The following is a 55,367-nucleotide window of genomic DNA, read 5'->3' on the forward strand; positions in this document are numbered from 1 at the left end:
CTCCCCAGGTGCCCCCCGCCTTTTTGGCTCTATTGCGCAGAGTCCCTCATCCCCAGGGGCAGGAGCCCTAGGAACGCTGCCGGCCGAACACCGGAAGGGCACGCAACCAACGGGAGAAAGTCCCGGGCGTGCGGTCACAGTCGGCCGGAATGTAGAAGTCGGGATCCGTGGCGCCGAACGGCAGGTACAGTTCCTGGCCGGGCGCCGGGAATTCCACGACGTTGTTCTTATCCTGCGAGTCCATCTGTCCTCCTATTTCATGCGCTCAAGTTCTCCATGGCGATGCGGTTGAAGCTCTTCGTTACTTTCCACATCTTGGAAAACATTTTTTGTTATATGGAAATGGTAGAGGGGATTCCCGAACCGCGTCAAGGGGTGTCCGCGGGACCGCGCCCCCGCCGCCAACCGCCGTCGGTCACATTCGGAAAGGAGATAACGATTCTCCGGAAGTGATGTACACCACTGGCAAAGGTGGGCTACGCTTTCTTCAATTCGTGGCGCAGGTCACGTAACCTGGGAGCAGCAGGCAGGGTCGTAATGAGCTGGCATCAACGGATGCCGGCTCTTTTTTGTTGGGCCGGCTCCACCAGAAACGCGTACGAAACACGCGCTTAATTTCATTGGTGGACCTTAGGGGTTCCACCTCATAGAAGTTGGGATATGACCATGAGCAACAAGATCGTCCTCGGCGACAACCAGTACGGCAAGGCTGAAGTCCGCGTCGTCAAAGTCACCCGCGACACCGACCGCCACCAGATCGAAGACCTGAACGTCACCTCGCAATTGCGTGGCGACTTCCAGGCTGCGCACCTCCAAGGCGACAACGCACACGTCGTCGCCACGGACACCCAGAAGAACACCATCTACGCCTTTGCCCGCGACGGCATCGGCTCCCCCGAAGCCTTCCTCCTGCGCTTGAGCGAACACTTCACCTCGGGCTTTGAGTGGGTCACGGGCGGCCGTTGGGAAGCCGAGGCCTACACCTGGGAGCGCATCCAGGCACACGGCTCCGAACACGACCACAGCTTTGTCCGCAAGGGGCAGGAAGTCCGCACCGCCGTCGTGGTCCGCGAAGGCGACACAACGCACGTCATCTCGGGCCTCAAGGACCTGACCGTCCTCAAGACCACGCAGTCCGGCTTCGTCGGCTACCCCCGCGACCGGTACACCACGCTGCCCGAGACCACGGACCGCATCCTCGCCACCGACGTCTCGGCACGCTGGCGCTACAACACCGGGCTCGACGCTGCCGGGACCGACTTCAACAAGAGCTACGAGGACATCAAGGCCCTGCTCTTGGAAGGCTTCACGGAGAACTACTCCCACGCCCTGCAGCAGACCCTGTTCGACATGGGCAAGAAGGTCCTCGAGGCCCACAGCGAAGTGGACGAGATCAAGTTCTCGATGCCCAACAAGCACCACTTCCTGGTGGACCTCAGCCCGTTCGGCCTCGACAACCCCAACGAGGTCTTCTTCGCCGCCGACCGCCCGTACGGCTTGATCGAAGCCACGGTCCAGCGCGATAACACCACACCGGCCCCGGCTGCGTGGAACGGCATCGCCGGCTTCTGCTAAGCCTCTAAACACCCGCCCAACTGACTCGCATCAAATGCGAGTCAGTTGGGAGGCCATACCCAAAACCACCTTGTTAGCCAGACAACGTTAGCCAGACAAAGACGTCTGCCATGAACCAAGAAAGTCTGCCATGAACACCAAGAAGAAAACCCGCCCCGCAGGGTCCGGGCCAGCCCGCCCCGAGGACCAGCGCCTCTCGATCGGGAGCACGTTCGCCTACGGCTTCCAGCACGTCTTGACCATGTACGGCGGCATCATCGCCCCGCCGCTCATCATCGGAGCCGCCGCGGGCATGTCCTCGCAGGACATCGGCCTCCTGATCGCGGCCTGCTTGTTTGTCGGCGGCCTCGCCACCATTCTTCAGACCATCGGCATCCCGTTCTTCGGATCGCAGCTGCCGCTGGTCCAGGGCGTGTCCTTCGCCGGCGTTTCCACCATGGTGGCGATCGTCCACGGGGGCGGCGGGATCCAGGCGGTGTTCGGCTCAGTCATTGTGGCGTCCTTGATCGGCCTGGCGATCACTCCCCTCTTCTCCAAGATCATCAAATTCTTCCCGCCTGTGGTCACGGGTACCGTCATCACGACAATCGGACTGACCCTCATGCCCGTCGCAGCGAACTGGGCCATGGGCGGCAACAGTGCGGCACCCAACTACGGCAGCATGGCGAACATCGGACTCGCCGCGGCCACGATGGGAATCGTCCTGCTCCTGAGCAAGATCGGCAACGCGGCCATCTCCCGCCTGTCCATCCTCCTTGCCATGGCTATCGGGACCGTCATCGCCCTCGCCACGGGCATGGCAGATTTCTCCAAGGTCGGCCAGGGTCCGATCGTTGCCTTCCCCACTCCGTTCGCCTTCGGTGCTCCCACCTTCGAAATCGCGTCCATCGTTTCGATGCTGATCGTCATCCTGGTCACCCTGACCGAGACCTCGGCGGACATCATCGCAGTTGGCGAAATCGTGGGCACCAAGGTCGACTCCAAGCGCATCGGCAACGGACTACGCGCGGACATGCTCTCAAGCGCCGTCTCACCCCTCTTCAACTCCTTCACCCAGAGCGCCTTCGCCCAGAACGTCGGCCTCGTGGCCATCACCGGCATCAAGAGCCGCTTCGTGGTCAGCGCCGGCGGACTCATCCTGGTGGTTCTCGGCGTGCTGCCAGTCCTCGGGCGAGTAGTCGCAGCGGTTCCGACGCCCGTCCTGGGCGGCGCCGGCGTCGTACTCTTTGGAACCGTGGCCGCAAGCGGCATTCGCACGCTCTCAAAGGTGGAGTACCGCAACAACATGAACCTGATCATCGTGGCGGCATCCATCGGCTTCGGCATGATCCCGATCGCCGCCCCGAAGTTCTACGACCAGTTCCCGTCATGGTTCTCCACGATCTTCCACTCGGGCATCAGCTCGGCCGCCATCATGGCCATCCTGCTGAACGTGCTCTTCAACCACTTCAAGGCCGGCAACTCGGACAACCAGTCCGTGTTCGTGGCAGGCACGGGACGCGTGGTCACCGAATGGGACATTGCGTGCCTTGCGAACGGCGACCGTTTCGAGAACGGCAAACTGATCGACGCCGAGGGCAAGGAAGTGCCACTCACGTCGTCCACCGCCGTCGAGCACTGACGGTTCTAAAGCGCCTTTCTGCGCCGAACTGGCAGGTGTTGCCCCTCTTCCTCAGCCAAGGAATGGGGCAACACCTGCCATTTCGCGCTAGTTACGGGTCCGCGTGAGACGGTTGTTTCATGAGGATCGATGAGCGAATCGAACAACACTACTCGGAGCTTGGGCCGCAGGAGCAAAAGGCCGCGGATACCCTGCTGGACCGCTTGGGCGACCTTGCGGTCTACAACGCGGCCGAGCTCGCCCAGCTAAGCGGCGTTTCCAAGGCCACCATGAGCAGGCTCTTCCGCCGCCTGGGATTCGCCGATTTCAACGAGGTCAAGGAACACACCCGGAGCCTGAGGTCCAGCGGAGTGCCGCTCGCCAGGCAGGAGGCCGACGGCGGGATCCCCCTGCATTTGGCACAGGAGCAGCAGAACCTGGACCGCCTTTTCGATACGCTCGACGACGATCGCCTCCTCAAGGTGGCACAACAACTGGCTGAGGCCCGGAATGTCCTTCTGATCGGTTTCCGCAACAGTTTCCCTGTCGCCCTCCATTTCCGGCAGCAGCTTCTCCAGTGCCGTTCGTCGGTGGCTCTGGCCCCTCAGCCGGGCCAAAGCGTGGGCGAGGAGCTCGCCGGACTGGACGGGAACGACGTCGTGGTTCTGCTTGGATTCCGGCGCAGGCCCGACCGTTTCGACCGTGTCCTGAAGGCCGCTACCGCCACCGGCGCGAGCACCATCTTGATCGGAGACCCGAGCGCGCGCTGGCTGGCGGCCGACGCCTCCGTCTGGATCGAATGCCCCGTGGAGGGCAGCGCTGCCTTTGACAGCTATGCGTCGGCCATGAGCCTCATGAGCGTCCTCGCGAACGGCGTGTTGGCGGCGAAGGGCCGTTCAGGAAGGGATCGCGTCCGGGAAATCACCGGGCTGTTCGACTCACTGGAAGAGATCGAGCGACGGTAGTCCGAAGGCGGCCGTGCTCGGCTCGCTCGCCGGGCCCGGCGCCAAGCGTAAAGAAGAGTTAGCGGTCCGGAAACTGAACTGAAACATCTGTTCCATTGAATTGAACCAGTGAAACGACTGCCCCGGTCGTGGAAAACCCTGATTCGAGGAACCGATGGCCGAAGCACAACTCGCCCCAGAGAAGACCGGCACCCTACTTGGCCACCCGATTGATGAAGCCGCCGCACGCCGTGACCCGCGGCTCAGCAACGAAGACTTGGTGCCCCTGAACAACCAGCGCTGGAGCAGCTACAACCTGTTCGCGTTCTGGATGTCGGACGTCCATAGCATCGGCGGCTATGTGACGGCGGGCAGCCTTTTTGCCCTCGGCCTGGCGAGCTGGCAAGTGTTGGTGGCCCTGCTGGTAGGCATCGTGATTGTGCAGGTGTTTTGCAACCTCGTGGCGAAGCCCAGTCAGAAGACCGGCGTCCCCTACCCCGTGATCAACCGGGCCGTCTTCGGCGTCAAAGGTGCCAACATCCCGGCCATCATCCGCGGTCTCATCGCTGTCGCCTGGTACGGAGTGCAGACTTTCCTGGCCTCCGAAGCCCTGGTGATCGTGTTCCTCAAGTTCTTCCCGGCCATGAAGCCGTTGTACGACGTCCATCAGTACGGCTTCCTTGGCCTTTCTGCCCTGGGTTGGATTTGCTACGGAATCCTCTGGGTAGCCCAGGCCGCGTTGTTCTGGAACGGAATGGAAAGCATCCGCAAATTCATCGACTTCGCCGGACCGGCCGTCTACGTTGTCATGTTGGTTCTCGCCATCTACTTGGTATCCAAGGCCGGCGTCAGCAACATCAGCCTCAACCTCTCCGCCGGCGAACCGCTCGACTTCGCTGCGTCCATCCCGGTCATGATCTCCGCGATCGCCTTGGTGGTGTCGTATTTCTCCGGCCCCATGCTCAACTTCGGCGACTTCGCGCGTTACGGCAAGAGCTTCAAGGCCGTCAAGAAGGGCAATCTCCTGGGCTTGCCCGTCAACTTCCTGTTCTTCTCGCTGCTCACGGTCATCACGGCGTCGGCCACCACCCCGGTTTTTGGGCACCTCATCACGGACCCGGTCAAGACCGTGCAGGAAATCGATTCGGTGTTCGCCGTGCTGCTCGGCGGATTGACCTTTGTCATCGCGACCGTGGGCATCAATATCGTGGCCAACTTCATCTCGCCGGCGTTCGACTTCTCCAACGTGAGCCCGCAGAAAATCAGTTGGCGCATGGGCGGCATGATCGCCGCCGTCGGATCCGTCATCCTGACCCCGTGGAACTGGTACTCGAACGACGACGCCATCCACTACACGCTCGGCGTTCTGGGGGCGCTCATCGGCCCGCTCTTCGGCATCCTCATCGCCGGCTACTACCTCGTGGGAAAGCAGAAGGTGTGGGTTGAGGACATGTACACGATGAAGCCAAGCGGCAAGTACTGGTTCCGCAACGGCTACAACCCCAACGCGGTCAAGTCAGTGGCCATCAGCGGCGTAGTGTCGATCGCCTCGGTCCTGATTCCCAAAGCGCTCCTTGACTCCGGAGCCACCACAGTCAACGCAACTTGGATCGGCAACTACAGCTGGTTCCTCGGTTGTGCCTTGGGCCTGCTGACCTTCTGGTACTTCGAAAAGCGATCCCCCATGATCAACCTGGAGCCTAACGGCGTCGAAGTGAACGACGGCAGCCTCGCCTGAGCGCCCGCCGTCATCAAACAGAAACCGCCGGACGCTCGCTCACTTATAGGGCCAAATTCCAGGACGCTCGCTCACCAGGTGAGCGAGGGTCCGCCAAAAACCCCACATAGGTGAGCGAGCGTCCGCCAAAAACCCCACATAGGTGAGCGAGCGTCCGGGACGGATTAGTTCTGGTTCAGCTCGGCAGAGATCGCGAGGGCGGCCTCGCGCAGCAACGGCACGGCGCGGTCGGCAAAGTGCTGGTCCACGCGGGACACCGGTCCGGAAACCGAAATAGCCGTGGGCGTCGGAGCGTTGGGCACAGCCATCGCGAAGCAACGGACGCCGATTTCCTGCTCTTCCTCGTCGATCGAGTAGCCGCGTTCGCGGATCCGGTTCAAATCGGCGAGCAGGGAATCGATGTCCCCGATGCTCTTGGCCGTGGGAGTCGGCATGCCCGTGCGGGCCACGATCCCGCGGACCACTTCGTCGTCCAACTGGGCCAGGATGGCCTTGCCGACGCCGGTGTCGTGCGTATGGGCGCGGCGGCCCACCTCGGTGAACATGCGCATGGAGTGCAGGGACGGAACCTGGGCAACGTAGATGACCATGTCGGAATCCAGCACGGCCATGTTGGACGTTTCGCCGAGCCGGTCCACGAGGGACTTCAGCTGGGGGCGGGCCAGTGCTCCGAGTTGCTTATTGGCGCCTTCGCCAAGCCGGATGAGCCGGGGGCCCAGTGCGTAGCGGCGATTGGGCAGTTGCCGGATGTAGCCGAGGGACACCAAAGTGCGCAGCAGGCGGTGGATGGTGGGGAGCGGCAGGTCTGTCGACGACGACAGTTCGCTCAACGTGACGTCTCCGCCGGCGTCGGTGATGAGTTCCAGCAGTTCGAAGACGCGCTCGACGGACTGCACGCCTCCCGAGGGCTTTTCAGCCATTCCGTTGTCTCCTATGGCTCGGAATCCGACAACCCTTATCCGCATCGTGAAAAGAATTGCTTAGAACACTCAAGATACAGCACGCGACGCCGGAATGCTTGCCTGCCGATCAGGGCTTGTGTTTCCACTTTGTAGATAATAATATCCATAATACGAAAACATTCGGTTTGAGCGGAGGCCCGTTACGGGCCTTGTACGAGGAGGAAATTCAATGGCGAACCCGAGCCCCGGAAATTCGATCACCCTGCGCGTCGCCGCGCCGTCGAGCTTCACTGCCACGAGCGAGCTGGCCGCTGCGGTCGCCGCTGCCGGTGCGGCCGTCACCGCGCTGGATGTGACCGAGTCGCACCACGACACCCTGGTTGTTGACGTCACCTGCAACACCACGGACGAAGACCACGCCAACCGCGTCAAGGACGCCCTCAACGCGCTCGACGGCGTCACGGTCCAGCACGTCTCGGACCGCACCTTCCTCATGCACCTGGGCGGCAAGCTCGAGGTCGTCCCCAAGGTGGCCCTGCGCAACCGCGACGACCTTTCGCGCGCCTACACTCCCGGCGTCGCACGTGTCTGCCTCGCCATCGCCGAGGACCCGGCAGCTGCCCGCAACCTGACGGTCAAGCGGAACACCATCGCTGTCCTCACCGACGGTTCGGCCGTCCTTGGCTTGGGCAACATCGGCCCGGCCGCGGCACTGCCTGTCATGGAAGGCAAGGCCGCGCTGTTCAAGCAGTTCGCCAACGTCGACGCCTGGCCGGTCTGCCTGGACACCCAGGACACTGAAGAAATCATCATGATCGCGAAGGCCATGGCTCCGGTCTACGGCGGCATCAACCTTGAAGACATCGCAGCCCCGCGCTGCTTCGAAATCGAGAAGCGGCTCCGCGACGAGCTGGACATCCCCGTCTTCCACGACGACCAGCACGGAACGGCAATTGTCACCCTCGCGGCCCTCGTCAACGCGTTGCGCGTAGTGGACAAGAAGCTGTCCGAGGTCAAGATCGTTGTCTCCGGCGTCGGCGCTGCCGGCTCTGCGATCATCCAGCTCCTCAAGGCGCAGGGTGCGCAGCACATCGTCGCCGCCGGCCGCTCCGGCGCCATCCACTCGGGCGAAAAGTACGACGACGAGCACCGTTCCTGGATCGCCGCGAACACCAACGAGGCCGGATTCTCCGGCACGCTGCACGAAGCCCTCAAGGGTGCTGACGTTTTCATCGGCGTCAGCGCTCCGCACGTGATCGGCGAAGAGCAGGTCGCCTCGATGGCCGAGGACGCGATCGTGTTCGCCATGGCCAACCCCACCCCCGAAATCGACCCGGTGATCGCGTCCAAGCACGCAGCGGTGGTGGCCACCGGCCGGAGCGACTTCCCCAACCAGATCAACAACGTGCTGGCCTTCCCGGGCTTCTTCCGCGGACTGCTCGACGCCGGAGCATCGGACATCATCCCGGAAATGCTCGTGGCCGCGGCAGAGGCTATCGCCAACCGGGTCGCAGATGATGAACTGAATGCGAGCTACATTATCCCCAGCGTCTTCGACCCCCACGTTGCAGCCGACGTCGCCGCAGCCGTAGCAAATGCAGCAAACGCAGCAAACGCGCGGAAGCAGCAAACGCAGGCCGCTCGCGCTCTCTAGGAAAGGACCACCCCATGGCTCTCACAGTCACAGACCCCCGGCCGATCGAACGAGCCGAGGAGATCCTGACTCCCAAGGCGTTGGCCTTCGTGGAGGAACTGCACCGCCGTTTCGCGGGCACCCGCACCGAGCTCCTCGCGGCCCGCGTCGCCAAGCGCGAAGAAGTAGCCCGCACCGGCCGCCTCGACTTCCTGCCGGAAACCCAGGACATCCGCGACGGCGACTGGAAGGTCGCCGAAGCACCCGTGGCCCTGCAGGACCGCCGGGTCGAGATGACCGGCCCGGCCTCCCCGGCCAAGATGGCCATCAATGCCCTGAACTCCGGCGCCAAGGTGTGGCTCGCCGACCTCGAGGACGCCAGCACCCCGACGTGGGCGAACGTCATCGACGCCATCCTGAACCTCCGCGACGCAGCCCAGGGCACCCTGAGCTACACCTCCCCGGAGGGCAAGGAATACCGGCTCCGCACGGACGCGCCGCTCGCCGTCGTCGTCGCCCGCCCCCGCGGCTGGCACATGGACGAACGGCACCTGCTGCTCGACGGCGAACCGACCGTGGGCGCGCTGGTGGACTTCGGCCTGCACTTCTTCCACGTCGCCAAGCAGCTCCTGCTCAACGGCCACGGCCCGTACTACTACCTGCCCAAGATGGAAAGCCACCTCGAGGCCCGGCTGTGGAACGACATCTTCGTCTTCGCCCAGGACTACCTCGGCATCCCGCAGGGCAGCGTACGCGCCACCATGCTGATCGAAACCATTCCGGCCGCGTTCGAAATGGACGAGTTCCTCTACGAACTGCGCGACCACGCGTCCGGCCTGAACGCCGGCCGTTGGGACTACCTGTTCAGCATCGTGAAGTACTTCCGCGACGCCGGCGAGTCCTTCATCCTGCCGGACCGCGCGTCCGTGGTCATGACGGCCCCGTTCATGCGCGCCTATACGGAACTGCTGGTCAAGACCTGCCACAAGCGCGGCGCCTTCGCCATGGGCGGCATGGCTGCCGTCATCCCGAACCGCCGCGAACCCGAAGTCACAGCCCAGGCCTTCGAGAAGGTCCGCGCGGACAAGACCCGCGAGGCGAACGACGGTTTCGATGGTTCCTGGGTGGCCCACCCGGACCTCGTCTCCACGTGCCGCGAAGTGTTCGACTCCGTGCTCGGCGACAAGCCGAACCAGCTGGACAAGCAGCGCCCGGAGGTCTCCGTGACCGCCGATCAGCTGCTGGACATCTCCTCCGCCGGTGGCCACGTGACCGAGGCGGGGCTTCGCTTGAACCTCTACGTCGCCGTCGCGTACACCGCGGTGTGGCTTTCGGGCAGCGGCGCCGTTGCCATCCACAACCTCATGGAAGACGCCGCCACGGCGGAAATCTCCCGTTCCCAGGTGTGGCAGCAGATCCGCAACAAGTCGGTCCTGGCCGACACCGGCAACACGGTCACCCGCGAGCTGGTCACCCGGATCCTCGGCGAAGAGACCGACCGCCTGCGCAGCGAGGTCGACGCCGAGTCCTTCGAGAAGTTCTACGAGCCGGCGAGCCGCCTGATCGCGGACATCTGTCTCTCCGAGGACTACACGGACTTCCTCACCACTCCCGCCTACGAGCTGGTGTAGGAATGGCCGCATCCTCCTTCTCGGCGGCAGATCTTGCCGCGATCGACTCCCAACTGGCCGCCACTGACCAGTTGCTGGAGCGCAATTACCCCGGCGACGACGGCACCCGCCAGCCCGTGCACACGGTGTACGTCCCGGCGGACCGTTTCACGCCGTCGCTGTCGGCTGAATGGGGCGCCCAGGCAATCACGACGGCGGAGGCCCACGGCGGTCTCGAAAGGCTCGGTACGTTGCTGGGCCAGGAGCCCGAACTGGCTGCCGCCGTCGCCACCCGTGTGGCTGCCAAGTTGCGCAGTGAACCGATCGAGGACTTGCGCCTCGACTTCGAGGACGGCTACGGCGACCGGGGCGACGAAGCAGAAGACGTCGCGGCCGTAGCGGCTGCCCAGGCTGTCAGCGAAGCCGTTGCCGCGGGGTCCGCGCCGCCGTTCATCGGCATCCGGTTCAAGTGTTTCGAGGCCCCCACCCGGGCACGTGGCCTGAAGACCCTGGACCTGTTCGTCTCCACTTTGGCCTCGGCCGGAGAACTGCCCGAGGGACTCATCCTGACCCTGCCGAAGGTCACCACGGTGGCCCAGGTGCAGGCCATGGACTTCGCGGTCTCCCGACTGGAGGAGATCCACACGCTCCCGGCGGGCCGGCTCCGTTTCGAAGTCCAGGTGGAGACGCCGCAACTGATCCTCGGCCCGGAGGGGACCTCTCCCGTGGCCCAGCTTCCGCACGCAGTTCCGGGCCGCATCAGCGCATTGCATTACGGCACCTACGACTACTCGGCTTCGTTGCAGATCTCCGCGGAGTACCAGTCCATGGAGCACCCGGTGGCGGATTTCGCGAAGGAAGTCATGCAGTTGGCCGTTGCGGGAACGGGCATCCGGCTCTCCGACGGCTCCACCAACATCATCCCGGTGGGCGACAACGTGGAAAACGCGTGGAAGCTGCACGGCCGTTTGGTCCGCCGCTCCCTTGAACGCGGCTATTACCAGGGCTGGGACCTGCATGCTGCCCAGTTGCCGAGCCGTTTCGCCGCAACGTATGCCTTCTACCGCGAGGGCCTGCCGGCCGCGGCGGCCCGCCTGCGCAACTACGTGGAGCGCACCGAAGGCGGCGTCATGGACGAACCCGCCACCGCCCGGGCCCTGGCCGCTTTCGTCCTGCGCGGCGTCCAGTGTGGAGCGGTAGGTGCCGAAGAAGTGCTGGCGCTTGCCGGCGTCGAACTCCCCCGGCTGACTGCACTGGCGCATCCGCGGCTCGCACACACCACCTCCAAGTAAGGATCCAATGATGGGCAAGTACTACTATCCCCAGGGCGGCCTGCCGCCCCAGACCCACCTCACCACCGAACGCGCAATCGTCACGGAGGCCTACACGGTCATCCCCAAGGGCGTGCTGACCGACATCGTAACCAGCAACCTGCCGGGCTTCTCGAACACGCGTTCCTGGATCATTGCCCGCCCTATCTCCGGATTCGCCACCACGTTTTCCCAGCTGATCGTTGAGATCGGCCCGGGTGGCGGCGCTCCCAAGGCAGAGTTCGAGGCCGGCGTCGAAGGCGTCGTCTTCGTCACCAAGGGCAAGGTCAACCTGACCCTCGACGGCGAACTGCACCAGCTCGAGGAGGGCGGCTACGCCTACCTCGCTGCCGGTTCCAACTGGGGCCTTGAGAACGTCTCGGACGACATCGTCTCCTTCCACTGGATCCGCAAGGCCTACGAGCGCCTTGAGGGCTATGAAGCCAAGTCCTTTGTCACGAGCGACGACGAAGTTGAGGCCGGGGAAATGCCGGACGTCAACGGCGTCTGGGCAACCACACGCTTCGCGGACCCCAACGACCTGGCCCACGACATGCACGTGAACATCGTGACGTTCCAGCCCGGCGGGGTCATCCCGTTCCCGGAAACCCACGTCATGGAACACGGCCTGTACGTCCTGGAGGGCAAGGGCATGTACCTGCTCAACAATGACTGGGTCGAAGTGGAGGCGGGAGACTTCATGTGGCTGCGCGCCTTCTGCCCGCAGGCCTGCTACGCCGGCGGCCCGGGTCCGTTCCGCTACCTGCTTTACAAGGACGTCAACCGTCAGGTCAAGCTGACCTAAGGCACTCCTTTCCCAACTGACTCGCAGTTAATGTCGTTATGAGCGCTCATAACGACACCTACTGCGAGTTAGTTGGGTTTGGGGCCGCGCCCGCGTTTTCGGCGTTGACCCCCTCGCTTCCGAAGAGGACGATCGAAACTACGGGGGCAAGGGCGCCTGGCCCGTTGCCCCGCAGCATAGCTTCAGGAGGCAGCCATGGAGGCGGCGCGGGCCTCTCGGACTTCCCGCGTATCCCGGACTTCGCGGCGAGCGCGGATGGCCGTCGTCCTGGCTCTGATCCTGGCGTCCGGTTCATGCACCTACCCTCTGACGGCTGAACCCCCGGCGAGTACCTCGTCGTCCGATTCGCAAGGGGCAGTACCCGAATCCCCCGTTGCGGATTTCTTCGCGCATGAAATGCTCAACCGGGGCGCGCCGGCCGTCGTCGTCCAGATCAAAGTCCGGGGCCGCGAATGGTCCCAGGCGTACGGCAGCCAAGACGTCGAGACCGGCGAACCGGTGGCCGTGACCGACCGGATCCAGGCCGGAGGCATCACCCAGTCCATGGTGGCGGTCTCGGTGCTCAAGCTGGTCCAGGAAGGAAAGCTGGGCCTCGAGGACCCTGTCACTCAGTACTTCCCGGAATTCGGGCAGCTCGTCCATCCGCTGGGCCCCGTCACAGTCCGCTCCCTGTTGAACCACAGCTCCGGCCTGCCCGACGCGTCTGTTGCCATCCTGGATGCCATGCCGACCAAGCGGGCCATCGACACGAGGTTCAGCATCGAGGACTACCTCCGCATGGCCGGGACCGTGCCGTGGACGCACGCGAACTTCCAGCTGTTCCGCTTCTCGGATGCGAACTACTTTGCCCTGGCCGCGATAGTACAGAAGCTCCGCGGCCGGCCGATCGGCGATGTCCTGAAGTCAGATATCTTCGTGCCGCTGGGAATGAGCCACACCTCGCTGGCATCCGAACCTGACCGGGATGCGCGCGACATGATCCAGAGCTATGAATTCATCGACGGCGAGCGCGTCAACGCCTCGCAGCCGGAGTATCTCGTCGGTTCCCCCGCAGAGGGCGTCATCTCCACGGTGGGCGATATCAACACGTTCTACGCAGCGCTCATGCAGGGCAGGCTCCTCACGGCGAGCACCCTCCGCGACATGCAAACCCTATGGCAGGAGAACCACGGACTCGGGCTGCAGCGGTGGAATGACGAATGCACGAACGGCTTCTACTACGGCTACGGCGGGAGCACCTGGTTTGCGAGCATCGCGTTGTCCACGAGCGACGGGAGCCGCCAGATAGCCATGAGCTTCGCCTATCCATCCGACACGGACAAACACATTGAATCGACGGATGGCAGCGGCCAAGCGGAGTTCGAGCAGCTCCGGCAGGTGGCCATCGCCACCATGAACGGGCTGTGCTGAGTCACGACGCATCCTGCTAGGGTCTGTGCATGGATGAAAAATTGGGGAAATTCATCGAGGACTTCGGAACACTGACAAGGCTCTCCCAGCTTGGCTTTGACCATGGCGACGACGGCGAACAACTTCTACAGGCACTGACCGGGCACCTCGCGGTTCCCGCCCATGAACTGTCCGTCGTGACGGAGGAGATCCCGCAGCACCGTCTGGTGGATGTGGACATCGTGATGGAAGGGCTGGCCGGCCGCGACCCCGAGCGGCGGCTGGTAGGAATCGGCGGCGGCGATCAGCGCCACCACATGTCTTTCAGCGACATGTTGCAGCAATCCCGCAGCTACCCGAGGTTTCCCCTCAGCCAGCCGGACTACAGCAACCTGGCCACCGGTCCGGACCAACAGCGCCAGGCCGTTGCGCTGGGGCTCTGGCTCTTCAGCTACGCCGGATCGCCCATAGCGGTCCTCCAACGTGGTGCCAAGATCGAGCGTGGCCGGCAGACTGCGTCGCTCGAAGTCCTGGCCACCCACCCTGCCGTCGCGTCGAGGTTCCTGGCCGAGGTGCGGCGCGAAATGGAGCACAAGAGCGTTTTCAAAGGCCAAGTCATCTCGCTCTCCGTCAGCGACTACGGGCCGGGCATCAGCGGAGTGACCTTCATCCGGCGGCCGCAGCTCGCCAACAGTGACGTGGTCCTTCCGGACGGGCTCCTCAGCAAGGTGGAGAGCCACACCCTTGGCATCGCACGGCAAGCGGACATCCTTGCGGCACACGGTCAGCATCTCAAACGCGGCCTCCTACTCTATGGAGCGCCCGGGACGGGCAAGACGCACACGGTCCGGTACCTGCTGAGCCAAAGCGAAGGTACGACGGCGGTGCTCCTCTCGGGCGGCTCACTCGCCAGAATTTCCGAGGCGGCCAAGATCGCGCGGGCCTTGGCGCCGTCCATCGTGGTGTTGGAGGATTGCGATCTGATCGCCGAGGACCGCAGCTTCGGCCACGGGCCCAAACCGTTGCTCTTCGAGGTACTCGACGCCATGGACGGGCTGGACAACGACGCCGACGTCGCGTTCGTTCTGACCACCAACCGGGTGGAACTTTTGGAACGGGCCCTCGCCCAGCGGCCAGGACGCGTGGACCTGGCAGTGGAAATCCCGCTTCCGTCCAAGCACGAGCGGGTGGAACTTCTGCGGCTGTATTCCAACGGAATCGCGTTCTCCGCCTCGGCGATCGAAGCCGCGGCAGGCCGGACCGCCGGCACCACGGCGTCGTTCGCGAAGGAGCTGATCCGACGCTCGGTGGTCGCCGCCGCGCTGGCAGACGAGACTCCCGGAGACCCGCACCTGGGCACCGCGGTGGGACAGCTCATGGCCGACGGCGAGGCCCTGACTCGTAGCCTGCTCGGAAGCAACGGGAGCGCGGAGTAACCACGTTGTCAATCGTGAGCACTGTCCTTGGCGCCAGGGTCAATCCGGCGACAGGAATCACTCAGGCCGGAGACTTCTCCTGTTCGGGTTCCTGGTCGGCGGGTGTCCACGTGAGCTTGACCGTGGCTCCGTCGTTGTTCTCGTCGATCCTCAAGCGCAGTTCCTCGCCATAGAGGAACTCGTGTTCAAAATGCCGTCCGTCAATGCGCGCCGCATCCAGGAGCTTTGTCATCGCCGTTGCCATCGCCCGGCCCCAGTCATGCGGATTCTTGCTGGACGCGTCTTCAAGGGCTGAATAGCTGACCATAGATCAATTGTTCTCCGGCTCGCGACGTTCTGCCAGACCTCGGTCCGGTCCGGACACTAGCCGGAAGCAGTTTCCGGCTTCCTCCGGTGGCCGCAACTCTTATGATGCACTCCTCGGGCCCGGCTGCAGGCTAAGTCCCGCTGCGGCCATGTCCGCCGCGAGTACACCGGTGAGTTTGGCGTGCCCGGCAGCGTTCAAGTGGACGCCGTCCACCAAGTCCCCGGCAACCTGGTATTTGCTGATCCAGTCGCCGACGCTAAAGAACGGAGCACCGGCCTTGGCCGCAATATTGCCCAGCAACGCGTCAACCTCGGTGCGGCGCCCCCCGCCCGCGTTGGCACCCCTGGCAAGGGTTCCGATCATCACGAGCTTCGCCTGCGGGTACCTCTTTTTGAGGGCGGCGAGGAGCCTGTTGGCGTTGGCCGTGATCTGCTCGTCGCTGGCGTTGTGGGAGGCATCGTTGCCTCCACCTTCGACAACGATCAGCGGCGGCGTCCCGTAGGGCAGGACCCAGTCTCCGCGCTGCAGCGCGTCGATATAGTTTCCGCTGCTGCTCGTCGCGGCGACGTATCCTGTACCGCCCCGGGCCACGGAGTACACCTTGTAACCAAGCGAGCCCAAAGCCCCCCGCGGCCATGAGCCCAGGGGCTCAGACTGGGAGTCCCCGATGAGGACGGCGGTGTGCCGGACGTCCGAGAGGATGATTTCGTTCCGGTTGTTGCTGGGGTTCTTGTACAAGGACCCCACGGGAAGCTTTGACGGATCTTGTCCGGACTCAGGTTTCTTGGGACTCTGGCCCGCTGCGGCTGGACTACCCGAGGGTGCAACGGGTGCCGCTGTCTGCCTGCCGCTGGATGAGTCGCCCGGTTCAGCAGGCGCCTGCGAACAGCCTGCCAAAAGTACTCCGGCGGCGATCATGGCTGCGGCGGAGCGGAATATGCGAGATTTGTGCATCGGCCTGTCCCGGGCTTGCTTTCTGTTCGTTTTAGCGCTGTACAAGCAACTTTCCATTGCTCATAGACCGGTGGCGGAACGAGCCGACAGCCTGCCTACGTCGGAGTCTATTGGATCGGGACGGGGAAGGTCACGGCGAGGTGGGAATTATCCTCGCCGGATGGCCGGTGTGGAAGAATTTCATTTCGCACCCCCATCATTCCGACGCACAGATAGGAACCACGTGCACGCACCGGCGCCCGAGCCGGACACCCGCTCCGTCCCCGATGTCCGTTCGCGGCGATCATGGACGGAAAGACTGCGCTCAGCGCAGCTCACGTTGGGATTTGTCATCGTTTTCTGGGGATTGGGAGCGCTGACCTCCAGCCTCGCCACGGGGCCGGACGCTCAATTGCGGCTCAATTTCGCACTGACGCCTCGCTCCGTACCTGATCACTGGTGGGCCGCGGCGACGTCCGCCTTCTGGGCCAGGGACCTGACGGGCTATGTGCTGGAAACTGCTTTGGTGCTGCTGCTGGGCCTCCCGCTGGAACGCCGGATGGGACAGCGGGCGTACGCAATCGCTGCGGTCTCCAGCCAGATTCTGGGCGTGGGCATTGCCCTGGGATTCCTTGCCTTGGCCCAAGGCTTGCTCGGTAACTGGACAGCCGAGATAGGCAGCCACCTCTTCGTGGGTCCGAGTGCGTTCATCATCGGTACCGCCATGGCGGGTACTGCGTCCATGGCAACCCTGTGGAGGCGCCGGATCCGGCTTGTCGTCTTCGCCTTGTTGCTCCTCCTGGCCCTCTACAGCGGAGGGTTTGCGGACTTGGTCAGGCTCGGCGCCGCAACCGCGGGCACGGTTCTCGGGCCCCTGCTCATGGGCCGCCGGCCGCGGTTTGCACGCCCGGTCAGTTCCCGGCACGAAGGCCGGGTGCTCCTTTCGCTTCTCCTTGCCGCATCGGCGATCGGTCCGGTAGTCGCCGGCCTCATCCCGCATGCGGTGGGGCCGTTGTCCATCCTGCGTTTCCTGTTCACCAACATCCAGCCTGTCGATCCCCAAGCACTCCAGAACGTCTGCTCCGATCCGGCGCAAGCGAAGGACTGTGCGGTCGCGCAGTTGCAATTACGTGCCGGGGCCGGTGGAATCTTCATGGCCATCCTTCCGTCTTTCCTCTTGCTGCTGCTTGCGGAGGGCCTGCGCCGCGGACGGCGCTTTGCCTGGGTGGGGACCCTTTTGATCCAGGTGGGGCTTTCCGTTCTCGCCGGAATCGCACTCGCCGGAGTCTTGCAGCAGACTACTTCAGACACCGGCGCCAGCGAGGGGATTGTCGCAATCGAAGGATCGGCTTCCTCGCAGCCGTTCACTTTTGCCTTGCCGCTGCTCCTGCCCCTTGCGCTGACCATCATTCTGCTCGCGACCCGGCGCTTGTTTCATGTCCAGGCCCCTAAAGGGACCTACCGGCGCCTCGCGGTCCGTGTACTTGCGATGGCTGCCGTGCTCAGTGCCGTCTATGTCGGCGCCGGCCTCTTGCTCGCCCAGGACTTCTCCCCCGTTCCGGGACTACCGGAACTACTGGCGGATGTCCCGGACCGCTTCCTTCCGCTGGGCTTCGTCCTGGATGTTCCCCCGGCGATCTTCCCCCAAGGCACGGCCGCCGTTCTCGTGTACGAGGGCGTCGGCGTCGTCTTTTGGGCGGTCGCCGGTGTCCTGATCTTCAGGACCTTCCTCCACCAGGCCCACACCCGGCACGACGCCAGTACGGAGCGTGCCCGGAAAGTCATCAAGACGTGGGAGGGAAGCTCACTGTCCTGGATGACCACGTGGCCGGGAAACATGTACTGGTTCTCCCCTTCCGGGCAGTCCTTCGTTGCCTACCGCGTAAGCACGGGGGTCGCGCTCACGCTCGGCGGCCCGGTGGGACCCACCTCCGAGAAAACCGCCGTCTTCGAAGAGTTTGCCCGTTATTGCAGGGGCAACGGGTGGACGCCATGTTTCTACTCGGTGCCCCAAGAGTTGCGCGACCATGCGGATTCCGCCGGATGGAGCTCTGCGCAGGTAGCCCAGGAAACGGTCCTGCCATTGCATTCGGTCTCCTTCAAGGGAAAGAAGTTCCAGGACATCCGTACGGCGTTGAACAACGCATCGAAGGCGGGCATCCGCTACGAATGGACGAGCTACGCCTCGGCTCCCTTCTCGGTCCAGGTCCAGATCGAGGAAATCTCCGAAGAATGGGTGGCAGACAGGAACATGCCCGAAATGGGCTTTACCTTGGGCAGCCTCGACGAACTCGACGATCCGGAGGTGCGCTGCCTCCTTGCAATCGACAAACGCCACACGGTCCACGCAGTCACCTCTTGGCTGCCTGTATACCGCAACGGTCACATCGTCGGCTGGACCCTCGATTTCATGCGTCGCCGTAGCGGCGGCTTCCGGGCCAGCATCGAATTCCTCATCGCGTCCGCGGCCCTCAGCCTCAAGGATGAAGGATGCGAATTCGTGAGCCTCTCCGGTGCGCCTCTGGCTCGGGCCGAAGAGGACCCTTCCGAGATGCCTCGCCCGAAGCCGCGATCCCGCCCTCCCGGCAACCTCGACCGCCTGCTCGACTGGTTGGGGGCGACATTGGAACCGGTCTACGGATTCCGGTCCCTCTTGGCATTCAAAGCAAAATTCCGGCCGCGATACGAGCCGCTCTACATGCTCTACCCCGACGCCGCTTCCCTGCCTGCCGTTGGGACCGCAGTGGCACGGGCCTACCTGCCAACGCTCAATCTCGGAGCGGGCCTGGCCTTGGCAGGCCGGATCTTCCGATGGCCCAAGCGCTCCGGAACGTCAGGGCGAAACCGCTCCTGAGGCCGACGACGGCTCTTGCGCCTCTGCCGAAGCGCCCGACGCCGGGACCCCGCCGATCGGGACATTGCTGTGGTGCGCTTTGCCGTGGTGAAGTTGCAAGGCGCTGAGCACCAAACCGAAATGGCTGAAGGCCTGGGGAGTATTGCCAAGTTGCCGGCCCGCGTGTGCGTCCCATTCTTCGCTCAACAGGCCCACGTCATTGCGCAGGGCCAGGAGCCTCTCGAAGAGGGCTGTCGCCTCTGCCCGGCGCCCGGCGCCCAAGAGTGCGTCCACCATCCAGAAGGAACACGCAAGGAAGACGCCCTCACCGCCCGGCAGTCCGTCGTTGCTGTCTTGCGGGCGGTAGCGCAGCACAAAGCCGTCTTCGGTCAGCTCACGCTGGATGGCGTCAATGGTGCCGATTACGCGCGGATCGTCGTGCGGCAGGAAGCCCACCTTGGGGATGAGGAGAAGGCTCGCGTCCAGCTCCTTGCTCCCGTAGGACTGGACGAACGTGTTGCGCTCCGCGTCGAATCCGTGGGTCATGACTTCGTCGTGGATGGTGTCCCGCAAAGCCTCCCAGCGATCCAGCGGACCGGGCATCCCGGATTCACGGATTCCGCGGACCATGCGGTCCGCCGCAACCCAGGCCATCACCTTTGAATGCACGAAGTGGCGCCGCGGGCCACGTACTTCCCAGAGCCCGTTGTCCGGCTTGTCCCACGTGCTCTCAAGGTGGCGCATGAGGGCGGTCTGGATGGCCCAGGACTCATCGCCGACGGTCATCAGCGATGCCCGGGTCAGGGACAGGCAGTCCAGGACTTCTCCCCAGACGTCCAGCTGGAGCTGCTCCGCTGCCGCATTCCCGATGCGCACCGGTTTCGAACCCTGGTATCCGGAAAGCCACGTCAGCTCCGTCTCGGGCAAGCGCCGGCGACCGTGCAGGCTGTACATGATCTGGAGGTCGGCCGGGTCGCCTGCCACTGCGCGGAGTAGCCAATCCCGCCACGCGCTGGCCTCCTCGGTATAGCCCGCGGCCAGGAAGGCTTGAAGGGTTAGCGTGGCATCACGCAGCCAGCAATAACGGTAGTCCCAGTTCCGCGGTCCGCCGATCTGTTCGGGGAGCGAAGTAGTGGCGGCGGCAACGATGCCCCCGGTTGGCGCATAGGTGAGGGCCTTCAGCGTGATCAAGGAACGCTGGACGGCTTTCCGGTACGGCCCCCGGACGTTGCAACGCTTGGACCAATCCGTCCAGAATGCCGACGTGTCTTCGAGGGCGATATCCGCCTCGACGGTGCGGGGCCGCCGTTCGTGGCTGGGAGCCCACGTCAGGACGAAGGGCACGTGGTCACCGGCGTTCACCGTGAACTCGCTGACCGTGGTGAAGTCCTTGCCTACCAACGGCGCAGGGGTCTTGAGGTAGACGGAGTCCGGACCGGCAACCGCGCGGAGGCCGTGCCTGTCGCGGCGCACCCAGGGCACCACGTGCCCATAGTCGAACCTCAGGATCAGCTCCCCGCGCATCTTGACCGTCCCGCGGATCCCTTCCACCACGCGCACGATGTCCGCGACGGCGTCGCGCGGCGGCATGAAATCGATGACCCGGACGTGCCCTTCTTTGGTTTCCCACTCTGTTTCCAGGATGAGGGTCCCGTCCCGGTACTGGCGGCGCGTGCAAATTCCCCCGGCTTCAGGTGCCAGGAGCCAACGCCCCGCTTGGGGGGAATCCAGGAGCGCGGCGAAGCACGCCGGCGAATCGAAGCGCGGGAGGCACAGCCAGTCTATGGAGCCCGCCGTGCTGACCAGGGCTGCGGTGTGCAGGTCCCCGATCATCGCATAGTCTTCGATTCTTTGGCCGGTAGGCGGTTGACCGTTCACTGTCCCTTTCCTAGTGCTGATTCAATGGCGGCTATGGCCTTGGCCGTGATCTCTTCCCGCAGGCCGGAGCCATCCACGGCGAGGACTATCCCACGCTCGGAGTACCGCTCCACCACAGCCTGTGTCTCGTTGCGGTAGAGCTCCAGGCGACGCCGGATCACCGGCGCCGTGTCATCGCTTCGGCCCTGCTCCTGCGCCCTGCGGAGCATTCGCGCAACGAGCTCGTCGTCGTCGACCGCCAGTTCGACGACGGCATCCAGCTGCTGCTGGTTGCCGGCCAGAATGCCGTCCAAAGCCTCGATCTGCGCCGTGGTGCGGGGATATCCGTCAAGGAGAAATCCTGCCAGGACGTCGGTGTTGCCAAGCCTCTGGCGGATCATGGCGTTGGTGACGTGATCCGGCACGAATTCGCCGCTGTCCATGTACTTGCTGGCCTCGGCTCCGAGTTCCGTCTTGCCGCCGACGTGCGCGCGGAAGATGTCTCCCGTGGAAATGGCAGGTATGCCGAAATGACCGGCGATGTGCTCAGCCTGGGTACCTTTGCCCGAGCCAGGAGGGCCCATGATGATCAATCGCGTCATGATACTGTCCGTTCGTGAAGCGGTTTGCGTGCCCCGGCATTGTGGCTCGAGCTTAGCAACTGTGGAGCGCTCGCGGCAGGGCCAAGGCAGCCTGCTTCAGACCGTCGCGGGGTCGGTGTTGGCACCGCACAGGATCACGGCCACCCGTTCCCCTGCTGCCGGAACATACGCTCCGGAGTTCACGGCCGCGAAAGCGGCGGCTGCGCCATGTTCCACGACAATCCGGTACTGCTCCCAGAGCAGTGAGCGCGCCGCGGCGATGTCGTCGTCGGACACCAGGACCGTCCGGACGCCTGTGCGGACGGCCACCTCGAAACCGATCCTGCCGATCTGCCGGGCACCCAGGGAATCCGCGGCGATCCCGGAGACGGCCACATCAACAGGTTCCCCTGCAGCGAGGGCCGAATAGAGGGTGGGAGCGTTGTCCGGCTCGACTCCGACAACCCTGGCGTGACCTTCGACGGCGGCCGCGATTCCTGCCATGAGCCCGCCGCCTCCAACGGCCACTACAACGGTGTCCACCTCTCCCAGCTGTTCCAGCAGCTCCGAGCCGACAGTGCCGGCGCCGGCGGCGATTTCTGCTTGGTCGTAGGCATGGCAGTAGACGGCGCCGGTTTCCGCGGCGTAGTCCAGGGCGGCCTCAAACGCTTCGGCGTATTCGCTGCCGCGCTGGACCACCGAGGCTCCGCTGGCCTTGAGCTTCTTGACCTTCACGGCAGGTGCGGTTTCGGGGACAAAAACGGTTGCGGGCACTCCGAGTTGCGCCGCGGCGTAGGCATTCGCAAGCCCTGCGTTGCCTCCCGAGGCGACGACGATTCCAACATTGTCCTTCAGCTCGCCGCGCTCCCGGGCGGCAAGCACGCGGTTGAAGGCACCCCTCGCCTTGAACGTCCCGGTGTGCTGCATGAACTCGCATTTGAACCACAATTGCCCTGGCACCGTCCCGGCATCCGCCTCGAAAACGGGCGTGCGGCGGACCCTCCCCGCAATCCGGGCGGCAGCTTCATCGACGTCGACGCGTGTGATCATGGTAGGTCCTCGTTCCGTGCAGTCAGATCCTGGGCAGGCGCTAGCCTCAGGCTATCGCTTACCGGGCCCACGCTTAGAGGGACTCGACGTCGGCCGTTCCGAGCTGTTGCCGGCGGGCCTGGCGGTTCCGCAGCCAACGGCGGGCAAGGTCCACTGCGGCCCAGATTCCGGCGAGGGGAGACAGCACGACCACGCCGTAGATGAAGATCATCCACGTCAGGATGGCCAAGGGCTGCTGCGCTCCGCTCAACCAGGAGAGGCCGCCGAGCAAGCCGATTGTCCAGAACAAAACCACTCCCACGAGCACTGCTCCCGCCGGAAAATACTCGCTCCTCACAACAGCCATCAGCGTCTCCACCGGCTGCCACCTGCCTTCCATCACCGCGCCCGAATAACTTCAGTATGCATCCGGAAAAACGCCGGACACGGCCAGCGCGCGGGCGAAGTGACGAACATAACCAAGGGGGGCGTGTCGCCACGGATTCGGGAGCCTATGTGACGGGTGGAATGGCGGCGTAATCTGAAAAGACGCACGGTTGATAGCTGGAAAAATGGCTCGGAAAAACAACCCGAAAAATGGTTTGGCCAGGGTCCTGCGAAGGATCTTCGGATTCTTCCTGGTGAGTGCTGTTTGTGGCGTCTTGGCCGCCGGGCTAGTAGTCCCCGGCGTGGCGTCGGCCGGGATGGCTGTCAGTGGTTCGATCCAGTACTTCGACAACCTCCCGGGTGATCTGGTGGTCAATTCGCCGTCGCAGTCCACCAAAGTGCTCAGCGCAGACGGAAAGACGATCGCCACCTTTTATGCGGAGAACCGTGTCCGGGTCAGCCTGGACCAGATGTCGCCGTACATCAAGGAAGCGATTGTAGCCGTCGAGGACAACCGCTTCTACGAGCACGGCGGCATCGATCCCCAGGGGATCCTCAGGGCATTGGCCTCGAATTTCACCAAGGGTACCAACGAGGGTGCGTCGACCCTGACCCAGCAGTACGTGACCAACGTACTCAACGAGTCCCGTTTGGCGGCAGGCCAGACCGGGCAAGTGGTGCTGAGCGGCCAGAAAACCCTGGGTGACAAGGTGCGGGAGATGAAACTCGCCGTCGAACTCGAGAAGAAGTTCACGAAGGACCAGATCCTGGAGGGCTACCTCAATATCGTGTTCTTCAACCGGGACGCGTACGGCATCGAAGCCGCGGCGGAGCATTTCTTCAGCGTTTCCGCGAAGGACCTGAGCCTTCCGCAGGCGGCCCTGCTCGCTGGCCTGGTCAACAGCCCCAGCTACTACGACCCGTCCGTCCATCCGGACAACTCCATCAAACGGCGCAACCTGGTGCTGGCCGATATGCTCGCCCAGCACAAGATCCAGCAGGCAGCCTACGCGGCCGCGGTGGCCACTCCCCTCAAGCTCAACATCACGCCGGGGAAGCAGGGCTGCGCGGCTGCGGACATGGCAGTGTACTTCTGCGACTATATCTCCCACCTGATCCTCAACGACCCTGCATACGGTGCCACCGTGGCTGACCGGGAAGAGCTCCTGTATCGCGGCGGCCTGACGATCAGCACCACCTTGGACAGCCGCTTGCAGGCGGTGGCCCAGCAGCAGGTCGATGCCACGGCAGGAGCGAACCCGGACAAATGGGGCGCCTCCCTGGTCTCGGTGCAGCCCGGCACGGGCAAGATCCTGGCCATGGCACAGAACACGGTGTTCCTGGCCGAGCCCGGCAAATTCGATACCCAACTCAACTTCAACGTTGATTCCGTTGACGCCAACGGCAATGACCTCAACGGAGCCGGGGGCTTCCAGCCAGGTTCCGCAATGAAGCCATTCACTTTCACGGAGTGGCTCAATGAGGGCAAGTCCTTGACCACGGTGGTGGACGCGTCGCGGAGGGTCTATCCGCTCGGATTCCCTTGGAGGGACAGCTGCGGGAAGGTACTCGGCGGCTACAGCACGGCCCAGAAAATCGCGGGCCTTGGCACGGCTGACGATCTCCGCAACAACGACGAGGGCTACTACCGCCCGATGCCCGTCAACTACGGGCTCTACAACTCCATCAACACCGCAACTTTTGCCGAGGCGAGCCAACTGGACTTCTGCGGCATCCAGAAAGTGGTGGATGCGGTGGGTCTCCACAGTGGTGTGGACAACGCGCCCGTGAATATGCACCAATTGGGCAATCTCCTCGGCGGCACCGAGGTGTCCCCACTCGTGATGGCCGATGCCTTTGCCACTTTCGCCAATGACGGCACGTACTGCGGGCCGATCGCGATTGTGGGCATCACGGATCCATCCGGCGGGAAGCTGCCGGCCCAAGCCAGTTCCTGCCGCCCGGCCATCAAGCCCGACGTTGCCCGCGGCGTCAACTCGGTTCTCCAAGACGTCCTGAAACGGGGATCCGGTATCTACATTCAACCGAAAGTCCAGGCCTTGTTCCCTACCGCGGCAAAAACGGGAACGAACAACAGCAATGGCTCTACCTGGGTGGTCGGATACACCACCGGGCTCGCGACGGCGTCCTTCTTCGGCGACACGATGGCAGGACAGAGCCGGGCCGGACAGAACGTCACCATCAACGGCAAGTTCTACACCGCCATCGACGGCTACATGCTGGCCGGGCCGCAATGGGCCAACTACATGACGCAGGTCGCCGGGCTGTATCCGGCTACAGCCTTCCCGGCGCCACCTGCGTCCATGGTCGGGACGCCCACGCCGAGTCCTTCACCCTGAGTTTCAGAATTCCTGTCCAGTAGCACGGACCGTCACTTCGGAGACGTCGACGCCGGGTGGCTGGTCACTCACGAATCGAGCCTTGCACGTAGCGGTACAAGGCTTGACGGGTGGTCATGCCTGTCTTCTTCAGCGCCCTCGAGATGTGGTTCTCGACCGTGCGCAGGCTAATCGCGAGCCGGGCAGAAATCTCGATGTTTGTTTGACTGCCGGCAAGTATTGCGACTTCGGTCTCCCGGACCGACAAGGTCGGCGACAGTTCATGACCAATATTGAGGCTGAGGTGTTCGCCTGCCATCGGAAACCTGCCGTCGAAAAGCCGTTCTGCCTGCTGCATAGCAGCAGCCGCCGTCCTGACCCGTTCCAAAAGACGACGCTTGGATGCGCCTTTGAGCAGCAACCGGACAGCGTGCAGATCAGCATCCGGCCGGTATTTGTCCAAGAGGACCTTGAGCAGCCCGTGGTCATCGTCTACCACTGCTTCGGCTATGGCCAAAAACTGGTTGTGGGATGTGACCTTCGAGTTCCGAAAGACGTGTTCCGCCCTCTCAAGGACCTCACGGCTCGGAAGCAGGCACATGATGAAAACCGAAGTGTAGGCGGCTTCCGTGAGGAAGCCGCGATCCAATTGGGCGTCGATGAGGGTAATGGCACTCGCGTCAAACGACTGCGGATCGTCGTACCGCTGGGCAAAGAGGTCAAAAACGCCCTTGCCAGTCCCCGGAAGAGGGCCGATATCGGCTACATGCGTCCTCGCTTGGGCGCCCACCGAGGCGGGCTCTTTCTCTTCGTCCATCAAAGCCCGGAGTCCCACAAGTCGAAGCATGGCGTCATGCAGGGCACTCGCGAGGAATCCTGGGCGGCCGAGCGCGAACACGCTGCTCATCATCAGATCGGCATGCTGGCCGAACCCAGATTGTGTAAGCGCCAGCGCGGCCACGTAGCTGTTCGCGACGAAGCCGAACCGGTCAAGGCCGCGGCGGGCCTCGATGCGTCTGTTCAGGGAGAACACCAAAGCCTCGTCTAAGCGCCCCGCGACAAGCAGGGCCAGTCCCCGGACGAATGGCTCGATGCCCGACGCCAAACCGAAATCATCAGTTGACTCCAGTGCCTTGAGTGCTGCCAGTCCATCGAAGCGGTAGACCTCCAATATGGCCCGTACCACGGTCAGGACCCCACTCTGCGGATACGCGTTTCCGTAGCTGTCCAGGATCTCGCCCAGGTTTGCCGGCATTCGGTCATACGAGGCGGCGAGGAACAGGCCGAAACCCTCGGCCTCGGCCTCCTGCTGGGGACTGAGTGCGGCAAGTTCGGAGAGCATACCTTGAGCTGCTGCTACGTCATCACCGCGAGTGATTGCCCAGAGCGCCCGCGTCATAGTGAAGAAAAGGGAGTCCTCCGCTTTGCCGTTGACCATGACGGTGTGGGCAAAGACGTGTTCGATCCGCTCCGGGTCTATGGGTCCGCCCCAGTAGAACTTGAGGAACGCGGCCGAGTTGGCCATGCTTGGGTCCGCTTCCCACTGTTCGTAATGGGCTTCCTCCCGCACGCGCAGCTGTTCTTGGAAGTGACGGGCAGCCAGCGTGCCCCCCGCTCCTGATTCTTCCCTCAGCTGCCCGACGGCGGCAGCAACGGAGGGCGTCATGAATCGCCCATTCCCGGGGGCGGGCGCGAGCGCCTCGGCAACGTTTTCGATCCGTTTGACCAGTACCCGACGAGAGTACAAAACGTGATTATCACGAAAGTAATCAACCAGGAGGGGCGGATTTGAGGCCACGCAGAGCTCTCCGTCGATGTTTTCGGACACAGCGACCAGACCACGCCCTTCGAGCCTGTCGAGCATTGTTGTGGCAACGATCGAATGTAAGGAAGCCACCGACCGGGTGCCTAGCATCGACAATGCGTCCAGCGCGAGAAGCTCGTCGGGTTCGAGGCCTTGGAGGAGTGCTTCGGCCGTTCCGCGGAGATCCTCGTTCCAAAGGGTATGGCCGGTCATTCGCCACTCTCCCTCGCAGAGCGTTAGCAGCTTGTTGAGGACGCCGCTTTGGGCGATCCTTACCACCAACCTGGGGTTGCCCGCGGACTTCATCAGGATGTGGGCGGTGACATCGACGTCCGCGGGGGCAGAAAGTGTTTCGGCGATAAGCTGATTGACTTGGTCGTAGCGGAGTGATGGGAGCCGGACTTGTGCTTCCGGCCATCGTTCCGGGACGAGCACGGAGGTCCTCGGATAAATGGGCGAATCGTCCATCGACATGATCAGCGGCCTCTGGGACCGTCTTTGCGCGATGTCCAGGACAGCGAGGGACTCATTATCAAGCAGGTCGATATCGTCGACCACAATGATCCTTGATCCGCGTTGCGAAAGTTGTTCGGCGAGAACGTCAGCCATGCCCAAAGGGCCCGTATGGCGCCCTCGCATATCCAGGCCAAGGGAAGCGATTCCGGCGAGCGGCGTCTGTTGGAGAAGGCGGGCTCCAAACAGGCTGTAAACCTCGGCGCCGGTCTTTTCCAGCTCCGTGATGATTTCGCGGATTGCAGTCGACCGCCCGCTTCCAGCGCGACCAACAATTCGCACGCTAACCCCACGTTTAGCAAAGCCTAGTGCCCGGCGTATTTCTTCCTGGAACACTGAAGACTCCTAACTCTCCGCCCACTACCATTTGAACCCGCGGCAAGTACTTCACCACGGATATCGAGACGAGTCCGGCCCGAACATTCAAACACGCTAAGGAGGCGCGGACTGAAGATTGCGGCGCTTCCATGCGGAATCAGGCAACCAGGACAAAATTATGACGATCACTCACAGATCACTGGAGGCTGTCTGCTCCGGGCCTTGCAGCCAACTACCGCGATGGGAACCGCGCATGTTGACCACGGCCTCGCATGTGTCCCAGGCCCATCCGCAATCCGTTGCGAATCGTATTTCCATGGCGCTGACGATCTCGCCGCCATGGAGAACATCGGATTGGCGGACGATATAGCCAAAGTCCAAGCTCACGCTTTCGCCAGATCCGAGATATGGAATGGTCATTCGCTCAGGGCCGGGCTGGGAATCGAACGCCAGCTGTTCAACGTTGGCGTTGGTCAATGAACGCGAAATAAGCTCCACTGCTGCGACAGGCCCCTGTGAAGCGTTATGGATCAATGCAGTGAAGGATACGGTTTCGCCAGCCCGGGCAGAGTACTTGTCAGCGAAATGCAGCAAGGAAAGGGCTGGCAAACCAGAAGCCGTGGGGGACCTGTGGCGTCCGCTCCGTCCCGAAAGACGGGAGCGGACAAGCCAGTCATGAACATGACTCATTCGGGCCCCGGGGAGTAGCTGATCCTGCAATTTAATCAGCACTTCCGCCTGCGTGCTCTGGCAGCAGAACCTTGTGCCAATCGCGCCGGGTCCAGAATGAACAGGGCCAGCAACGCAAGCCCGGCCGCGCCGGCGATGAAGATGCCGTATGAGGACTGCAGGACGGCTGCCAGATAACCAAGCCCAACGATGTGCCAGATGTATTTTCCGGCAGTAGTCACCTTGTAGGGCTCGGGGTCGTTCTGGGTGTTTGCATCCCCCTTGAGCGTGTACTCGTAGACGTCTGGTGTTGGTTGAACGGACTTGACCAGCCGGTGCGTAACCAAACCCAAGCCGCGTGGACGCTCCACCGTGACAATGCTGCCGTCCTCGATTTCGCCGGCAGGTACTTGTTGCGACAAGACGACCGACCCCACCGGTATTGTCGGTTCCATTGATCCCGAAACCACAACAAGGGGCCGAATTCCGAAGAGAAGCGAGACAGCGAACACAAGAATACAAGCGGCACCCAGGAGCGCACCGAGCGACAAGAGGATCGAGCGGAAAGCACCGTAAGCCCGGAACGCAGGATGCTGGCGCACTTGCTCCGACGTCTCCTCAGGGACCTCCTCCTGCCGGAATTCTCCCTTTGCCGGCTCACCCCCTGCCTCGCTCCGCAGTTCATCAATCCCGCCGTGCTCTTCCTCAAGGTCCGCCGGGCTGCCCATCCGGGCGCCTACCTGGTCCTCTTGGCTTCCCTTCAACCGGTGCGTTTCCGGATTTCCACTACGAGTGTTCACGGGGCAACTGAAACCGCGTCGAAGTGCACGGCGAGCGCCGTCTGTCCACCGTTGTACTTCTCCACGTCCGGGCCGTCTACATAGGTGATAGTGAGTTTCAATTTCTTCGAAGAACCGTCCGCGGCAGGAGTGTAAGCATCTCCCTGGTTCAACACCGCACCCCAGCGAGGTTCAAGGACACCCAGCGATCCCTTTGCTTGGTCCCACCTGACATTGGTGAACAGCACCTTGCCCGTTTCGTCCGCTGCGGTAAACGTCAGGAACGGAAGAATATTCGGTACCCCTGCAGCAACCGTCCCATCGCCGTTTCGAAGGATGATTTTGAAACTCGTATCCGCCTTGAAGACAGAAGTGTTGTTGAACACCGGGATCATGGTGACGACCGACCTGCCAGGTATCAGGTCAGCCGCTCCCGCGACGGCCCAGTCAAATCCGGCTTCCGTATCGGCTTGTTCCACGGTTCCGTTGTCCCGCACAACGCCAATATCAAAGCGCGGAGTCTCGATGAGGGCCTCGCCGACGATGTTTAGATTGGCAAAGTCGTATGCCGCAGCGCTCGTGGCCGTAACGGTCGCCGCGACAAGTGCGCCTGCCGTGACTGCGAGCCGGAGTTTCCCGCTCCGTTGCCCCACCCCTTGCCATACCGGTCGTTTCATAGTCAGCTTCCTCATTTCGTCACCATTCCGAGATCCCACGAGACCTTGCGGTTGGCGATTTGAGTTCCGATGGGGAGCCCAATCGCTCCTTGGGGGTTGTATCCCCTGCCCCAGAAGGAACCATCAGATTTTTGCCAGAGGTAGAACCCTTGGCCCGATCCGTACTGCACAACGCCAGTATCGATTCGGGTCGGGTTTTGCGGGAATTGACCGTAATCGTCGCTGGCGCCATAGCCCCAGAGCTCTCCGTCGCCGTTGAGCAATGCAACACCGGTGAACCCGAACTGCATGGATTTAATCTGGGACAGCGAGGGAACCACAGTGGGCACCGTCGGTGTGGTGGTTGGACCTCGCCCGGTACGGCTAGCGTCAGTTCCCCAGCTCAGTACCTGTCCGTTGGAGAGCAGGGCACCACCCATGTTGATGCCGCCGTCGACCGCAACAATATATGGAGCGCCAGGCGCCACGTTTCGCTTGAACCAAGGCGCAAGCGGACTTACGAGCCTGGGCGTCGCACCTGTGTCGAGTAGGCCCGAGGGCAGGCTGTTTCCGCCTATGCCTCCCCAATAGTAGACGTCGCCGCGCTCCAGAATGAGGAAGAAGTTGGTGTAGGCGCCTTTGAGGTAAATAGGCCGGTTACCGGCGACCGAGGGGTCCGGCAGTCCGGCAAGCTGGCTTGCACCGGGGGCAGCGTTTCCGCCGTAGCCAAGGGGATACCCCCAATGCCAGATGGTGCCATCACTTCGGATTCCGGCACCGGCATATTCAGTGGAGGAGATCGCGATGATTTTGTCCAGGATTGCCCCGGAACCATTCCACGCCGTGTTTATCCGGACTTGCTTCGCGTTGCCATTGGGCTTCGGCGCGTCTGTGCCGTCACGGAAGTTGTAAGAGCCCCATCCCCAGACCGTGCCGTCCTTGTCCAGTGCGTTGGCGTTGTATATCTGGCCGGTCGCTTGCCGAACAATTCCGTCGGGAATGCCGGCGACCTTCTGCGGCGGCTTCTGCCACCCGGAGGTGGGAATATCGCCGTTGATCTCGTAGAACGTAAGGCCCCACACGTAGACGTTTCCGTCGTTTCCGACTCCCATCCCTGTATCTACCATGCGGGAGTTCTTGGAGACGCCGACGGCAAACGGAGGCCCGGCATTCGCTGGGATAGCCTCCGAACGGGCGTGCGTCTTATCCTTGTACGCGGCACTTGTGGCTACGGGAATTTGAGCAGCACCGACAAACGTGGCGAGCCCAAAAAGGCCCGTCGCCGCGAGGCATTGCCGACGAGAAATGTTTGAAGGCTTACTCATGAGCGGGCTTCTTTCGACGTACGAGGATGAGGCCAAAGCCGACGGCCAGCAGGAGCGCGGCCGCGACACCGACTGGAATCAAGTTCCTGAAGCCTGTATGCGCAAGATCGGATCCAGACGCGGGTTTTTCTGGCGTGACATTGGGTCGATCAATGCTTGTGACGAAGTGGAATTTCAGGTTCCCGCCAGCGCCTTGGTAGGAATTGTCAGCGTCGCGTGGGAGCGTCACAGTCCCCACCAAGTTGTATGAGGCGCCGGCTTGAAGTTCGGGCAGTCTGATCGTGCGCCCGAGCACTTCTCCAACACGGATCCGCTCGACGACCGCAGTGCCATCTGGAGTATTCATCGTCAGTTCCATCGGCGCGGCTCCGGAGAAGAGGACATCGGAACGTCCCGAAATCTCCAATGCAAGCGGCACCGGCGAGTCGACTAGATTCTTGACGGACATGTCCCATTTCTGAGATTCCCCAGGAGCCGGAGCGTCAATAACTAGCGACGTCGGTGCCGTATCGATGAGATCCGAGGCCACAGCCGAGGCGCCGGCAGACTGCACAAGTCCAAGGAAGACCGCGGCAATCACCGCGATCAGCGCGCGGATGCTACGGGGCGCGATCATTTGCTTTCTCCGTTGGTCAGTACGCCAAGTTGGGTGGATTTTCCGCTCGCCTGTGCCCCACTGTTGGGCGCCAGGACCGCTGATACGCGGACAGCACGCTGTTCACCCGGAGCGACGTCCTGGAACGTGAGGCCAGCCTGGTTGACCTGCTGTGCGGTGGCGTTTGCGATCGCGGGCGTTGCTGCGCCGTCGAGGTAGACCGTGAAAAGCAGCGTGCCGAACAGATCACCGCTTTGTGGGTCTGGATCGTACAGGGAGACCGTCAAATTGCCGTTCACCCCTGGTTTTCGGTTCGTTACCGATACATCGAACTCAACAGGTTTGCTTTCAGAGAAGACCGTTCCCGCTGACAGCGGCAGGACAACGGCCGTCTCCGGCGTATCAGCATCGCGAAGAACTCCCGTGCTGTCCCGTACCGCAATGTCGAAGCGATTCGGATTGCCGAGGCCTGAACCAGCGATGCCCGTCCCCAGGTTCACGCGGGCGAAGTCCGTAAAGGCGGCCGCAGTGGTGCCGGCGCCGAGAACCAGCACGCCTGCCACGAGCCCAAGGGTCAGCCGCTTCCATCCGTCGCGCTTCACCGTCCTCCTGGTCATGGGTTCACCGCCTCAAAGTTGAACTGGATATCTGTTGCGGCCATCTGCCATCGGTTGTCCACCGTGTCGGGAAGCTCGACCCGAACATCGAGAAGCTTGTATTCGCCGGCACGCAATGGATCAGGCCAGGTGATTGCCGTCAACTGCCCTGCAGGGACGTGGTCAAGGAGAACCTTGCCACCATCCGAAACTGTGAAAACCAGCTGGTCGAAGAGTTCCAGGTAGGTGCCGGTCTGCGGATTTTTCTCAGCGCCGCGTGGAAGCGGGTCGAGGATGCGCAGGCCAATGAGGCTGGACAGGCGAGGGCTGTTGTTCTTCGCCGCGATCCTCAAATCCAGGACACTGCCTGGGGCCATGGTGTACCCGCTGTTATCTCCGGTCAGGATGATGCGCAATCCTCGCGGGTTGGCTTGGTCCCAATCTGCGGGCGTCGGCAGCCATGAGGGATCAGCTTTCCCTGCGGCCACAATGTCAAAAGTATTGCGGGATCCGTCCAGCGCGACGTCAACGTCAGCGCTGTCCGTAAATGAGGCGGCGGTGATCAGCGTACCCGCCGCAACCAGGGATCCGGTTGCGAGTAACAGCCGCAACCGCCCGCGGCGTTGAGTCCTCATACTGTGTCCTTCATGGGTCCGAGCGCTCCGTTCATTGAGGCCCCGTAGGCCAAGTGCAGGTGGGGACCCGAAGGCCCCCACCTGTTGTCGTTCCGACTACTTGACGGAGGAGGCGTCGAAGTGGGCCTGGACGTAGGAGACCTGGCCCTGCAGTGCGTTGTTGGCAGCTGCACTACCCTGGTCGGGGAGGTTGATGCTGACGCCGAGGACGCCTTCCTTCCCGGCGGTGTAGGTGCCCAGGTCGAGGGCGGTCACGTCGGCCTGCTTGACGTTGGTAGCGATTGCCTTGCCGTCCAAGGTGACGCTGTAGCGGAGGGCGCTAACCAATGCGGGGCTGGAGGTGTAGCCGGCGCGGTCCTGCAACCCGAAGGTGATGGCTGCGCCGAGGGCGGGGCTCTCATTGCGGAAGGGGATCGACACGGACACGGTGTCGCCCGGGGTGATCAGGTCCGCGCCGGGAACCTTGACGTTCACACCTGCGGCAGTGTTTGCTTCCTGCCATGTGCCCGGAACAGGCAGGCCGGCGGTGTCCGTTCCAACCACCTGGATGTTGAAGCGGTTGTTGCCGCCAACGCCGGAATCAGCGGATCCGTTGCCAATGTTCAGGTTGGCGAAGTCGGTGAACGCAGCAGCCGTCAGCAGCGCGGTGACGCCCAGCAGCGAACCGCCGGTTAGCAGGGCACGCTTACGACCGGAGCGAAGTTTGGTAGTCAAGAGGAGTTCCTTTCACGAGGTTGTCGGCGGGTTCGCCGACAGTGCGAGTGACTGCATCGGCAAGGGACAGGTACATTCCCTTGAACACCGGCGCGCGGTGTGCAACCAACAAGAAACTAAGGTCGCAATTGGGCCACTGAGTGGTGTTTCCCCGCAATTGAGTGGCAAAAAGGGGCAAATTAGGTGGTGCCGAGAGGGATCATTGAGTGTCGACGGTCTCAAACTCCGTTGAAACTCCTCCGAAGAGCGGAGCCGGTTCAGCGCCGAAGTTCTCGCCTTCGCGCTGGCAGAATTGCTCGCTGCGGACGAAGCCAGGCCCACTGATGCACGGCGATCGCCACGGTAACGGGTCCAGAGGTACTTTGCCGCCCACTGGCTGGGTGGCCGCCGCTAACGACGTCTTTCTAGGGCCGTACCGATGACAGAAGCCGGCGTACCCCCGTCCGCGCCCCCGGGGTACGCAGATTTCCTGTGAGTTTCGGAAGAGTTCGGCTACCCGCAATTGAACCTGTCATGAACGTTTCCACAGTGAGGCCCAATCGGCGGGACGGATCCCTTCCCCGCAACAAGAATCATCCGGGGACGCATTCTCGATCGATAAGAACGCAATAGCGAAGGGTCTTATTTTGATGAAGACAGCCAAGAAAAACGGGCTTGCCACAGCAGCGGTCCTGGGCGCCATACTGATGGCCGGATCCGCGGTGGCGCCGGCGATGGCCGACGACGCTTCACGCGGCGGCGAGGATGTCCAGGGCCAGCAAGGATCCGACAGCAAGGCCCAGGGCGGCCAGGGCGGCCAGGGCGAAACATCGAAGCACGTCCTGCTGCTTTCGGTGGACGGCCTCCACCAGAAGGACCTGGATTTGTACGTGCAGAACCACCCGACGTCGGCACTGGCGTCGCTGGTCAACCACGGCACAAGCTACACGCACGCCCAGACACCCGTGCCTTCGGACTCCTTCCCCGGTATGGTGGGCCAGCTGACCGGCGGAAATCCCGGGACCACCGGCGTCTACTATGACGATACGTTCAACAGGGCGCTCCTGCCGGCCGGCACGACGGACTGCAAGAACACGGCGCCCGGCGCCGAAGTGGCCTTCACCGAAGCCGCGGACAGGAACCAGAACGCCCTCGACGCCGGCCAAGGGCTGGCCGGGCTTCCGGCCAGCATCCTGAACATGACGGGGCAGCCCGGCGCACTCCTCGACCCGGCTGCCCTCCCGGTTGACCCGGCGACGTGCAAGCCGGTCTATCCGCACCAGTACTTGAAGGTGAACACGGTCTTCGAGGTGGCGAAGAGCGCCGGCCTCACCACGGCGTGGTCGGACAAGCACCCCGCCTACGAAATCCTGAACGGCCCTTCAGGCAAGGGCCTGGATGACCTGTTCACCCCTGAGATCAACAGCATCGCCCCCGCTCCCTTCAATGGTGACTGGACCAAGGACAACGCCGCAACCCAGCAGTACGACGGCTACAAGGTCAAGGCCGTGCTGAACGAAATCGACGGCAAGGACCACTCCGGCACCAAGACGGCCGCAGTACCTGGAATCTTCGGGATGAACTTCCAGGCCGTGTCGACGGCCCAGAAGCTCCCGACGTCGGACGGCCTCACCGGCGGTTACCTCCAGGGCGGCACCGTTCCCGGGCCGCTCTTGAGCAAAGCCCTTGACTTCGTCAACGCTTCTGTCGGTAAGTTCGAGTCCGCGCTTGCCGCCTCCGGCCATGCAAAGGACACCACGGTGATCCTTTCTGCCAAGCACGGGCAGTCGCCGATGGACGCTTCGACGCTGACGAGGGTGCCTGACAGCGCAATCATCGACGGCCTGAACGCAACGTGGAAGTCGGCCCACCCCGGCTCCGCAGACCTCGTGGCGTTCTCCACCGACGACGACATCATGCAGCTCTGGCTTTCGGACCACTCGCAGGCCGCAGCGCAGTTCGCCAAGGACTACCTGGCAGCGCACCCTGCCGCCGGTAACGACATCAACGGCGCCGCCAAGACCGTGACAACCTCAGGCTTGAGCAAGGTCTATGCGGGCAGCGAAGTTGCAAACTACTTCGGCACCCAAACCAGCGATGCACGCTACCCGGACATCCTCGGCATCGCGCAGACCGGGGTGGTTTACACCGGCGGCAAGGCCAAGATCGCCGAACACGGCGGAGCCAGTGCGGACGACCGCGATGTGCCGCTCGTGGTCTCCGGCGCCAACGACGAACACGCCCGGACCGTGACCACCGCGGTCGAGACGACGCAGATTGCGCCGACCATCCTGAAGACGCTTGGCTTGGACCCGAACAAGCTGCAGGCAGTGCAGATCGAGGGGACCAAAACCCTCCCCCAGCGCTGATCCAGCGCGCTCAAATCATTGGAGGGGTTCCACGGCCGGAAGGCCGAGGGGCCCCTCCCTTGTACTCATCCGACCCTGGGCTCGACGAAATGGACCGGTCCGCTGGCTAAGCCTGCATTGGGCGCGACGCCCCGTCTGCTTACAATCAAACGTCAGCAACTACTGAGGGAACCATGAAGAAAATCACCACAACCCTGCTCGCGGCCGGGCTCCTCCTCTCCGCTTCAGCCTGCTCGGCATCGCAGCAGCTGAGCACCGCGGACACCTGCAGCAGGGTCAAGACCGTCATCTCGAACGCCACGAACACCACGGACAAAACGGGAACCATCCGGGTAGCCAACCAGCTCCGCCCGATCGAAGCGGTCTCCTCGGATGAGCTGAAGCCCACCCTGAAGACGCTTGTGGACTACCTGGACGAGTCCTCGAAGGACAACCCGGATACCGCGAAGCTCAATGCCATGAAGAACGATTACCAGAACGCGGGTACCAATTACAGCAAGTATTGCGGCGGCTAAAGACAGTTTGCATTGCCTCCCCGAGGACTGGGCATGGCCGCCGAGTCCTCGGGCGGCCTCGCCCTTCCGCTCTGCGCGGCACGGAGACGCCGTTCAGGGCAGCCACCAGTAACAGCTGCAGCTCCGCAACCTGCAGCCCAGCGCACGTTAAAGCGCGGTGTGCTTCCCGAACGGATGGTGGCCCGTGGCTGGCTGTCCGTGGCTCCCCAGCCATTCGGACAGGGCCTCGCGCAGGATCTCGCTGGGCGTGAGGCTGAGCGTTTGCGAAGCCGACTCCAAGGCACGGTCCAGTTCCTCAGGGATCTGGAAATCCAGGGGCGAGGGATGGTTGCTTTCCCGGGCTTCGGCAGGCAAACCCTCACCGCGCAACAACTTGCCGACGGCTGGCTTCATGTCGTTTTCGGTCCACGCCGAAAGTCGCTCGAAATGAGTCACATCTCGTGTCATGATTTTCCCTCCCAACAATCAAGCATCCTCCGTTGGAAGGCTGCAGTCACCCTCTACGAGTAATTACTCTCTAACTATCGCGAGGTTGCGTCGAACGCAGCGAGGGCGTTGGGTCATGTCCCGCTTCTGCGCCCTGCTATTCGCTGGATGATCGTCACGATTTTAGGCGGACCAGGCTGCCTGACGACGCCAAGTTGGAGCATTGCGGTGAGGTCATCGCGAGTGGCCCAATGCTCAGCCAGCTTGCCGTCCTCGATCCTGAACCAGTGCGATTGACGCGCTGACATGCGTCATGGTCATGTCGGGAAACTGGGCAAGTAGCCACTGTACGGTCGCGCGCATCGCTTGGGGTCCGACGACGGCGCCCGGCTCGGTAGTCCCGAAAGGAGCCTGGGCGTGCTCGACGTATGAATCGGCCATGATTTGCTCACAAACGTCCAGTTGTCTCTTGTTCCAGATTTCCTGGAAGTGGCGCCGTACCAGTTCCTTGTTGGCTTCACTCAGAGGAAGGCCTCCTCTGGATAGTTGGTCCCAGCGGAGGTCGACCGGGCCCGTTCGAAGACCCAGGAGTCGCGGAACGGACCCGGCGCTCACGCTAAAGGGTGAGACCGCGACGGACATCGATCAGCCAGGGCTGGTGCCGTCAGAGTGATCTTAGGGCTTGCGTCGATTCCGGTCTAGGGAATCGGACGCCCGGAGTGATAAAAGCTCAGCGGTGCAAGAGGTAGTCGGCCACCCCAACCGGATTCGACAGCCCAAGGAGATGCCCGCCGGGCAGCACATCCGGCTCGAGCCCGAGGCGATCCCGCGCGACCCTCTGCTGGAACTCGAGCGGGAAGAACCGGTCCCCCGCGCCGCTGAGCACCCTGATGGGCACGGCCGGCCACTCCACGAAGTCGCAGCTCGACGCGAAGACTGCGTTTGCCTCGGGCCGCTGGTGCGGTTCTCCCTCGGCCGCGACCTCCGGTGAAACGTCATGGAGGAAGTACTCGTTCACATCGAACTCTTTGCCGTAACCGCCGGCCGCGGCGGCACGCTTGCGTGCGTCTTCCCAGCCGGTGTTGTCCCACCATGTTCCAGGGGTCTCACCCGGGTTGGGAATCATTGCGTTCACTAAGACGATCTCTGCGACGCCGGTCCGGGCACCCACCATGGACGCGGTGAAACCGCCAAGCGATTGCGCAACGAGCACGATGTCGGGCCGGCCACCGATTGCCGCCTCAACCAAGCGCGCGTACTCAGGCAAACCCGCATTTTCGTCGTCTCCCGGCAGATCAACCGCAACAGCATCGTGGCCTGCTTCTTGCAAGAGGGGGACGACGCGGCTCCAATACCAGGCTGAGCCGCCTGCTCCGGGCACAAGCACGAACGCGCTCACGAGGCGTCCCCGAAGAAATCATGGACGAACGGACCAAGGCTCGGCGTCGAAGTCATGCCCCACATTCTTCCCCAGATCGATGCGCCCGCAAGGGACCCGATGAGATCCCTTCGCCTGGTCTTTCCCTGCAGAAGGCCTGGTGGGAGGATGCCTATAGGCGCGAGCAACTACGAGAAGGACGGGAAACGGAATGTCGACCCAGGAATCCGTGGAAACAGAACGCAAGTACGACGCTGACCTGGAAACGCCTCTTCCCGCGTTCGAGGACATTGCCGGCGTCGAACAGGTCGCAGACCCTGCAGATCATCAGCTCGAAGCCGTCTACTTCGACACCGAAGGCCTCATCCTTGCCAAGCACCGCATCACCTTGCGGCGCCGCACCGGCGGCACCGATTCAGGCTGGCACCTGAAACTGCCGGCAGAGCGGGACAATCGCGTGGAGATCCATGCGCCGCTGGGTCAGCCCGAGATTGTCCCCGAGGAACTCGCGGAGAGGCTCCTTGTGTTCACCCGCGGCGATGAGCTCAGGCCTGTGGCCCGGATCCACACCCGCCGCACTCTTCACCGGCTACACGGAAGCGAGGACGTCACCCTGGCCGACTTCGTGGATGACCACGTGACCGCCGAGACCTTGCACCCAACTCAATTGGAGAGGCAATGGCGGGAATGGGAAATCGAGCTGGTGCACGGCGATGAAGCCCTGTTTGAGAGCGCGGACCGCGTCTTGTCCGGGGCCGGCGCAACCCCATCGGGGCACGCGTCCAAGCTGGCCCGCGCATTCGGAACGTCCTGGCCAGCTGCGGTACCGGCGCCGCCCAAAGCCCGTCCGAAGGGCTCTGCCGGGGATGCAATAGTTTCCTACATCGCCGCGCAGATAGCTGAAATCACCCAACTGGACTCCGGAGTCCGGCAAGGCGCCGACGACGCCGTTCACGGCATGCGCTCGGCTACGCGGAGGCTCCGCTCAACTTTGTCCGCCTACGGCAAGCTCTTCGACGCCGACGCCGCGGATCAGCTCAAGACCGAACTGAAATGGCTGGGCAAGGTCCTGGGCAAGGCCCGGGATGCCGAGGTGCTGCGCGACCGGATCGGGGAACTGATGAATGAGCAACCCGACGGCCTAGTGCCCGCTTCAGCTGCCAGCAGGATCAATGACGAACTTGAGACAGCCTTCAACTCCGGGTATCGCAACATGCTCCGCTCTCTAGGAACGAAACGCTATTTCCGGCTCCTGGAGTCACTTGAGGAATTCCGCGACGAGCCTCCCACGAAGCCTCGCGCCGGGAAGAAGGCCCGTCCCGTCACGGCCAAGCTGGCCGGTAGGGCGATCAAGCGGCTGCGCCGGTCCCAGAAGGCAGCCGCAGGGCAAACCGGCGTCGAAGGCGACAGGGCATTGCATCAGGTCCGCAAAGACGCGAAACGGCTGCGCCATGCGGCCGAAGCACTGGCGGACGTCCACAAGAAACCCGCCGTGAAGCTGGCACGGAATGCCCAGAAGATCCAGAAGGTCCTGGGAGAGCATCAGGACAGCGTTGTCAGCCGCTCAATACTGCTCCGGCTCGCAAGCGATACCGACGGATCGGTGGAGGACAACTCACCATTCGCTCCCTTGCTCGCTGCCGAAGAGCAGCGAGCAGCGGACTCCGGGGCCCGCTATGAAAAGCTCGCCAAGAAGCGCCTGAATTCCCTGTGATGAACGCAACTGCGGGAAAGGCGGCTAAGCGGCACGGGGCTGGGCCTCAGAGGCTCAGCCTTCGCACTCCACGCAGTACGCGTGGCCGTTCTTTTCACGGGCAATCTGGGAGCGGTGACGGACGAGGAAACACGAGTAGCAGGTGAACTCGTCTTCCTTCTGGGGAACGACTGCAATGATGAGTTCCTCGGCTACGAATTCGCCGCCTGGCACCTCATTGCCTTCAAAAGCATCGGCCTCGTCCAGCTCCCGAACAACGCTGCGGGCGTCCGGAGCATTGGCAGACTGCAGGGCCTGGAGTGACGTGCTTTGGGATTCCGCGACGTCGGAGCGGAGTTCGTCGTAATCGGTTGCCACCTGGGGTTATCTCTTCTCTTGTGTATTTGCTGGCGAATGTGCAACATACACCATGCAGCTGCTATTCCCCACATAGTGGCAAAAATCGTGGCCCGATCGTCATGAGAGCTCCCGACGGCGGCACGGGACCCGGGCGCCCGATCAGGCCTTGCGTACGCCGTCAGATCCGGCATCGCTTCCGGCCTGGCGACCGACATCGCGGTGGAGGTCCTTGTCCAGCCCGTGGCCGCTGGCGAGTTGGGCGAGAAGCACGTCAAGCTGGCCAATCTGCTCCGTTGTCAGGGGGGCCAGAAGCTCCGCTTCATGCTGTTCCGCGATACCTCGCAGTTCACGCAACACGCGTTTGCCGGCGTCCGTGAGGTGCAGTTCATAGTTCCGCCGGTCCGTACTGCTGCGGATCCTCTCAACAAGGCCGCGCTCCTGCAGCGAGTCGATGAGTGAAACCACCCGGCTGGGGACGGCGCCGAGCCTGTCCGCGAGGGAGCGCTGGCTCAACCCGGGGGCGCGTCCGAGCAGGCGGATGACGCCGGCGTCGCTTGGCGTGAGGCCGATCTCCCGTGTGCGGTCGGCAAAGCGCGACGACGCGACCGCGCCTAACTGCGACAAGAGAAAAGCGGTCCGGTTCGGCCGGCCCGGTGTGGCTAAGTCCATGGATTCAGAATACAGGCTTGACAGAATAATTCTAGAGGTGAACTATTTCAGTAGTGATGCAATTAGGAAAGGTTCAGCCATGAGTAGTCGTTCGATTCCCGACGAGGGCGGCCGTCCAGCCAGGTCAGGCGGCCCGCACCCCGGCATTCTCGCCCTGGTCAGCTTGGGCATCTTCCTCGCCAGCCTCATCACGTCCGCAATCCTGACAGGCGGCCAAACGTTCGTCTCGCCCTTTGCTTCAACCGGACAGGTGGCCGCTTTCTTCCAGCAAAACGTCGCCGCGGTGCGGGTCGGCGGCATGCTCCAATTCGGTTCTGCCGTGCCCTTGGGGATCTACGCGGCCACCGTCTACGCCCGGCAGCTCCGGCTCGGCGTACGCGTTCCCGGACCGGCCATCAGCTTCTTTGGCGGAGTCAGCGCGGCCATCTTCCTCATGGTGTCGGGCTCCCTGACCTGGTTGCTGAGCCGGCCGGAAATCACCACGGATGGGACGCTCACCCACGCACTCGCGTTCCTCGCATTCGTAACCGGCGGGGTCGGCTTCGTCGTCGGAACCGGCCTCCTCATGGCGGGAATCGCCGTCCCGGCCCTGATCCTTGGCTTCATGCCCCGTTGGTTGGCTTGGACCGGCCTGGTCGTCGCCGCACTGTCAGAGTTGAGCTTCCTGTCGATGGCGATCGATCCTCTTCAGTTCCTTCTGCCGCTCGGACGCTTCGGCGGGCTGCTCTGGCTGGTTGCCGCAGGCTTCCTGCTCCCCCGCAACCGGGCGGCCGCGAACCAAGAGCCCCGGCCGCATACGCCGCGGACAAGCCGGACAGCGCCATGACGACGGCGGATTCCACCCGGTCGATGTCAGGCAAGGTCGCGCTTGTGACCGGAGCGAGCCGGGGAATCGGTGCGGAGATCGCGGCTGCGCTGGCCGGTGCCGGTGCCGACGTCGTCCTTGCCTCCCGTGACAATGTTCGACTGTCTCGGCAGCTCGCCGCCATTAGCTCGGGTGGCGGGAGAGCGGTAGCGATGTCCGTGGATGTGGGCGATGAGGACTCGGTGAAAGCCCTGCTGGCCCAGATCCTGGACCGCTTCGGCCGGCTCGACGTCGCCGTCAATAATGCCGCAGGCGGCGGGCGGACGCCGGCGCCCCTGGCCGAATGGGCGAGCGCGGAGTTCGACAGCGCCATCTCAGTCAACTTGCGCGGAGTGTTCCTCTGCCTGAAATACGAAATCGAGCTCATGCTGGCGAGCGGGAACGGCGGAGCGATCGTCAACATGTCCTCCACGGCCGGCGAACAAGGAGTCGCCGGCATGAGCGGCTACGTGGCGAGCAAGTTCGGCGTCGGCGGCCTGACCCGGGTGGCCGCGCTCGACTACGCTTCGCACGGGATCCGGGTCAACGCGATCGCTCCCGGCCCTATCCTCACCGAGCGGCTGGCCGGGGCCGGCCAATCCGCCCAGGATCGGGTGGCCGCCGCCGTGCCGCTCGGGCGGATCGGCTCCACGGCCGAGGTTGCCGCTGCCGCCGTCTGGCTCTGCTCGGAGCAGTCCTCGTTCGTCACTGGAACCGTGCTCGCAGTCGACGGCGGCCGGCTGGCCGGAACGCCTGCGTTCAACACCGGCAGAAATCGCTGAGGTCCCCACTTACCCCGAGCCGCTCCAAATGCGACGCCACCACGGCCGCTTGCCCGCAAGCTCCTGGTTCACGGCTTCCTGGGCCGCGGTTGCCTCGGCAGCCGCAGCACGGCGCTCGCGCCAGCGTTCCAGCTCGACGCCGATATCGCGGGTTTTCGTGATCACTGGAGGACCGCCCTGGAGCTGGCGCCGCGCGTCAATGACCCGGGCGTTGAAGTCCTCCACCAGATCGCGCACCTGCTTTTCCGAATACAGGGCGTCAAGCTTCGCATCCAATTCGGCATCCTCGGTGCGGAGCAGAATGGCTTTTGGGCCGAGGCCGCTGAGATGTTCGCGCTGGATGAGGCCTTTGACCCACCAATCGGGATCGTAGCGCTCCCCCAGCCCTGGGATCGGCTTGCCTGCGTACTTCAGATTGTCGAACTTCCCTTGCGCCATGGCGTCGCGGATCAGGTATTCCACCCGAGCGGCGTCGTCCACCTTCTTGCGCTTCCGCCGCTCTTCGTCGTCGGCGGCCTCGAGTTCCGCTTCTTCCCCGGCCGTCATACCGGTGGCGCGGACATTCCGCAGCTCCATGGCTCGCTCCAGCCGGCGCTTGAACGCACCGTTTTCGCCGTTCACGGCTAATCACCGCCTTCGCTTGCGGAAATCCTGGATCTGCGTCCAAGTATTCCGCAAATGGGACATTGGCGGGATGGCACTTGCAAACACCGCCTCTGTTCACGCCTAGCGCAGCTCACTAACCTGACTGGTAACGGCTAGTTCAGGAAGAGGTAACCATGGACGAACAGGGCATTCTGCACCACATCCAGTCACTTGTGGAGGAGGAGCGGGAACTCCGGGAGAAGGCAGAGGCGGCCCCGCCGGGTCCTGCGCATGCCCCCGACCGGGCAAGGCTCGAGCGCATCGAACAGGACCTGGATCAGAGCTGGGACCTGCTGCGCCAGCGGCGGGCCAAGAGGCAATACGGGGAGAACCCGAACGAGGCCAAGCCACGGCCCCCAAAGCAGGTGGAGGGCTACACGGGCTGAAGTCGCAGGAAACCCAGGACGACGACGGCGGGACGCTCCCGCCGTCGTCGTCTTGCCTAGAGAGCCGCCTTACAGCGCCGACCAGCCGCCGTCGGACGCGAGGATGGCGCCGTTGACGTTGGTGCCGTCGTCGCTGAGCAGGAAGGTGATGGATGCCGCCAACTGGGCGGCCGTCGCAGGGTTGGGGACAGCGGCCTGCATGAGCGGACCGAGGCGTTCGGCGGCCAGCTGGGACCCCCACGTTGCCTCGATATTGGTGATGGTTGGCCCGGGGGCAACGGCGTTGAAGCGAAGCCCCTTCGGCCCGTACATCACGGCCGAGTTCTTGGTCAGTCCGACGACGGCGTGCTTCGACGCCGTGTAGCTCGCGCCGGCGGCGGAGCCGCGCAGCCCGGCCTCGGAGGCGACGTTGACCACGGAGCCGGTGCCGGCCTCCAACATCAAGGGCACCACGGCGCGGGTCAGGCGCATGAGGGCTGTGACGTTGATCCGGAAAACGCGCTCCCACATGGCGTCGTCCACTTCGTGGATCGGGGTGAAGTTATCCATGATCCCGGCGATGTTGGCGAGGGCATCCACACGGCCGCCGGCAGCGACGACGACGGCGGCAACGGTCTCCTCGGTTGAGATGTCGCCGGCCACGGGCAGCAGGTCCAGGCCGCTGTTTTCCTCCACCAAGGCGTCAAGGCGCTCCTTGCTGATGTCGGCGGCGATGACCCTGCCGCCTTCCTTCGCGATGCGCAGGGCCGTAGCTTGGCCGATGCCCGAGCCAGCTCCGGTGACGATGACTGTCTTCCCGGCAAAACGGCCATTGATGGCGGCTTCCTGCCATGGAGTTTCGTTGCCCATGTTGTTCCTCCTGAAGGTGCTGGTGGCGTTCCGTCCACTTTATGACACTCCGTATCATTATGTAAGAGTGGATACTGGAGAGATGCCCTCAGACCATACGAAGCCCGTCATCGGGCGCTCCACCGGACGCCCGGCGACGATTGATCCCGACGCCGTGGCCGGCGTCGCGCTCCGGCTTTTTGCCGAGAACGGCTACGAGCGGACGTCAATGGAGGACATCGCGCGCGAGGCGGGAATCGGGCGGAAGAGCCTGTACCGCTACTTCCCCAGCAAGGCTGACCTCGTCTGGGGCGGCATGGAACCGGTAGTGGAAGCTTCGGGCCGTGTGCTGGAGGCCGCCCGCACAGCGGAGCCGTCCGACGGCGGAGCGTCCGACGGCGGTATCCTCGCAGGACTGCGGGCGGCCGCCATCGCCGGGATTTCGGCGATCCCCGACCTTTCCGTAACGCGAGGACGCCTGCGCCTGATCGCAGAGCACCCGGAGCTGGCGAGCAGGAGCTACGATGCCTTGGCTCCACAACGGGACCGGGCACGGCTTTACCTCGTTGCGCAGGGCGTCCGCGAAAGCGCGGCACGCTATCTGTGCGCCGCCTATCTCGGGGCGACGTTCGAGGCCTGGATGCAATGGGCCGCCGGCACGGATCCGGATCCGGGGCCTTACCTGGCGGAGGCCGTTGGCGTACTGCGGGTTCCGGCTTCCCGGCCCGGCGGATAACCTGTGCCTGGGAGGGCAAATGACAGTTCGAAGCGCGGGCATTCTGTTGTTCCGCCGGAGCTCCACTACGGAATTGGAAGTATGGATAGCCCACATGGGCGGACCCTTCTGGGCCCACAAGGATGCACGCGCCTGGTCAATTCCCAAAGGCGAATACCTCGAAGATGAGGACCCCCTGATGGCCGCGAAGCGCGAATTCGCCGAGGAGATAGGCACTCCCCCGCCGGCCGTCGAGTATCACCAGCTAGGCATCTTCCGGCAACCGTCGGGCAAACTCGTGGCGGCTTTCACGGCGGAGTCGGATTTTGAACCGGAGAACATCGTGAGCAACACGTTCGAGCTTGAGTGGCCGCGCGGATCAGGTGTCATCCGGAGCTACCCGGAGATTGACAACGCCATGTGGGCCACGGAAGCCGTCGCCCGCACCAAATTGGTGAGCGGGCAGGTGCCGATCCTCGACGCCCTGATCCGGCACCTTGGGCCACACTAGCTCTGGACGAGCGACTCGATTGGCCGCGGGGAAAGTATGGGATCCGCGTGCCGGTGGACGACCTTCCACTCACCGTCTTCCCGGCGGAAAATCGTCGTCACCCGAAGGGGTATCGGGGACACCTCATCAGATCCGCCAACTTTGGCCCGCGCCCATTCAATTTCGACGATGTACGCAAGCTCCGTCCCGGCATCGCCGGAGATTCGCTCGAACCTGATCGGCTCGCCCTCCCTGAGCCCGGAAGACGCCCGATCCATGGTCGCCTCGACTGCACTCGGGCCCCGCGCAGGCGGGCCGAGAGGATTAGCGAGCGTGACGTCGTCGCGCTTCGAGAACAGTTTCTTCTGGTGTTCCGGGTCTCCCTTGATGAATGCATCGAGCGCTCGGTGGTACTTCTCCACCATCAGGTCGAGATCGGATTCCGGCATTGCTTCCTCCAGCCACGCTCTTGCCCTGGCGCGGCGCCAAGGCCCCGTATTCGGCCATGGTGGCACCACTCACCGGGGATGTCCATACAACGAATATCCCGCAACAAGACCGGTCAGGAATGGAGAAGCGCCGCTCCCGGGCCGCGCCTAGAATGGCGGTCATGGACAACACCGTCCACGCCAGCTTCGTCCCCTAATGACTTCAGGAGTGATCATGAGCGACTCTTCCAACGAGGGAATCAAGACCGTGCTGCATCCCGTTTCCGACCTCGCCGCCGCGAAGGCGGTGTACACCGCTTTGCTCGGGACGCCGCCGCAGGCCGACGGACCGTATTACGTCGGCTTCGACGTCGCGGGCCAGCACATCGGGCTCGTCCCTGGAGGCGGACCGCAAGCCATGACCTCGCCCGTCGCCTACTGGCACGTTTCGGACATCGAGGCAAAGCTGGCAGAGGTGACTGCCGCCGGCGCTACGCTGAAGGAAGCAGCCCGCGACGTCGGGGGCGGCCGTTTGGTGGCCACCGTCACCGACCCGGACGGCAATGTCCTCGGGCTGCTTCAGGATCCTCACTAGCCAAGCAATAGCCGACGAAGACCGAAGACGACCCCGCGTAAAAGATGGAGACACGATGAGCACGGCCACGAGCACGGACACCCAGTCGCCTGAACTTCATACTGCCGACACCCACGATCTGATTCGCGTACAGGGCGCACGGGAAAACAACCTCAAGGACATCAGCATCGAGCTGCCGAAGCGTCGGTTGACGGTGTTCACGGGCGTCTCCGGTTCGGGCAAGAGCTCCCTCGTGTTCGCCACGATCGCCGCGGAGTCGCAGCGCATGATCAACGAGACGTACAGCACCTTCGTGCAAGGGTTCATGCCGACCATGGCGCGGCCGGATGTGGACCTGCTCGAAGGGCTCACGACGGCGATCATCGTCGACCAGGAGCGGATGGGCGCGAACCCCCGCTCCACCGTGGGTACCGCCACGGATGCGAACACCATGCTACGCATGCTCTTCAGCCGGCTCGGCCAGCCGCACATCGGATCGCCCCAGGCGTTCTCGTTCAACGTCGCTTCGATCTCGGGCGCGGGCGCGGTCACTGTCGAGCGCGGCGGTACCACCACGAAGGAGCGGCGCAGTTTCAGCATCACCGGCGGCATGTGCCCGCGTTGCGAAGGACGGGGCTCGGTCACCGACTTCGACCTCACCGCACTGTACGACGCCGGCAAGTCACTTAGCGGGGGCGCGCTCACCATCCCCGGCTACAGCATGGATGGCTGGTTCGGGCGCATCTTCAGCGGCTCCGGTTTTTTCGACATGGACAAGCCGATCAGCAAGTACACCAAGAAGGAACTCCACGACCTGCTCCACAAGGAGCCCACCAAGATCAAGGTCGAGGGAATCAACCTGACCTACGAGGGCCTGATTCCCAAGATCCAGAAGTCCATGCTCTCCAAGGATCCGGAGGGAATGCAGCCACACATCCGCGCCTTCGTGGAGCGGGCCATCACCTTCACGATCTGTCCCGATTGCAACGGAACCCGGCTCACCGAGGCGGCCCGTTCGTCCAAGATCAAGGGAATCAGCATCGCGGACGCCTGCTCGATGCAAATCAGCGACCTTGCCGAATGGGTGCGCGGCCTCGACGAACCCTCCGTGGCACCACTCCTCAAGGGACTGCGGCACCTCCTCGACTCCTTCGCGGAGATCGGGCTCGGCTATCTCTCGCTCGACCGGCCGGCCGGAACGCTGTCCGGCGGTGAGGCACAGCGCACCAAGATGATCCGGCACCTGGGCTCCTCGCTCACCGATGTCACCTACGTCTTCGACGAGCCCACCATCGGCTTGCACCCGCACGACATCCAGCGCATGAACAAACTGCTGCTGCAACTGCGGGACAAGGGCAACACCGTACTCGTCGTGGAACACAAACCGGAGGCGATCGCGATCGCCGACCACGTCGTCGACCTCGGTCCCGGCGCGGGCACCGCCGGTGGCGAAGTGGTCTTTGAAGGCACCCTCGAAGGGCTGCGTGCCAGCGGCACCCTGACCGGGCGCCACCTCGAGGACCGCTCAACCCTCAAGAAGACGGTGCGGGCATCCGCCGGCGCACTGGAGATCCGTGGCGCGAGCGAGAACAACCTGCGCGACGTCGACATCGACATTCCGCTCGGGGTCCTGGTTGTGGTCACGGGCGTCGCCGGATCCGGCAAGAGCTCGCTGATCCACGGCTCGCTGTCCAAGCGGGACGGCGTCGTTTCGATTGACCAGGGGGCGATCAAGGGTTCGCGGCGGAGCAACCCCGCGACGTACACCGGTCTGCTCGAGCCCATCCGGAAGGCGTTCGCGAAGGCCAATGGCGTGAAGCCTGCGCTGTTCAGTGCCAACTCCGAGGGCGCATGCCCCACCTGCAACGGCGCGGGCGTCATCTACACGGATCTCGGGTTCATGGACACGGTCTCCACTCCGTGCGAGGAATGCGAAGGCAAGAGGTTCCAGGCGTCGGTGCTCGAATTCCGCCTCGGCGGCCGCAACATCGCCGAGGTGTTGGCGATGTCAGTGAAAGAGGCCGAGGAGTTCTTCTCCGCGGGCGAATCCAGGATCCCCGCAGCGCACGCAATCCTGCAGCGGCTGGCCGACGTCGGACTCGGATACCTCAGCCTCGGCCAGCCGCTCACCACCCTTTCCGGCGGCGAGCGGCAGCGGATCAAGCTGGCCACCCACATGGGCGAAAAGGGCGGCGTGCTGGTTCTCGACGAGCCCACCTCAGGCCTGCACCTGGCCGACGTCGAACAGCTGCTCGGCTTGCTGGACCGGCTTGTCGACTCCGGGAAGTCGGTCATCGTCATCGAGCACCACCAGGCGGTCATGGCGCATGCCGACTGGATTATCGACCTTGGCCCCGGCGCCGGTCACGACGGCGGACAGATCGTTTTCGAGGGCACCCCCGCCGACCTCATCGCAGGGCGTTCCACCCTCACCGGCGAGCATTTGGCGGCCTACATCGGCCGGTGAGCTCGCGGGAGGGCGCTCCCTAGCTCTTGGCGGCGCCCGGTGAATGGATGAAGAGGCTGGCGAACGCGGTAAGGAGGAGCAGCGACGCCGCGATGATGAAGCTGGTCTGCATCCCGTGGACGAAGTTGCTGCGATCGGCGATGAGGGCGCCGAAGACTGCGATGGCGACGGCGCCGCCCACTTGGCGGAAAGTATTGAAGACTGCGCTGGCCGTGCCCGCCTTTTCGCTCGGCACGCTCGCGAGCACGACGGCGGTGACCTGCGGCATCGCGATCGATCCGCCGGAACCCGTGAAAATCAGGAAGGCACCGACGAGTAGCGGCGATCCCAACGGCGCGGTGAGAAGCATCGCGGTGAGTCCCACCACCATGGACGTCAATCCGACAACCACCGGCACCCTCGTCCCGAACCGGTTCGAGAGGGTTCCGCTGACGATGTTGCCGACGATGCTGAACGCCGCGGACGGAAGGAACGTGAAACCGGCCTGAAGCGGCGTCAGCCCGAGGTGCTGCTGGAGGAAAAGGCTGACGACAAACACCGTGCCGAAGTGGCCCACCATGAACGCGAAGCCCACCGAGAGCGAGATTCTCATGCCGGTGGAGCGAAACAGTTCAAGCGGCATCATCGGGTGCCGGCCGCGCGCCTGAATCAAGAGGAAGGCCGTGAGGCTTACGGCTGCCAGTACCAGGCTCCCGATGACGGGCACCGTGCCGAACCCCTCGGTCCCTCCCGTGATGAGGCCATACATCAACGTGGTCAGGGCAACGATCGCCGCAGCCTGCCCGGCCCAGTCGAACGGAGTCGGCCGTCGGGGCGACGTGGCAACGGAAGCCAGGAGCACCAGCATCGCGATGCACACGGGAAGGTTGATGCCGAATACGAGCCGCCAGTCCAGGGTGGTGAGGAGCCCGCCGACAAGGGGTCCCACTGCTCCAGCCACGGCCCCGCCGACTGCCCAGATCCCCAGCGCATGTGCGCGACGGCGGGGATCGGGAAAGGCCTGCCGAATCAGCGCCATCGACGCCGGCAGCATGATCGATGCCGCACCTCCTTGGAGGAAGCGGGCGGCAATGAGGATCCCCGACGTCGGCGCGAGGGCGCACGCGACCGACGCCACCAGGAACAGTGCGATGCCCCATCCCAGCGCTCTTTTCGCGCCGATCCGGTCCGACAGGTTACCCGCGAACAGCAGTAGCGAAGCGAACATCAGCGTGTAGCCGTCGATGACCCATTGCAGGCTGGCTGTTCCGCCCCCGAGTTCCTTGCCGATGCTGGTGAGCGCGACGTTGACGATCAGGATGTCGAGGGTGATCAGGAAAAATCCCAGCGACGCAATCATGAGCGTGAGCCGTGCGCGGGGCGCATCGGCCATGGACGAGGGAGGAACCGGAGCCGGCAACGTGGTTTCGGGACGAGTCATGATTTAAGGAAACAGCGTGTTGAGAACATCAGGGAGTCTCTGTCTTGAGGGGTACTGGCAGTGACCCCCAACGGAAATGTGGCGAGCGCCGTCGGCGCCACCCGGCGATGCGCTAACCGGCAAGTCCAAGGAACACCAGCAAAGCTCTTTCAATCTCTACGAGCTGGGCGGATGTCAAACGGCCGACGCGGCTTTGCACGTTGGAACGCCGGACCGTCGTCAACTTGTCGATCATCACGTGGCTTTCCTGCCGCAAGCCGGACAGCTCTGAGGCTGAGACACTGACCCGAAGGAGGGGTGCGTCGATGAGGTTTGTTGTCAGAGGAAGAACCGTGACGGAATCGGTGACGTCGAATCGGTCATCCTGGATCACAAGCGCTGGCCGCGGCTTGGAGGCGTAGACACCGCCAGCCACGGTCCAGAGTTCGCCACGGTTCACTCTTCGTCCCAAGGCGCTGACACAGCCTCGATGAACTCCTGGTCATCGGACTGGCGATCAGCAGCTGCTGCGGCAGCGGCCTGCCGGTGTGCTTCGGCGTCGAAACCGTCGGCCCGAACGTCCGGTACCCACACCTGGATTGGGCGGAAGCCGTGTTCGCGCATCCGCTTACGGTACTCGCTGACCCGATCTCGAACTGCCATGGAATCCATGTTACATGTAACACCGCTGTGGCGACAGGTTCAGAGGTGCCCTCACTCGATGTGCCGTCGTCGAGCGCTAAGCCACCAGCTCCGCGGCAGCGCTGTCCATGTGCTCAAGGATGGTTTTGCGGGCCAGGGATACGTCGCCGGTCTCGATGGCGGCCACAATGTCGTGGTGACGCTCGACGCTCATGTTCTTGACGCCCTTTTCAAGGCCGGCGAACATGATGGACATCCGGATGGATCCCTCCAGCGATTCCCAGGAATGGAGCAAGGTCTCGTTGCCGGTGAGGCGGCACATGGTGCGGTGGAATTCCAGATCGGACTCGATCCGTTCCTCGAGGCTTCCCTTGGCGGCGGCCGCCATGGCATCGATGGCGGTACGCAGCGAAGTGATCACCTGTTGGCGGTCCGGCAGCTCACAGAGCGTGCGCGCCGCAAGGGACTCGAGGGCCGCCCGCACGGAGTAGATATCGCGGATTTCCTTGGCATCGAGGTGCCGGACGGAAAGCCGGCCGCGGGGTCCTGCAGACAGCAGACCCTCCTGCTCGAGTTGCCGCAAGGCTTCCCGGAGGGTTCCGCGGCTGATCTGGAGCATGTCCGACAGCTCGGTCTCCACGAGGTGCCGACCAGGCGCCAGCTCGCCGCTCGTGATGGCGGTGCGCAGGGCAGAGAGCGCCTGCTCGCGGAGGCTCTTCTTTTCCAGTCCCAGGAGGGGTGCTGTTGCTCCGGCCATCATGTCCGTCCTCAATGTCAGTGGTCGACTGTTTACAGTCGGTGTGTTAACTGTTGATCTTACGTCAGGAGCGCGGAACCGGCCCACGCCTGCTCCGCGCTCCTGCGTCCTTTGATGAACCGGGTCAGCCCAGTTCCGCGAGGACCTTTGCCACGATCCGTTGCACGGACAATCCGTAGCGCTCGTGCAGGGTGGGCAGCGCGCCAGCGTCGAGGAACTCGTCGGGAAGTGCAACGGGAACCACGCGCTTGCCCAGCCCGGCGGTGACCACGGCCGAGGCCACGGTTTCGAACAAGCCGCCCACCACGCTGTGGTTCTCCAGCGTGACCGCCAGGCGATCGGTGTTCAGTTCCGCCAGGACGGTGGCGGCGTCGAACGGCTTGATGGTGGGCGCGTGCACGACGGCGACATCCACCTTGTGTGCGGCGAGCGCCTCCGCTGCCTGCAGCGCACGCATGGTCATGAGCCCGCTCGAGACGAACACGACGTCGTTTCCGCCGCGCAGCACCTTCGCCTTGCCGAGTTCGAACGTGTAGTCGTACTCGTCCAGCACGGTGGGCACGTTGCCGCGAAGGAGGCGCAGGTACGTAGGCCCGTCGCTGGCTGCCAGCTGCGGCACGGCCTGTTCGATGTCCACGGAATCGCACGGATCGACGATGGTCAGATTCGGCATGCCTCGGAAGATCGCCATGTCCTCGGTGGCCTGGTGACTGGGGCCGTAGCCCGTGGTCAGGCCCGGGAGCCCGCCCACGATGTTCACGTTCAGGTTCGGCTCGGCGATGTCGAGGCAGAGGAAATCGTAGGCCCGGCGCGCGGCGAACACAGAATAGGTTGAGGCAAACGGAATCAAACCTGTCTCGGCCAAGCCTGCCGCCGCACCGAAGAGCAACTGCTCGGCCATGCCCATCTGGAAAAACCGCTCCGGGAACGCCTTCGCAAAGATATGCATGTCCGTGTATTTGCCGAGGTCGGCGGTGAGTCCGACGACTCGCGGGTCGGCCTCGGCGGCCTTCACCAAAGCGTGGCCGAAAGGCGCCGACGAAGTCTTCTGGCCCGGGTCGGCGAAGGACGCGATCATGGCCGACGTTTTCAGCTTGGATGCTGCGCCTTTCAAAGCTGCGCCTTTCGAAGCGGTGACGGTGCTCATCGGCCGGCCTTCCCGTTGGATCCTGCGGTCAATTGCTTGCGGCAGAGCTGCCATTCGTGTTCTTCGATGCGCATGAAGTGCGCCTTTTCGCGTTCTTCGAGCAGCGGCACGCCGCGGCCCACCTTCGTGTCACACAGGATGACGGAAGGACGCCCGACGGCGGCGGCCTGGCCGGCCGCGTTGTCGAACGCAGCCAGCAACGCACCGACGTCGTTCCCGTCCACCCGCTGCGTGTACCAACCGAAGGCTTCCCACTTCTCCGTCACGGGTTCGGTCCGGAGGACGGTGTCCGTCTTGCCATCCGCCTGCAGGGCGTTGATGTCCACCATGGCGGTCAGGTTGCCCAACTGGTGGTGGTGCGCGCCCATGGCGGCTTCCCACGTGGACCCTTCGTCAAGCTCACCGTCGGAGAGGAAGTTGTACACCCTCGCGCTGGAGCCCTCTCCCGATGGAGCGCGGTGCCGGAGGCCAAGGGCAATTCCGACAGCGATGGAGAGCCCGTGGCCAAGCGACCCTCCCGAGATTTCCATGCCCGGCGTGTATGTCGACATCCCGGACATGGGGAGGCGGGAATCGTCCGAGCCGTAGCTTTCGAGCTCCTCGACAGGAATGATTCCGGCCTCCGCCAGGGCTGCATAGTGGCCGATTGCGTAATGGCCGGTGGAAAGGAGGAAACGGTCCCGGCCCTCCCACTCGGGATCATTGGCCCGGTAGCGGAGCTGGTCCGCGTAGACCGCGGCGAGCATGTCCGCCGCACCGAGTGCCTGTCCGACGTAGCCCTGCCCCTGGACTTCGCCCATGTTGAGGGCGTGGTGCCGGATCCGGGTTGCGGCAGCGCGCACGCGTTCGATGCGTTCCATCGCGGTTTCTCCGATTCGTCCTGCCGTGTTTTGTTCCTGCGCCACCGTCATTAGACATTCACCGACTGGGGAGTGCTTTTGGTGGCCTCATCGGCCAACTGGCGTTCCTTCTTGCCCCAGGTTTCGCGGGTAGCCAATGCAGCCCAGAGGCCGATCGCGGCGTACAGGCCGAAGAGCACGGCCGGGCCCATCCAGCCCATGGCGACGAAGAGCAGCGTGGTGATGAAGGGGGTGAAGCCGGAGATCGTGGCCGAGATCTGGTAGGCCAGCGAGGCTCCTGAAGCGCGGGTCTTCGCCTGGAAAAGCTCGGGGAACCAGGCGCCCTGGGCACCGGCGAGCGAGTTCTGGCAGACACCGTAGGAGACGGCGATCGTGGCAATGATGAAGATGAACAAACCGGTGTTGACCAGCAGGAACATCGGGATGGCAAACAGCACGGCGAAGGCGCAGGACCAGATGTAGACGGGGCGCCGTCCGATCCTGTCCGTGAGCCGCGCCCAGGCCTGGGTTGCGAAGATGCCGATGGCCGAAGCGATGCAGAGAGCCACCAGCGTCTGGGTCTTATCGGCCAAATGCTGGCTATTCAGGTAGGAAATCATGTACGTGATGGAGACGGCGTAGCCTGCGGTCTCGGCGATCCGGAGGCCGATGCCCTTGACGATGTTGCGCCAGTCGGTCTTCAGGACCTCCACGATGGGCGACTTCACGATTGCGCCGCTGTCCTTGACCTCGTCGAAGACGGGAGATTCCGGGACCTTGGAGCGGATGATCAAGCCAACGACAACCAAGACGATGCTGGCGAGGAACGGGATGCGCCAGGCGAGTTCGCCGCCGAGCTGGACGCTGACAAGGAAGACCAGGTTGGCCAGCAGCAGGCCCACCGGGAATCCGGCCTGGACGATGCCGGTGTACTTTCCCTTCTTCTTCCAGGGCGCGTGCTCATAGCTCATCAGAATGGCTCCGCCCCATTCGGCTCCGAAGGCCAGGCCTTGGACGATGCGGACGAACACCAGCAGTGCCGGAGCCAACAGGCCCACTTGGGTGTAGGTGGGAAGCAGGCCGATCAGGAAGGTGGCCACCCCCATCAGGATGAGGGAAGCCACGAGGACCGGCTTGCGACCCAGCTTGTCGCCCAGGTGGCCGCCGATGATGCCACCGATGGGACGGGCCGCGAAGCCGACGCCGAGGGTCGCGAAAGCGGC

At 63.5% G+C, this 55,367-nt stretch carries 54 protein-coding genes (1 of these 54 only partly in view); 22 read left to right on the forward strand and 32 right to left on the reverse strand.

Translation table 11 applies throughout. The features are described 5' to 3' along the window. Positions 1-67 precede the first annotated feature (67 nt). Complete coding sequence (locus tag AC3WJM_RS05910) at positions 68-244, reverse strand: hypothetical protein (protein WP_172465634.1); 177 nt, start codon at positions 242-244, stop codon at positions 68-70. A 416-nt stretch (positions 245-660) separates the two neighbouring features. Here AC3WJM_RS05910 and pucL point away from each other — a divergent pair, with 416 nt between their 5' ends. The 4 genes from pucL to AC3WJM_RS05930 all read left to right on the forward strand — a co-directional run bounded on the left by pucL (position 661) and on the right by AC3WJM_RS05930 (position 5,857). Continuing rightward, positions 661-1,575 carry a factor-independent urate hydroxylase gene (gene pucL, locus AC3WJM_RS05915; RefSeq protein ID WP_492271382.1) on the forward strand — a complete coding sequence of 305 codons (915 nt, stop codon included), beginning with the start codon at positions 661-663 and terminating at the stop codon, positions 1,573-1,575. Positions 1,576-1,705: 130 nt separating this feature from the next. After that, positions 1,706-3,196: a nucleobase:cation symporter-2 family protein gene (locus AC3WJM_RS05920; RefSeq protein WP_492271383.1), complete on the forward strand. Its 1,491-nt coding sequence runs from the start codon at positions 1,706-1,708 to the stop codon at positions 3,194-3,196. 119 nt (positions 3,197-3,315) lie between these two features. Then, the gene (locus tag AC3WJM_RS05925; RefSeq protein ID WP_306961855.1) at positions 3,316-4,140 is read left to right on the forward strand and encodes a MurR/RpiR family transcriptional regulator; all 825 of its coding nucleotides are present in this window, start codon (positions 3,316-3,318) and stop codon (positions 4,138-4,140) included. Between the two features lie 154 nt (positions 4,141-4,294). Continuing rightward, complete coding sequence (locus tag AC3WJM_RS05930; RefSeq protein WP_492271384.1) at positions 4,295-5,857, forward strand: NCS1 family nucleobase:cation symporter-1; 1,563 nt, start codon at positions 4,295-4,297, stop codon at positions 5,855-5,857. Positions 5,858-6,021: 164 nt separating this feature from the next. Here AC3WJM_RS05930 and AC3WJM_RS05935 read toward each other — a convergent pair whose 3' ends face one another. After that, complete coding sequence (locus tag AC3WJM_RS05935) at positions 6,022-6,777, reverse strand: IclR family transcriptional regulator (protein ID WP_059389461.1); 756 nt, start codon at positions 6,775-6,777, stop codon at positions 6,022-6,024. 211 nt (positions 6,778-6,988) lie between these two features. Between AC3WJM_RS05935 and AC3WJM_RS05940 the strand changes: the two genes are divergently transcribed. From AC3WJM_RS05940 to AC3WJM_RS05965, 6 genes are all read left to right on the forward strand, one after another. After that, positions 6,989-8,413 carry an NAD-dependent malic enzyme gene (locus AC3WJM_RS05940; protein ID WP_307053887.1) on the forward strand — a complete coding sequence of 475 codons (1,425 nt, stop codon included), beginning with the start codon at positions 6,989-6,991 and terminating at the stop codon, positions 8,411-8,413. A 14-nt stretch (positions 8,414-8,427) separates the two neighbouring features. Continuing rightward, a complete protein-coding gene (gene aceB, locus AC3WJM_RS05945; RefSeq protein WP_306961862.1) occupies positions 8,428-10,023 on the forward strand; it encodes a malate synthase A in 1,596 nt (531 codons plus the stop codon). Between the two features lie 2 nt (positions 10,024-10,025). Next, on the forward strand, positions 10,026-11,294 hold the full coding sequence (locus tag AC3WJM_RS05950; protein ID WP_492271385.1) for a DUF6986 family protein: 1,269 nt from the start codon (positions 10,026-10,028) through the stop codon (positions 11,292-11,294). 10 nt (positions 11,295-11,304) lie between these two features. Beyond that, the gene (locus AC3WJM_RS05955) at positions 11,305-12,117 is read left to right on the forward strand and encodes a bifunctional allantoicase/(S)-ureidoglycine aminohydrolase (RefSeq protein WP_284753733.1); all 813 of its coding nucleotides are present in this window, start codon (positions 11,305-11,307) and stop codon (positions 12,115-12,117) included. A gap of 195 nt (positions 12,118-12,312) precedes the next feature. Further along, on the forward strand, positions 12,313-13,527 hold the full coding sequence (locus AC3WJM_RS05960; RefSeq protein ID WP_492271386.1) for a serine hydrolase domain-containing protein: 1,215 nt from the start codon (positions 12,313-12,315) through the stop codon (positions 13,525-13,527). A gap of 29 nt (positions 13,528-13,556) precedes the next feature. Beyond that, positions 13,557-14,942, forward strand: coding sequence for an AAA family ATPase (locus AC3WJM_RS05965; protein WP_492259598.1), 1,386 nt, complete (start codon positions 13,557-13,559; stop codon positions 14,940-14,942). A 61-nt stretch (positions 14,943-15,003) separates the two neighbouring features. On the opposite strand, the gene AC3WJM_RS05970 is transcribed toward AC3WJM_RS05965, so the two are convergent. Then, positions 15,004-15,249, reverse strand: coding sequence for a hypothetical protein (locus tag AC3WJM_RS05970; RefSeq protein WP_059389455.1), 246 nt, complete (start codon positions 15,247-15,249; stop codon positions 15,004-15,006). Positions 15,250-15,348: 99 nt separating this feature from the next. Beyond that, positions 15,349-15,996, reverse strand: coding sequence for an SGNH/GDSL hydrolase family protein (locus AC3WJM_RS05975; protein WP_492271387.1), 648 nt, complete (start codon positions 15,994-15,996; stop codon positions 15,349-15,351). Between the two features lie 430 nt (positions 15,997-16,426). On the opposite strand from AC3WJM_RS05975, the gene AC3WJM_RS05980 reads away from it, so the two are divergent. Next, on the forward strand, positions 16,427-19,036 hold the full coding sequence (locus tag AC3WJM_RS05980; RefSeq protein ID WP_492271388.1) for a bifunctional lysylphosphatidylglycerol flippase/synthetase MprF: 2,610 nt from the start codon (positions 16,427-16,429) through the stop codon (positions 19,034-19,036). Here AC3WJM_RS05980 and AC3WJM_RS05985 read toward each other — a convergent pair. From AC3WJM_RS05985 to AC3WJM_RS06000, 4 genes are all read right to left on the reverse strand, one after another. Then, positions 19,016-20,848: a glycoside hydrolase family 15 protein gene (locus AC3WJM_RS05985; protein WP_492271427.1), complete on the reverse strand. Its 1,833-nt coding sequence runs from the start codon at positions 20,846-20,848 to the stop codon at positions 19,016-19,018. The two genes, AC3WJM_RS05980 and AC3WJM_RS05985, sit on opposite strands and share 21 nt — an antisense overlap. 41 nt (positions 20,849-20,889) lie before the next feature. After that, positions 20,890-21,474, reverse strand: a complete 585-nt coding sequence (locus AC3WJM_RS05990; protein WP_492271389.1) for an adenylate kinase — start codon at positions 21,472-21,474, stop codon at positions 20,890-20,892. 96 nt (positions 21,475-21,570) lie between these two features. Further along, the gene (locus tag AC3WJM_RS05995; protein ID WP_284989942.1) at positions 21,571-22,503 is read right to left on the reverse strand and encodes a threonine/serine dehydratase; all 933 of its coding nucleotides are present in this window, start codon (positions 22,501-22,503) and stop codon (positions 21,571-21,573) included. A gap of 73 nt (positions 22,504-22,576) precedes the next feature. Then, the gene (locus AC3WJM_RS06000; protein ID WP_253257435.1) at positions 22,577-22,849 is read right to left on the reverse strand and encodes a hypothetical protein; all 273 of its coding nucleotides are present in this window, start codon (positions 22,847-22,849) and stop codon (positions 22,577-22,579) included. Between the two features lie 205 nt (positions 22,850-23,054). On the opposite strand from AC3WJM_RS06000, the gene AC3WJM_RS06005 reads away from it, so the two are divergent. Then, a complete protein-coding gene (locus AC3WJM_RS06005) occupies positions 23,055-25,229 on the forward strand; it encodes a transglycosylase domain-containing protein (protein WP_059389449.1) in 2,175 nt (724 codons plus the stop codon). 64 nt (positions 25,230-25,293) lie between these two features. On the opposite strand, the gene AC3WJM_RS06010 is transcribed toward AC3WJM_RS06005, so the two are convergent. From AC3WJM_RS06010 to AC3WJM_RS06050, 9 genes are all read right to left on the reverse strand, one after another. Continuing rightward, on the reverse strand, positions 25,294-27,807 hold the full coding sequence (locus AC3WJM_RS06010; RefSeq protein ID WP_307053894.1) for a LuxR C-terminal-related transcriptional regulator: 2,514 nt from the start codon (positions 27,805-27,807) through the stop codon (positions 25,294-25,296). Between the two features lie 225 nt (positions 27,808-28,032). Beyond that, positions 28,033-28,452, reverse strand: coding sequence for a hypothetical protein (locus tag AC3WJM_RS06015; protein ID WP_059389446.1), 420 nt, complete (start codon positions 28,450-28,452; stop codon positions 28,033-28,035). A gap of 116 nt (positions 28,453-28,568) precedes the next feature. Then, a complete protein-coding gene (locus AC3WJM_RS06020; RefSeq protein WP_492271390.1) occupies positions 28,569-29,240 on the reverse strand; it encodes a signal peptidase I in 672 nt (223 codons plus the stop codon). Positions 29,241-29,308: 68 nt separating this feature from the next. Next, a complete protein-coding gene (locus tag AC3WJM_RS06025) occupies positions 29,309-29,968 on the reverse strand; it encodes a hypothetical protein (protein ID WP_307053897.1) in 660 nt (219 codons plus the stop codon). 11 nt (positions 29,969-29,979) lie between these two features. Then, positions 29,980-31,074, reverse strand: coding sequence for an RCC1 domain-containing protein (locus AC3WJM_RS06030; protein WP_492271391.1), 1,095 nt, complete (start codon positions 31,072-31,074; stop codon positions 29,980-29,982). Positions 31,075-31,264: 190 nt separating this feature from the next. Beyond that, positions 31,265-31,720, reverse strand: coding sequence for a hypothetical protein (locus tag AC3WJM_RS06035; protein WP_492271392.1), 456 nt, complete (start codon positions 31,718-31,720; stop codon positions 31,265-31,267). 164 nt (positions 31,721-31,884) lie between these two features. Next, positions 31,885-32,484 carry a hypothetical protein gene (locus AC3WJM_RS06040; RefSeq protein ID WP_148667644.1) on the reverse strand — a complete coding sequence of 200 codons (600 nt, stop codon included), beginning with the start codon at positions 32,482-32,484 and terminating at the stop codon, positions 31,885-31,887. Beyond that, a complete protein-coding gene (locus AC3WJM_RS06045) occupies positions 32,481-33,098 on the reverse strand; it encodes a hypothetical protein (protein WP_148667643.1) in 618 nt (205 codons plus the stop codon). The genes AC3WJM_RS06040 and AC3WJM_RS06045 overlap by 4 nt, the downstream gene beginning before the upstream one ends. Positions 33,099-33,194: 96 nt before the next feature. Continuing rightward, the gene (locus tag AC3WJM_RS06050; protein ID WP_284989934.1) at positions 33,195-33,812 is read right to left on the reverse strand and encodes a type 2 periplasmic-binding domain-containing protein; all 618 of its coding nucleotides are present in this window, start codon (positions 33,810-33,812) and stop codon (positions 33,195-33,197) included. A 629-nt stretch (positions 33,813-34,441) separates the two neighbouring features. Between AC3WJM_RS06050 and AC3WJM_RS06055 the strand changes: the two genes are divergently transcribed. Both AC3WJM_RS06055 and AC3WJM_RS06060 read left to right on the forward strand, forming a co-directional pair. Next, the gene (locus AC3WJM_RS06055; protein ID WP_492271393.1) at positions 34,442-36,160 is read left to right on the forward strand and encodes an alkaline phosphatase family protein; all 1,719 of its coding nucleotides are present in this window, start codon (positions 34,442-34,444) and stop codon (positions 36,158-36,160) included. Between the two features lie 173 nt (positions 36,161-36,333). Next, on the forward strand, positions 36,334-36,675 hold the full coding sequence (locus AC3WJM_RS06060; RefSeq protein ID WP_492271394.1) for a hypothetical protein: 342 nt from the start codon (positions 36,334-36,336) through the stop codon (positions 36,673-36,675). A gap of 147 nt (positions 36,676-36,822) precedes the next feature. On the opposite strand, the gene AC3WJM_RS06065 is transcribed toward AC3WJM_RS06060, so the two are convergent. From AC3WJM_RS06065 to AC3WJM_RS06075, 3 genes are all read right to left on the reverse strand, one after another. Beyond that, on the reverse strand, positions 36,823-37,122 hold the full coding sequence (locus AC3WJM_RS06065; RefSeq protein WP_172465630.1) for a ribbon-helix-helix domain-containing protein: 300 nt from the start codon (positions 37,120-37,122) through the stop codon (positions 36,823-36,825). A gap of 234 nt (positions 37,123-37,356) precedes the next feature. Next, the gene (locus tag AC3WJM_RS06070) at positions 37,357-37,743 is read right to left on the reverse strand and encodes an ester cyclase (protein ID WP_492271395.1); all 387 of its coding nucleotides are present in this window, start codon (positions 37,741-37,743) and stop codon (positions 37,357-37,359) included. A gap of 88 nt (positions 37,744-37,831) precedes the next feature. Beyond that, entirely contained in the window at positions 37,832-38,500 is a 669-nt protein-coding gene (locus tag AC3WJM_RS06075; RefSeq protein WP_492271396.1) for an alpha/beta fold hydrolase, read from the reverse strand. A 190-nt stretch (positions 38,501-38,690) separates the two neighbouring features. On the opposite strand from AC3WJM_RS06075, the gene AC3WJM_RS06080 reads away from it, so the two are divergent. Beyond that, the gene (locus AC3WJM_RS06080; protein ID WP_441437792.1) at positions 38,691-40,193 is read left to right on the forward strand and encodes a CYTH and CHAD domain-containing protein; all 1,503 of its coding nucleotides are present in this window, start codon (positions 38,691-38,693) and stop codon (positions 40,191-40,193) included. A gap of 54 nt (positions 40,194-40,247) precedes the next feature. On the opposite strand, the gene AC3WJM_RS06085 is transcribed toward AC3WJM_RS06080, so the two are convergent. Together AC3WJM_RS06085 and AC3WJM_RS06090 are read right to left on the reverse strand one after the other, a co-directional pair. Continuing rightward, a complete protein-coding gene (locus tag AC3WJM_RS06085; protein WP_059389433.1) occupies positions 40,248-40,550 on the reverse strand; it encodes a DUF4193 domain-containing protein in 303 nt (100 codons plus the stop codon). Between the two features lie 141 nt (positions 40,551-40,691). Beyond that, positions 40,692-41,201 carry a MarR family winged helix-turn-helix transcriptional regulator gene (locus tag AC3WJM_RS06090; RefSeq protein WP_059389432.1) on the reverse strand — a complete coding sequence of 170 codons (510 nt, stop codon included), beginning with the start codon at positions 41,199-41,201 and terminating at the stop codon, positions 40,692-40,694. Between the two features lie 79 nt (positions 41,202-41,280). Here AC3WJM_RS06090 and AC3WJM_RS06095 point away from each other — a divergent pair, with 79 nt between their 5' ends. Together AC3WJM_RS06095 and AC3WJM_RS06100 are read left to right on the forward strand one after the other, a co-directional pair. Next, positions 41,281-42,027, forward strand: coding sequence for a hypothetical protein (locus AC3WJM_RS06095; protein ID WP_332602986.1), 747 nt, complete (start codon positions 41,281-41,283; stop codon positions 42,025-42,027). After that, positions 42,024-42,827, forward strand: a complete 804-nt coding sequence (locus AC3WJM_RS06100; RefSeq protein WP_492271397.1) for an SDR family NAD(P)-dependent oxidoreductase — start codon at positions 42,024-42,026, stop codon at positions 42,825-42,827. Before AC3WJM_RS06095 ends, AC3WJM_RS06100 begins: the two co-directional genes overlap by 4 nt. A gap of 9 nt (positions 42,828-42,836) precedes the next feature. Here AC3WJM_RS06100 and AC3WJM_RS06105 read toward each other — a convergent pair whose 3' ends face one another. Next, on the reverse strand, positions 42,837-43,448 hold the full coding sequence (locus tag AC3WJM_RS06105; RefSeq protein WP_306961903.1) for a DnaJ family domain-containing protein: 612 nt from the start codon (positions 43,446-43,448) through the stop codon (positions 42,837-42,839). 158 nt (positions 43,449-43,606) lie between these two features. On the opposite strand from AC3WJM_RS06105, the gene AC3WJM_RS06110 reads away from it, so the two are divergent. After that, on the forward strand, positions 43,607-43,858 hold the full coding sequence (locus AC3WJM_RS06110; RefSeq protein ID WP_059389430.1) for a DUF2630 family protein: 252 nt from the start codon (positions 43,607-43,609) through the stop codon (positions 43,856-43,858). Between the two features lie 69 nt (positions 43,859-43,927). Here AC3WJM_RS06110 and AC3WJM_RS06115 read toward each other — a convergent pair whose 3' ends face one another. After that, positions 43,928-44,707 carry an SDR family NAD(P)-dependent oxidoreductase gene (locus AC3WJM_RS06115; protein WP_492271398.1) on the reverse strand — a complete coding sequence of 260 codons (780 nt, stop codon included), beginning with the start codon at positions 44,705-44,707 and terminating at the stop codon, positions 43,928-43,930. A gap of 82 nt (positions 44,708-44,789) precedes the next feature. Between AC3WJM_RS06115 and AC3WJM_RS06120 the strand changes: the two genes are divergently transcribed. Continuing rightward, a complete protein-coding gene (locus AC3WJM_RS06120) occupies positions 44,790-45,422 on the forward strand; it encodes a TetR family transcriptional regulator (protein WP_284989919.1) in 633 nt (210 codons plus the stop codon). A gap of 19 nt (positions 45,423-45,441) precedes the next feature. Next, positions 45,442-45,912, forward strand: coding sequence for an NUDIX hydrolase (locus AC3WJM_RS06125; RefSeq protein ID WP_492271399.1), 471 nt, complete (start codon positions 45,442-45,444; stop codon positions 45,910-45,912). Here the strand turns inward: AC3WJM_RS06125 and AC3WJM_RS06130 are convergent. Then, positions 45,909-46,340, reverse strand: coding sequence for a YybH family protein (locus AC3WJM_RS06130; RefSeq protein ID WP_059389424.1), 432 nt, complete (start codon positions 46,338-46,340; stop codon positions 45,909-45,911). The genes AC3WJM_RS06125 and AC3WJM_RS06130 overlap by 4 nt on opposite strands. A 214-nt stretch (positions 46,341-46,554) precedes the next feature. Between AC3WJM_RS06130 and AC3WJM_RS06135 the strand changes: the two genes are divergently transcribed. Further along, positions 46,555-46,914, forward strand: coding sequence for a VOC family protein (locus AC3WJM_RS06135; protein ID WP_059389423.1), 360 nt, complete (start codon positions 46,555-46,557; stop codon positions 46,912-46,914). A gap of 55 nt (positions 46,915-46,969) precedes the next feature. Next, positions 46,970-49,360: an excinuclease ABC subunit UvrA gene (locus AC3WJM_RS06140; protein WP_332602984.1), complete on the forward strand. Its 2,391-nt coding sequence runs from the start codon at positions 46,970-46,972 to the stop codon at positions 49,358-49,360. A 19-nt stretch (positions 49,361-49,379) separates the two neighbouring features. Here AC3WJM_RS06140 and AC3WJM_RS06145 read toward each other — a convergent pair whose 3' ends face one another. The 7 genes from AC3WJM_RS06145 to AC3WJM_RS06175 form a co-directional block, all read right to left on the reverse strand. Continuing rightward, a complete protein-coding gene (locus tag AC3WJM_RS06145) occupies positions 49,380-50,780 on the reverse strand; it encodes an MFS transporter (protein ID WP_492271400.1) in 1,401 nt (466 codons plus the stop codon). Positions 50,781-50,892: 112 nt separating this feature from the next. Beyond that, a complete protein-coding gene (locus AC3WJM_RS06150) occupies positions 50,893-51,219 on the reverse strand; it encodes a type II toxin-antitoxin system PemK/MazF family toxin (protein ID WP_284989914.1) in 327 nt (108 codons plus the stop codon). Beyond that, entirely contained in the window at positions 51,216-51,422 is a 207-nt protein-coding gene (locus AC3WJM_RS06155; protein WP_059389418.1) for an antitoxin MazE family protein, read from the reverse strand. Before AC3WJM_RS06155 ends, AC3WJM_RS06150 begins: the two co-directional genes overlap by 4 nt. Positions 51,423-51,498: 76 nt before the next feature. Beyond that, the gene (locus tag AC3WJM_RS06160) at positions 51,499-52,158 is read right to left on the reverse strand and encodes a GntR family transcriptional regulator (protein WP_284989965.1); all 660 of its coding nucleotides are present in this window, start codon (positions 52,156-52,158) and stop codon (positions 51,499-51,501) included. A gap of 124 nt (positions 52,159-52,282) precedes the next feature. Next, complete coding sequence (locus AC3WJM_RS06165; RefSeq protein WP_492271401.1) at positions 52,283-53,305, reverse strand: transketolase family protein; 1,023 nt, start codon at positions 53,303-53,305, stop codon at positions 52,283-52,285. Next, positions 53,302-54,165 carry a transketolase gene (locus AC3WJM_RS06170; RefSeq protein WP_253257432.1) on the reverse strand — a complete coding sequence of 288 codons (864 nt, stop codon included), beginning with the start codon at positions 54,163-54,165 and terminating at the stop codon, positions 53,302-53,304. Before AC3WJM_RS06170 ends, AC3WJM_RS06165 begins: the two co-directional genes overlap by 4 nt. A 50-nt stretch (positions 54,166-54,215) precedes the next feature. Then, positions 54,216-55,367, reverse strand: the 3' portion of a protein-coding gene (locus tag AC3WJM_RS06175) for an MFS transporter (protein ID WP_059389415.1). Its footprint extends 186 nt past the window's final position; 1,152 of the gene's 1,338 nt are visible here — the last part of the coding sequence; the start codon falls outside the window, past its right edge — the gene reads right to left on this strand; its stop codon occupies positions 54,216-54,218.

The organism is Arthrobacter sp. FW306-1B-G06A (genome assembly GCF_058781765.1).

Excerpts from the sequence above, each read along its gene's own strand:
- AC3WJM_RS06165 (WP_492271401.1), bottom strand. The coding sequence starts at position 53,305 with ATGAGCACCGTCACCGCTTCGAAAGGCGCAGCTTTGAAAGGCGCAGCA.
- AC3WJM_RS05925 (WP_306961855.1), top strand. The coding sequence starts at position 3,316 with ATGAGGATCGATGAGCGAATCGAACAACACTACTCGGAGCTTGGGCCG.
- AC3WJM_RS06045 (WP_148667643.1), bottom strand. The coding sequence starts at position 33,098 with ATGAGGACTCAACGCCGCGGGCGGTTGCGGCTGTTACTCGCAACCGGA.
- AC3WJM_RS06130 (WP_059389424.1), bottom strand. The coding sequence starts at position 46,340 with ATGCCGGAATCCGATCTCGACCTGATGGTGGAGAAGTACCACCGAGCG.
- AC3WJM_RS05970 (WP_059389455.1), bottom strand. The coding sequence starts at position 15,249 with ATGGTCAGCTATTCAGCCCTTGAAGACGCGTCCAGCAAGAATCCGCAT.
- AC3WJM_RS06095 (WP_332602986.1), top strand. The coding sequence starts at position 41,281 with ATGAGTAGTCGTTCGATTCCCGACGAGGGCGGCCGTCCAGCCAGGTCA.
- AC3WJM_RS06020 (WP_492271390.1), bottom strand. The coding sequence starts at position 29,240 with ATGGGCAGCCCGGCGGACCTTGAGGAAGAGCACGGCGGGATTGATGAA.
- AC3WJM_RS06000 (WP_253257435.1), bottom strand. The coding sequence starts at position 22,849 with ATGGCTGTTGTGAGGAGCGAGTATTTTCCGGCGGGAGCAGTGCTCGTG.
- AC3WJM_RS05910 (WP_172465634.1), bottom strand. The coding sequence starts at position 244 with ATGGACTCGCAGGATAAGAACAACGTCGTGGAATTCCCGGCGCCCGGC.
- AC3WJM_RS06140 (WP_332602984.1), top strand. The coding sequence starts at position 46,970 with ATGAGCACGGCCACGAGCACGGACACCCAGTCGCCTGAACTTCATACT.
- AC3WJM_RS05965 (WP_492259598.1), top strand. The coding sequence starts at position 13,557 with ATGGATGAAAAATTGGGGAAATTCATCGAGGACTTCGGAACACTGACA.
- AC3WJM_RS06035 (WP_492271392.1), bottom strand. The coding sequence starts at position 31,720 with ATGTCCGTCAAGAATCTAGTCGACTCGCCGGTGCCGCTTGCATTGGAG.
- AC3WJM_RS06110 (WP_059389430.1), top strand. The coding sequence starts at position 43,607 with ATGGACGAACAGGGCATTCTGCACCACATCCAGTCACTTGTGGAGGAG.
- AC3WJM_RS05955 (WP_284753733.1), top strand. The coding sequence starts at position 11,305 with ATGGGCAAGTACTACTATCCCCAGGGCGGCCTGCCGCCCCAGACCCAC.
- AC3WJM_RS06100 (WP_492271397.1), top strand. The coding sequence starts at position 42,024 with ATGACGACGGCGGATTCCACCCGGTCGATGTCAGGCAAGGTCGCGCTT.
- AC3WJM_RS06070 (WP_492271395.1), bottom strand. The coding sequence starts at position 37,743 with ATGTCCGTCGCGGTCTCACCCTTTAGCGTGAGCGCCGGGTCCGTTCCG.
- AC3WJM_RS05940 (WP_307053887.1), top strand. The coding sequence starts at position 6,989 with ATGGCGAACCCGAGCCCCGGAAATTCGATCACCCTGCGCGTCGCCGCG.
- AC3WJM_RS05920 (WP_492271383.1), top strand. The coding sequence starts at position 1,706 with ATGAACACCAAGAAGAAAACCCGCCCCGCAGGGTCCGGGCCAGCCCGC.
- aceB (WP_306961862.1), top strand. The coding sequence starts at position 8,428 with ATGGCTCTCACAGTCACAGACCCCCGGCCGATCGAACGAGCCGAGGAG.
- AC3WJM_RS06170 (WP_253257432.1), bottom strand. The coding sequence starts at position 54,165 with ATGGAACGCATCGAACGCGTGCGCGCTGCCGCAACCCGGATCCGGCAC.
- AC3WJM_RS05950 (WP_492271385.1), top strand. The coding sequence starts at position 10,026 with ATGGCCGCATCCTCCTTCTCGGCGGCAGATCTTGCCGCGATCGACTCC.
- AC3WJM_RS06080 (WP_441437792.1), top strand. The coding sequence starts at position 38,691 with ATGTCGACCCAGGAATCCGTGGAAACAGAACGCAAGTACGACGCTGAC.
- AC3WJM_RS05930 (WP_492271384.1), top strand. The coding sequence starts at position 4,295 with ATGGCCGAAGCACAACTCGCCCCAGAGAAGACCGGCACCCTACTTGGC.
- AC3WJM_RS06160 (WP_284989965.1), bottom strand. The coding sequence starts at position 52,158 with ATGGCCGGAGCAACAGCACCCCTCCTGGGACTGGAAAAGAAGAGCCTC.
- AC3WJM_RS06115 (WP_492271398.1), bottom strand. The coding sequence starts at position 44,707 with ATGGGCAACGAAACTCCATGGCAGGAAGCCGCCATCAATGGCCGTTTT.
- AC3WJM_RS06125 (WP_492271399.1), top strand. The coding sequence starts at position 45,442 with ATGACAGTTCGAAGCGCGGGCATTCTGTTGTTCCGCCGGAGCTCCACT.
- AC3WJM_RS06120 (WP_284989919.1), top strand. The coding sequence starts at position 44,790 with ATGCCCTCAGACCATACGAAGCCCGTCATCGGGCGCTCCACCGGACGC.
- pucL (WP_492271382.1), top strand. The coding sequence starts at position 661 with ATGACCATGAGCAACAAGATCGTCCTCGGCGACAACCAGTACGGCAAG.
- AC3WJM_RS05995 (WP_284989942.1), bottom strand. The coding sequence starts at position 22,503 with ATGATCACACGCGTCGACGTCGATGAAGCTGCCGCCCGGATTGCGGGG.
- AC3WJM_RS06030 (WP_492271391.1), bottom strand. The coding sequence starts at position 31,074 with ATGGTAGATACAGGGATGGGAGTCGGAAACGACGGAAACGTCTACGTG.
- AC3WJM_RS05985 (WP_492271427.1), bottom strand. The coding sequence starts at position 20,848 with ATGATCGGGGACCTGCACACCGCAGCCCTGGTCAGCACGGCGGGCTCC.
- AC3WJM_RS06145 (WP_492271400.1), bottom strand. The coding sequence starts at position 50,780 with ATGACTCGTCCCGAAACCACGTTGCCGGCTCCGGTTCCTCCCTCGTCC.
- AC3WJM_RS06060 (WP_492271394.1), top strand. The coding sequence starts at position 36,334 with ATGAAGAAAATCACCACAACCCTGCTCGCGGCCGGGCTCCTCCTCTCC.
- AC3WJM_RS06040 (WP_148667644.1), bottom strand. The coding sequence starts at position 32,484 with ATGACCAGGAGGACGGTGAAGCGCGACGGATGGAAGCGGCTGACCCTT.
- AC3WJM_RS06135 (WP_059389423.1), top strand. The coding sequence starts at position 46,555 with ATGAGCGACTCTTCCAACGAGGGAATCAAGACCGTGCTGCATCCCGTT.
- AC3WJM_RS06090 (WP_059389432.1), bottom strand. The coding sequence starts at position 41,201 with ATGGACTTAGCCACACCGGGCCGGCCGAACCGGACCGCTTTTCTCTTG.
- AC3WJM_RS06025 (WP_307053897.1), bottom strand. The coding sequence starts at position 29,968 with ATGAAACGACCGGTATGGCAAGGGGTGGGGCAACGGAGCGGGAAACTC.
- AC3WJM_RS06005 (WP_059389449.1), top strand. The coding sequence starts at position 23,055 with ATGGCTCGGAAAAACAACCCGAAAAATGGTTTGGCCAGGGTCCTGCGA.
- AC3WJM_RS06155 (WP_059389418.1), bottom strand. The coding sequence starts at position 51,422 with ATGGCAGTTCGAGATCGGGTCAGCGAGTACCGTAAGCGGATGCGCGAA.
- AC3WJM_RS06065 (WP_172465630.1), bottom strand. The coding sequence starts at position 37,122 with ATGACACGAGATGTGACTCATTTCGAGCGACTTTCGGCGTGGACCGAA.
- AC3WJM_RS05935 (WP_059389461.1), bottom strand. The coding sequence starts at position 6,777 with ATGGCTGAAAAGCCCTCGGGAGGCGTGCAGTCCGTCGAGCGCGTCTTC.
- AC3WJM_RS05960 (WP_492271386.1), top strand. The coding sequence starts at position 12,313 with ATGGAGGCGGCGCGGGCCTCTCGGACTTCCCGCGTATCCCGGACTTCG.
- AC3WJM_RS05990 (WP_492271389.1), bottom strand. The coding sequence starts at position 21,474 with ATGACGCGATTGATCATCATGGGCCCTCCTGGCTCGGGCAAAGGTACC.
- AC3WJM_RS06055 (WP_492271393.1), top strand. The coding sequence starts at position 34,442 with ATGAAGACAGCCAAGAAAAACGGGCTTGCCACAGCAGCGGTCCTGGGC.